This is a genomic window from Streptomyces panaciradicis, assembly GCF_023516615.1.
In the GTDB taxonomy this organism is placed as follows: Bacteria; Actinomycetota; Actinomycetes; order Streptomycetales; family Streptomycetaceae; genus Streptomyces; species Streptomyces panaciradicis.
Genome location: NZ_JAMGBF010000107.1, coordinates 1 through 57,671, shown reverse-complemented (window position 1 = coordinate 57,671; position 57,671 = coordinate 1). Strand labels below are relative to the sequence as shown.

Sequence of the window (57,671 nt, the reverse complement as noted above, 5' to 3'; positions counted from 1 at the left end):
TTCGATGGGCCGGTTCCTGGCCGCGCGAGGAAGCGGGCCAGACACGGAAGTGCCGTACATGAAGGTGTACGGCTCGCGGCTGCTGGGCGTTGCGGTGCCCGCGGCCGGCGTCCCCGCCGGGATCGCGGTGGACGTGGCCGGGCCGTGGCCCGGACTCCTGCCACCCGTGGCCGGGGTCGTACCGCCGGTGGCGGCGGTGGCGAGGTGAGCGACGGCTACCAGGTCGATCCGGACGCGCTGCAAACGGTTGCGAAGGGCATCAACGCGGCGATCGACGAACTGAAGTCCCTGGGAATCGACGAGAGCGGTGAAGTCGGCCGGGGCTTCTCGAACGTCGAGCTGACGGGCATGCAACTGGGCAACGCCGGACTCCGCGGCGCCTTCGACGGGTTCTGCGAGCGATGGTCGTGGGGGGTCCGCACGCTCGTCCACGACGGCAACGAGATCGCGTCGCGGCTGGGGCTGTCGGCCGGGCTTTACCACGACCAGGAGCAGTACGTAGAAAGCACGCTCAAGGACGTGGTCAACGCGTCCATGGGCAATCCGCACCTCACACAGGAGCAGGTGGAGGCCCAGTCCTGGAGCAAGACGCTGTCGGACAACTCGTTCAACGACTTCCGGCACGCGGACCTGTCGGGGAAGTCGTTGCAGGACGCGCTCCACCACTCGGCTCAGACGTGGAAGGCCGAGGGCCGGGACATGATGGACGGTCCGATGGGCCTGCGCAAGGACTTCGCGGACGCGGCAGGATACGGCGCCCAGTACGACCAGGCGCAGGACGAGATGTTCGGCCCTGAGCAGAAGAGCCGGTAGTCGGGGACTGGAATGGGTGTCGGAGACTGGCTGGACGGTGCCTGGGACACGGGCAAGAAGGTGGTCGGTGAGACGGTCGACGGCGCGGCCCATGTGACCGGAGCCGGGCTGGACTTCGTGGGGCTGCACGACGCGGCGAAGTCCGTCGACGACTGGGGTGACAGCGCGGCCGACAGCCTCGGCGTCGACATTCCGGAAAAGCAGCTGGGGGAAACCGACGATCCCAAGGAACTCGTCCATGGTGATCCGGCTGGAGTCCGCCGGTCCGCCGGTCATCTCCGGCATTTCTACGATGCGTTCGAATCCACCGGGTCGGGGCTGCTGCGGCTGGATCACGATCACTGGCAGGGCGACGCGGCGGACGCGTTCCGAGCGAAGTTCACCCCGCATGCCAAGCAGTGGTTGACGGCCGCCGACGCCTGCCAGAAGGCCGCCGACGCCTTGGAGGCGTACGCGCACTCGGTGGAGTGGGCGCAAGGCCAGGCCGAGCAGTGCCTCGACAAGTACACGAAGGCCCGGGAGGCCTACGAGCGCGCGGAGGCGGCGTACAACCAGCAGGTCGCCGCCTACAACGCACAGGCCGACTGGTACAACGTCGTGGTGGCAGCGGGGGGCGATCCGGGTGCCGTACCCACCAAGCCGGGGAGGTTCGACGGCGACCAGTTCGCGGCCGAGATGGACTTGGCGCGGATGGACCTGCGCCGGGCCCGCGAGCAGCGAGACTCCGCGGCACGGACAGCTGCCCAGGCGGTGGAAGCGGCCACGAACACCGCGCCGAAGGAGCCGAGTTTCGCCTCCCGCCTGCTCGCGGACGGCGAGGACGCGGCCGCCGGGTACGTCCTCGGCCTGACGCACGTCGCCTGCGGTCTCGTCAAAGGCGTCGCGGATCTGGGGAGGTTCGCCCGTGGCCTGAACCCCATGGATCCGTACAACATCACGCATCCGGCGATTTGGTTGGACCAAGTCAGCACCACGGCAGCCGGAATCCTGCACGCCTCCAACCATCCGACCGAGTTGGTGTCGGCGCTGGTCGGCTCTGGGTGGAGCTCTGACCCGGCCGAGGCCTTCGGCAAGTTCATCGCCAACGTCGGCGCCGGTGTGCTCACGGACGGGGCCGGCGCCGAAGCGTCAGTGGCCGAGCGTGAGGCCCTCGGGCTGGCCGAGAACGCGGCCAAGAGCGAAGCCGAGAACATGGCGGAACAGGGGGCGGCGAAGAGCGGCGGCGCGCTGCCCGACGGCTGGACCATCGAGCCCGAGGAGGCGGCTCACAACTGGGATCATCTGGCCCAGTCGACGGACCATGTCTCCGCGAAGGCCATCCATCACGACGTCACCGACCTGGAGACACAGCGCAAGTTCCTGGACGATCAGTACCCGTGGCTCAAGGATGTCAACGGCAATGGCTATTGGGACAACGTGCCCGGATACAACCAGAACTGCTCGAAGAACGTGGAGGCGATCGACGGGCGTCTGGACGGCCATGACTCCGTCGCGGAACCGCTGCACCAGCCGGCTTGGCCGAGCAAGGAGAAGCTCGGCAACCCGGACGCCGAATGGCAGAACGGCACCAGCTACGATTCCATCATCGAGGACATGGACAAACGGGGAGTCGGTTCCCGCGGTGTCGTCTACATATCCAGAGCGGACGGGACCGCGCACGTCTTCAATGTGATCCACGACGCCAATGGAGTCGTTTTCCTGGACGGACAGACCGGGATGCTCGGCAATCTGGAGAAGGACGTCACAGAAGTTCGTTATCTGCCCTACAAGTAGTTTCCTCGAAGCGTCGAGTCCTGGAAAAGAGGATCAGGTCCTTAGAATGACGAGAGACGAAGCCGTCGAGGCGGCCCGCGCCCATCTGCGGGAGGTCTACGGAGACGGTCCGCCGACCATTGTCATGCTGCCGGAACTCTCGGTGGAGCACGATGCGGCGTGGGCCGTGCGTTTCGACAGCCAGGAGCACATCGACACCGGGGACATCACCCAGGCGCCGATGGTGCGTGTCGTCGCCGTCTTCAAAGACGGGTCGTTCGTGGGCTTTCCGCCGTCCGCCTACACCACTGAGCAGTCGAAGACGTGGCTGGCGACTGGGCAGCGGCCCAGAAAGCCGTTCTGATCGCATGAGTGATCCGGTATCGCAGGCTCTGGAGTGGCTGCGGCTGACGTACCGCGGCATGGTGGAGCTGACCGGCCCCGGCCCGGTTGCCGAGAGATCTCAGGCATGGATCTTCGGTTGCCGCGCGCGGCCGGTCCCGGGCTACCCGACCACTCCCATGCTGACCTCGCTGCTAGCCGTCCCCAAGTCCGGAAGTCGTCCGTTCCACCCGGCCACCGACGACCCCTGGGCGGATCTGGAGGAATTCGACCGTTCCCCCGGGCCCCGCGACCCTGCCGAACAGGCTCTTCGCACCCATGCACGCGGCTGTCTCCTGGCCGCGAACGCGGCCTTGAACGGTGGCAAGGCGACACCGTTGCCGTGGCAGCCGTTCCATGAGGCGCCGGGCTGGTGGGATCGCATGATTCACTGGCACTTCCCCGACGCAGAGGTATCGGCGTGCGCGAGCTGGGACGACGTGATCGCCGCGGTGCGGGAGCCGGGCCCGGGGACCCGTGGCGCGATCTGGATCCGTCGTGAGGCCTACGGTGTCGAGGGGACAGGACACCTGGTCTACGCACACAACAACAACGGCCAGGTGGTACTTCTCGATCCGCAGGCGGGTCGGCTGGCACGTCTTGAGCCCACCGGGATCCGTGGCCTGACGCTCGCTCGTTTCGCGGGGGGCGGCGGCGACGAAGCCGGCCCGGTGGCTCCCGCCTGGCAGCGTCATGCCTCCGACCTCACGTCGGCGATCGGGAAGGCGGAGGACTGGCTGCTGGACACCTACAGGGGCGAAGTCGCGCTGGTCGAGCCCTCGCCCGCTGACGAACTCGCTCGTGGCTGGCTGTTCGCCTGCAACAGCAAGGCGTTCCTTGCCAACGGACGTCCGGCCGACGCCATGCTGGACGCCGCTCTGGTCGTGCCCAAGGACGAGCGTGAGCCGTTCGGGCTGCCCAACTCCGAGCCGTGGAAGTGGCTGGCACGCTGGGACGGCGGTACGGAACCGGGTACCGACGGCCTTGATCTGCCACCGAAGCCGGGGCCGGCCAAGTGGATGCCGCAGACGTTCGGCCGGCTGGGGGCCGTTGTCTCCGTCACGGATCACACGGAATGGGCAGCCGTCCTGGCCGAACTCGCCACCTCGCCCGAGGGAACGCGCGCAGTGATCTGGATCCGCCGCGAGGACCGCCGGGGCCGTGAGTCCGTCGGCTTGCTCGTCGTCGCCGCCCACACTCCCCAAGGCCTCGTCCTGATCGACGCCGCTCGTGACGCCCCTGCCCAGCCGGACAGCGCGGGAGTGCGCTCGCTTCACGTCCTTCGCTACCGCTGAAAGGCTCAGGCGAAATCGTCCTGGAGATCATCGCCGTACGCCTGGCCGTGTCGATGGCGGATACGGCACCGTTCCTCTAACCGAAGTCCGCTGCGACCTGGTCGGCGATCGTGTTCCCGCCTGCGGCGCCGTCGCCGGGACGCGGGTCGTCCTCCACACCGTCGGACACCGTGAGCTCATGCGCCGACTTCGACAACAGCGAGACATAGAAGGGGAGATCGGGCAAAGAAGGCGTGGTCAGGCTCAGGACCAGGAGTCGCCGGATACGGGGGAGGGGCAGGTAGACGTCGGCCCGGGCCAGTGGCAGCGAGGGGGCCGTGTCGTCCGCCGGGTCCGACTGCAACTGCAGTCCGCACAGCACGAGGACGCCCGGTCCTGCCGCGACCCGTATCTCCTCGACCGTGGTGTTGTCGTTGGCGGAGAGCGCCTCGAACAGAGCACGCGCCGAGAGCTCGGCGTCCCGTTCGTCCAGCGGGTCTAGGCGGGCGAGCAGTGAGGCGGTGGTCAGACGGCCGTCGGGGGCCTCGTCCAGGCAGAACCCCGCATAGAAGGAGTTCTCGGCGAGGGCATGGTCCGCCATCTCGCGGTAGGCGTGGAAGGCGACTTCGCGCTGGAAGTCGGTTCCGGTGGGCCAGATCTTCTCCGCGACGGCCCAGAGTTGGCGCAGGCGTTCCTCGCCGCTGAGATCGAGCCCCAGGGAGTGGAACCCTCCGGGGATGTCCAGGTGCAGCATCGCTTCGGCGGAAGGCGTCGCCGCCGTACTCGTTACGGGTTGCGTCACCACGAGTCCTTTGCGTGTACCGGGCGGAGAACTACACCGTCACGGAGGTCCGTTGAAGCCTCCACAGCGAGGGAGTGCGCCGATGCGAGGCGTCGCAGTCTGCTGAGCGGTACGCCCCGGTATTCGCGCGGATGCAGTTGTACGCCGAGGCGGTATCCGTCGGGATGGACCTCGTGCCCGACGCGGTGAGCGATCTTCGTGCGCGGGCTGAACCTGCCTCGATCGATCTCCAGGGCCAAGCGGGCGAACTCTCGGTCGAGGTATGCCTCGTGCCTGGCCGGATCGTGCGACATCCGCAGGAGCAGCCTCCCCGGCGACATATAACGAGCCAGAGGGGTGACTAGCCGCGCGAGCATGTCCTCGGTCCCGTCACCGAGGACGACCACGATCAGCCAGACGGTCCGGGCGACGAAGTCCACCGGAACAATGATCCATTGCACGGCGAACCAGGAGAGCAGCTGCACTCTCGACGTGTGAGGAAGGACGGGGTCGGGGGAAGGCCCGGTGTGCGGTGCGACAGCCATGCCTACTCCCCCCTGATGGTGTCGTAGATCCCGGTCACCGCGCCCGGAACGGACTGGGCCAGCAAAGGACCCTTCGACCACCAGGACGTGGGGTCGAGGCTGCCGTCGACACGGATGGCGGCTTTGAGGGAGTCGATGTCCCTGAGTACCGGAGTGTTGGAGATGATCTTGCTGAGGCCGGTTTCGCTGACCGAGGAACCCAGATTCTTGGCGACCGAGTTCTCCCAGGCCAGTTGCAGTCGGTTTCCGACGCCTCCCGTGGCCTCGAAGACTCGGCCTTCGGCTGCGCCGAGGATGCGGCCGCCTTCCCGTGCGAAGTTGCCGACTTCCGCGGCTCCCTCCCCGACGAGGCGGTTCAGCCGCAACACGCGCTGTACGTCGTCCACGTTCGCGACGACGGACTCCCCGACCTTCGCCGTACGCACGGCGACTTTCACGGACCCCGTGACGGCCGTCTTCGCGAATCCGGCCCCAGGAATGATGCCGATCGCGTCTCCGGCAAGGTCCATCAGGCCTACGTCGGCCCCGCCGATCTTGGCCGCGCCGTGCGCGAGGAGGGCCCCTGCCGAGAATCCGGCGCTCGCCAGGGCGAGTGCGCCTGACAGCGGCGGGCACCACAGGGTCAGCAGCGCCAGAATCCCGAGGACGGCGGAGATGTTGCTCAGCCAGTCGCCGATCGTCTTCAGCAGGTCCTTGTGCCGGGCACACCATTCCTGGACGGCGTGCCCGAGCTTCTGGAACTGGTCGCCCAAACTTTCCCAGAAGCCGGGGTCGGGCGCGCTCTCGGTCGCCCTGCGCAGGTGACGAGCGACCTCGCGCGCCTCTGTCTGATGGTTCTCGTACAGCCTCTCGGCGCGCTTGATGATCTCGTCGAGTTCGCGCTCGGCCCGGTCGAGTCGGGCAGCGGCAGCGGACAACTCGCCGTCGGCCACTTTGAGTCGAGCGTCGGCAGCGTCGATCCTGGCCTGCGCGTCCTGTAGCGCCGGTCCGGTGAAGTACTGGCCGCTGAGGCGGAACGCAGGGTCGGACGCGGCTTGGTTGTAGCGGTCCGTTGCGGTGTCCTTGGCCTTCTCCGCGGAACCGACCTGGCCCTTGGCCTGTTTCGCCTCCACCTCGAACGTACGGGCCGTGTGCTGGTAGTCGCTCAGCGCGGCGCGCCACTTCGACAGTTCCGACGACGCCGTGCGCATCGCTTCCTGGCTGTCCCTGAGATAGCGGGGGAGTTCCTCGACCTTCTTCGAGAACGCGGAGGCGGCGTCGCCGGCCCACGTGACGTTCCCTGTAAGGCGCTCGATGCTGTTGTGCGCGTGCTCCAGCGCGTCTGCCGCCTTCTTGGTCCGAGCGGCGAGGGAGTCCACGTTGCCGGGGTCGCCCGGCGCCGGGTCGAAACCGAGTGCGGGGTAGGAGTCGGTGCTCACTGCGCGCCGCCCTTCCCGGCGAAGCCGTCGCGCAGGGCCGACTCGACGTCCCGGTAGGTGTCGCGGGTCTTCTTCAGCCCGTCCTCGATGGACTGTGTGCCCTCGGCGATCTTCGTGATCGCGTCGTCCCAGCTGTCGTGGAACTCGTCGCAGGCGTTGTCGAGTTCCTTGCTGCCCGTCGTCTTCGGCCCCGTGTCGCGCAGGGCGCTCAGTGCCGAGCGCATCTCCTCCTGACTGCGGTGCAGCTCCCTGACGAGGCCGTCGAGCTCCGATATCTCGACCTTGAAGCCCGCTCCCATGGTGCCGGTGTCCCCCTGTCGTGCAAGCGGCAGTCAATGTTCGGTCAAGCTACAGTCAACACTGCTTGCCACACGTTATACGCATGGGTGAACTGCGATCGGTCAGGGGGCTTCCCTTGTGCAAAAGTCCTCCGGGGTTTCTGCCTGGCAGCGGACACGAAGTGTGCACCGAAGCCCCACAAGGAGTGTGCGAGGCCGCGTCGGTGAACCTCGTAAGGTGATCCGTTACTGACGGGGGACGATGTCACGTGATGCCGCTGCCGAGTCTTCGACGCACGGCTCCGAACGGCACATCATGCCCCTCACTTGCAGGAAACGTATGTGAGGAAACCGATGTCTTATCCGACGCCGCCTGGTGGCCCGGGCAGCGCCAACCCGTACGGGCAGCCGCCCCGGCAGGGCGACTGGCAGCAACCGCAGTGGCAGGGAACGTTCCAGGAGCCGCCCCCACCTCAGGCGATGCCGACAGTCGCGCCACCTGCACCTACCGGAACTCCAGGCGGCGGAGGGCGCACCGCTCGTACCGTGATCGGTTCCCTTCTCGGCCTCTTCGGTGTACTCGTCCTCGTCGGAGGGGGAGCCCTCGCTGCGCAGGCCTACAGCAACAGTCGGCAGACCATCGCCAATCCCGAGTACGGCGAGGCCGTTTGGAGCGACGAGCAGGTCGACAGCATCTTTCCCGACACCCTCGGTGGGCGTGACGGCCGTCTGGGAGGTCTCACCAACCCCAAGTTCTCGTACTGGCACCGACTCGGCATCTCCCCGGAGACCTCCTGCAGCGAGGGACTGACGGCGAGGACGCTCGCGAAGGCGAAGGAACTGGGCTGCAAAGCCGTGCTGCGTGCAACGTACGTCGATCCCACCGGGGACATGGTCGGAACGGTCGCCCTCATCGTGCTGCCCGGCGACACACCGAACAAGCAGGAACTGGCCGATGCCTTCGAGGCCATGGAGAACGAGGGGGCCGTTGCCCCCTTGTCCGTGCCGGGCACCCCGGCTTCAGGGTGGAAGAAGATCGGTCGCTGCGGGTCGGCGCTGACAGCGGCATACGACGAACACCTCCCGTACGCCGTGGCTGCCACCGTGGGCGCCGTCGACGGGCGGCTTGCGGGTCCTCTGCCGGGCGACTGGGGGAAGGACTACAGCGACATGATGGCCGACAAGGAGTCCTGGTACGCGGAAGCCAAGATCCTCGCCAGGATGCTTGAGCTGCACATCGAGGACCTTCAGCTCGGGGGTGCGAAGTGATGACCCGTCGACGCACGAGCACGTCCATCGTCGGCGCCGTGCTGACCGGCCTGGTCTGCACGCTGCCGGTGACTCCCGCGTACGCTGCCACCACGCCCGCGGGATGGGAGGCCGGCGCTCTCGGTCTCTCGTCGGCGCAACGCCTCAGCCAGGGCGAAGGTGTCACCGTGGCCGTCCTGGACACCGGAGCCGTGGCTGACCACCCCGCACTCAGGGGAAGAGTGACCACGGGCCCCGACTACCGCAAGGACGGTCTCGACCCGCAGAGCCCCAAGTGGGGCGTCCACGGCACCGCGATGGCGTCCGACGTTCTCAAGGTCGCGCCCAAGGCCAAGATCCTCTCCGTGCGGGTGCTCAACGACCAGGACAAGGAGAAGATCAACGAAGGACACCTCGTCCAGGGCGGGGCCGGTGCGATCGCCAACGGCATCTACTACGCCGTGGACCACGGCGCCGATGTGATCTCGATGTCTCTCGGCTCCGGTGCGGTCGGGAACTACGCCAACGAGGACGACCTGGCGGCCGTCGGTTATGCGCTGAGCCACGGGGTGCCGGTGCTCGCGAGTGCAGGCAACAGCGGCGACAAGCTGAACGAGACCTCGTTCCCGTCCGGTTACGCCGGCGTCATCGCGGTAGCCGCGACGGATCGGAGCGGGGCGCGCGCTGCATTCTCCACCGTGCACACCTACAACGAGGTGGCCGCTCCGGGCGTGGACATCCTCAGCGCGAAGAACACGGGTGGCTACAAAAAGGTCGACGGTACGTCTCCGGCGGCGGCCCTCGCGTCGGGTGTGGTGGCGTTGATGCTCTCCCGCAATCCCAACCTCACACCCGCCCAGACACGCGCGATCCTCACCGGAACGGCCGACCATCCGCAGGGAGGGTGGAACGCTCTCGTCGGGTACGGGCAGATCAATGCGACCGCCGCGGTGAAGGATGCCGCCTCGCCGCCCGCCGACAAGACCGCGCCTGTGAAGTACCAGGGCAAGGAGCATTTCGCGACTCCTGTGGGTACCTCGAAGACGACCCATCCCGATATGGAGCAGAGTCTGTGGCTCACTGGTCTGGGAGCGGCGGGCGTGGGGCTCCTGCTGGCGGTCGGCGGGCTGCTGCTGGTACTCGGCGGCCGTCGCAAGGGCAATAGCGGCATGGCGGCCATGGCGCCACCATCAGGGCCCTTCGGAGCCTGACGGAGGCGGTGTGCTGCCCACCGATGGGCAGTACACCGCTCAGGGCTCATGAGCTGACGACCGCTACACGGCAGGGTTGTCGTAGCTCCTTCCCGGTTCTGGAAAGTCCTTCAGCACGACGCCGAGCCCACCGACCGCCAGACCGCCGGCGACAGTCGCCTCGTCGATCGCATCCTGTACGGCGCTGTACGCCTCGGTCGCGCGCCCCCACGTCCTCACCATCTCGGCGATCTCGAGAACCGCGGCACCATAGCCGGCGACGAGCCCCACGCCCGTCTCCGCCAGCGCTGTGCCGGCCGTCAGCTCGATCTCCAGGATGAGCGCCTGATCCGCCAGTTGCTCCAGTACGCCCTTGATCAGTTCCGCACCTCTGGCGATCGCACGGCCGATATCCATGTACGAGGCTTGAAGATCCTGAAAGTGCCCATTCAAGGAGTCGATCTTCTTCGCCAACTCGTCGAAGTACACGTAGGCGGAGTCCGCCGCGTTGCCGTTCCAGCCGGCGTCCAGCTCTCTGTTGCCGGACCGCACGTTCGTCGCCAGATCCTGGGTGAAGCGGCCCGTGTTGCGCCACATCTCGGCGCATCTCACGTACGACTCCCACTCACCGGTGAACCAGGAGATCGCCTGCTCCAAGGGGTTCACCCCCAGGGCGAACTCGATGACGCCCAGCACCCATTCACTGGGACTGAGGAAGTCGCTCACCGTTTCGACGCTGTCACCGATGACCCCCTGGGAGAACTCCTCGGGACTGCTGGGTGCTTTGAGATGACCGACGGGTTCGACGGGGTCCGTGAAACTCATGGGGGTCTGTTTCTCCGTGCGGGCTAGCGCTTGCTCGGCGGGTAGGTGGCGTCCAGCCCGGACGCCTGGGCCCGGTCGGTCGTCCGGTAGTACGCCGCGGACTTCGCCAACTCCTCCGCACTGGCCGACAGAAGCGTGTGCAGGCGGGTGAGGACCTCCTTGGCCCCCTCCATCGCCTGAGCGTGCAATCCGATGGCGTACAGGAACAACCCCTGCCCATCGAGGGCACCCATGCCGCCGTGTCTCTTGAGGTACTCCTGCGCTTGATGCGCATCGTCGGCTGCGCGGCCCACCTGGCGGCTGTACCCGTCGAGGTCGTCGGGCCTGACCTGGAACGCCATGTCCCACCCCACGTCATGTCTACGGTCCGTAATCGGTCGGCTACTGTAGCGCGCCCCGAAACCCCGCGACGAGGAGCGATACGCATGGAACGGCCCGAGGTCGGAGACGAGGACTTCCTCGACATCGCCAAGGACCCCGCCCGGGCAAGGGCGTTGCGCAAGACGATGCAGCGGCTCGCCGAGAGCCGGGACGAAACTCTTCGGGAAATGGCCCGTGAAGTGCTCGCCGGGCGGATCGGGCTGCGCCAGGCGGCGCAGAACGGCGCGTACCGGGAAGCCCTGAGCGAAGGAGCCAGGGCGGGCATGCGCGGGTACGAGCAGATGAGCGCCGCGGAACGGAAGGCCGCCGAAGCCGAGGGGCGGCGCCAACTGAACGGGTATCAAGCGGAGATCGACCGAGAGCGGGCCGAGCGGCAGGGCGAGCGGGCTACAGGCCGTAGGGGCCGGACGTCACCCGACCGGTCGCGAGGCCGGTGACCGCAGGCGCAAGGACGTCGCCCATATGAGTGAGGCCCTGTGGGCCCCTGGTGATGAGCCCATGGCATCGTTTTGGCCAGAGACCCGCAAATTGTGAGTCATCGCCTGACTCCGAGTGATCAAAGACCCGCTCCTTCGAAATGCCCCCCGGACATGCTGGCGCCGTTCGGACGATCGATCGAGGAGCGGGATGAGCGGGCAGTTCGGGGTCGACCCCGCCACACTGAGGGAGCTGGCGGGCAAGTTCGACCGGGAGGCGACGGGACTCGCCGAGCCGATCGAGGGGTTCGCGGCGAGCGCGGCCGAGATCGGTGAGGCATTCGGCCTGCTCGGTGTCTGCGACGGCGCCGCGGAGAAGTACGGACAGCTGCTGAGTCACACGGTCAAGGCACTGGGCTGCCTGCCCCACGTACTCAACAGCGACGGAGACCGGCTCAGGCTCAACGCGGGCAACTACGCCGACTCCGACCAGACCGCGGTCGGCTATCTCAACGCCGCCGTGCGACGCCCCGGGGGCCCGGCGTGAGCGTCAACAGCTGGATCGACGGCAAGGTCCTGGAGATCCTGGAGGCGTTCGGTGTGGAACTGCCGGGCGGCGACGGCCCCACTCTGCGCTCCATCGCCCACCAGTGGGACACCATGGGCACCGAGCTGAGCGATCTCGTACGGGCCGTCGACGCGGCGATCGCCGGTGTCGACAGGCAGGGTTGGCACGGCGAGGCACGCGACGCCTTCGAGAAACACTGGCAGGAGCAGCGGCGGATCATTCTGCGGACCGCGGACGACTTCCATCACGTGGCCGACGGGCTGCGGGCGTACGCCACGGAGATCGACGGCATCAACGAGGAGATCATTGACATCTGCGTCGAGATCGCCGAGATGGAGATCGCCGGCGCCGCACTGTCTTTCTTCACCGGCTTCCTCTCCGACCTGGTCGCCAACACCGCCGTGGCCGAACGGGTGGCGAAGATCGTGGACCTGGTCAAAGTGTTCACCTCGGCTGCGGAGAAGGTCGCCGCCCTGCTGGAACGGTTCACCGGCCTGAGCGCGGAGACCGTCGCCACTCTGGAACGGGTCCTCACGACCGTCGCCCGGATCACCGCGGACTTCACCAAGACGGGTCTGGAAAGCTTCGCCACCAACTTCGCGGCAGATTCCGGCAGCCTCATGCTGAACCAGGCCGCCCACGGCCAGCCGGTGACCGTCGGCGACGACCTCACCGCCGGCAGCCGCGCCGCGGCCGGCACGGCGGCGTTCACCGCGGTCGCGGGAACCGCCGGGGCGCGCCTGACCGGCACGGCCGGTGACATCCTGCGGGGCGACGGCCTCCTCGGTACGACGGTCAACGGCGCCGCCGGCAATGTGGCGGGCGGTCTCAGCGCCGACGTCATCGCAGGACAGGACTCGGCGACGATCGGCGAGGACGCGCTCACCAACGCGGCCACGGGGGCCGTCGGCAACGCACAGAACCACGGCGTCAACCACGCCCTGGAGCAGCACGGCAGCCTGGGTGGAGAGAACCTGAGCAACCGCGGGAAACTTGCGGACGGTGCCTTCAAGAACACCGTGGGCACCGCCCTGAACACGGGTGTCTACGCGGCCGGTTCCGGTATCGAGGCCGATCTCCAGGACCTGATGAATGATGAGAAGGACGAGTGAGAGTGCCGAGTGTCGTCGACCTCGCCGCCGTGTGGACGCCGAACCCCGACCAGCCGTACACCTGGGCCAAGCTCTTCGGGCTGCTGGCCGTGGTGGTCGGCTGTGTGATGGCGGTCGTCGGGGTGTACGCGGTACGCAGCACCTGGCGGGGTCTCGATCCGGCGGGCCGGCGCAGGCAGTTGCGAGCGCTCGCCGTGACGGCCGGTGCCTTCGTCGCCGTCGGTGCGGCCTTGGTGGCCTTTGGGGTGTGGCTGTTCTAGGCCTCCGCGGACCCGCAGTTACGCGAAGAACGTCACCAGCAGGCTGACGGCAAGTCCGAACACGCCCACGCCGATCAGCACCATGCAGGCCCGGAACAGCCGCTGGCTCTCGCCCTCCCCGTAGGGGAAGCCCGTGACAGCGACGAAGACGCCGGTCGCGAGGGCGATCAGGGCGCCGAAGCCCCATGCGCATCCCAGTGCAATGGCGTAGACCCAGCCGCGGTCCAACTGGTAGGCGGTGTCGCTGCTGCGGCGGGCGTCGAGGACGTGGCCCTTCTGGTAGAGCGCGTCGCTCTTCAGCTCGGCGTTGAGGTCCCTCGTCGAGCCGTCGTCGGCCGTGAAGGTGCCGTAGCACCACCTGGTCTTCGTCTTCTTCCGTGAACTGCTCGATGCGCTGCGGTACTTGTAGTCCACCGTGCACGTCTCGACCGTGAGCTTGCCCGGCGTGGACGTCGCGTAGCGGACAGGGCCGAGGTAGGCGCCCAGGCCCAGGAGGACGACGCCCACGAGGATCAGGCCCGCGCCGATAAGGCGGGCGAGGCCGGTTCGGTCTCCCCGGGCAGCGGTGTCCGGCGCGGTGTTCCCTTGTACTTGGGTCATCGAGAGGTCCTCAGGACTCAGAAAACAGGGCTCAGAAAAGGATTTGGAGAACAGGACTGAGAAATCAGAACTCAGTAATTGGGTTCTTTTCAGGAATGAGAAGCGTCAGACTGTCAACGCGCACGCGAGTGCCGTCACTGCGCCGACGGCGAAGGCGCCACCCAGTGCGTAGCCCGTCGCATTGCCGCCCGGGAGTCGCTGCCAGGACGCCGCCAGGCCGGGGCCGTTGCGGGTGCCGAATCCGGTGAGGAGGCAGAAGGCGCCGAACGTCAGCAAGGAGAGGCAGAACGCGAGAATCGCGATGTCCTTGCCGGGGGCCCGGTCCTCGGGAAGTTCGAACGTGTCGTCCGCCTGTACGACGTCGATTTTCGCGCCGCTTTCCAGGCGGGACGAAGTCTCCACCGTCACGTCTTCGTACGCGGCGCCACCGCTGTTGGCCTTCCAGGTCCCCGTGCAACCGAACTTGAGTTCCGTCGTCCGTCGACGCGTACCGTAGTGGGGTTTCGTGTGCACTTCGCATGAAGAAACGGTGAGGGTTCCGTCCGTGCCCTCACCGGCGAGTTCGCCGCGCAGTTCCGGAACGGTCACCGCCGCGATGACCGCGGCCAGCAGGATCAGCCCCAGGCCGAGGAGTCTTCCCACCCACAGGGCGCCTGTACTGCCGTAACTCTGCTGTGTGGTCACCACTGTTGACGTCCCCCTGGGAAACTTGACGATCTCTTGACCGGCGGGCTCGCTGGGTCGTGCGCGAGGAGTCTAAGGTATCGGTCTGTCGTCCAATATGAACTGCAGCAAAGGGAGTCCAGGGGAGAGCGTGGGATTCGACACCTTTGACGTCGACACGACGGTGCTCAAGAAACAAGGGCACAATTTCGCAGAGCTCGGGAGTGATTTCTCCAAGGCTTCCAAGAAGCTTCAGGACGATCTCGACGGCCTGGGTGAGCCGTGGGACGACGCCGACTTCGGAGAGCTCTTCGGCCAGGTCTACACACCGATCCGCGACGGACTCTTCACGTCCATGAACTCCCTCGCGAAGCGGCTCGCACAGATCGGCCACAACCTGGAAGACATGGCCGTCAATTACGACGCCTCGGACGCGTCGAACAGTGGCCATCTGAACGGGATCATCGGCGAAGTCGGCAATCTTTAAGAATTCCAAGTAAATAACGGGGCTTTCGTATGGCGCTCACACTCCCCAGCGAGCTCGTCTGGGTGCTCGACCTCCTCGGCTACTCATGGCCCGAGGCCGACGAAGACGCACTGCACCAGGTCGCCGAGACCTGGCGGGATTTCGGCAAGACACTCGAGGAGATCCAGGCGGCCGGCGAGGGGTACGCCCGTACCGTCGTCGCCGGCAACTCCGGAACGGCCGTCGACGGCTTCAGCAAGGCCTGGGGCGCCTACACCGGATCCGGCGGCGACGACAGATACCTCCCCGACGCGCAGCTCGCGTGCGAAGTGATCGCCCTCGCCTTCGACGCGGCGGCGATCGCGGTACTCACCGCGAAACTCGCCGTGATCGCCCAACTCATCGCCCTGGCCGTGGAGATCATCGCTGCGCAGGCGTCCGCCCCCTTCACCTTCGGTCTCTCCGAGGTCGGCGCGCTCGGCGCCACCCAGGCCACCCGCGTGATCGTCCGCGAGCTGCTGAACAAGCTCAAACAGGAGGTCATGCAGGCGATCACGAAGGCCATGGAACACGCCACCATGGACGCCCTGAAGAAGATCGCCAAGGAGCAGCTGGAGAAGGTCACCAAGGAGAAGGTCAAGCAGTTCGCCAAGGACAAGATCAAGGAAGAGGCCAAGAAGTTCGTCCAGGAGAAGGTCGTCGACGCCGCCAAGGAGAAGGCCAAGGACGCCGCCATCGGCATGGCGCAGAACATCGGCCAGCAGAGCATCGAGACCTACTTCGACGAGCGTTCCGGCGTTGACTTCGGTGAGACGGCGGGCGTCGCCAAGGACGCCGCCGGTGAGTACGTCGACGGCCTCAAGAACGAGGTCAGGGGCGGTGAGGGCTCGACCCTCGCCGGCTACACGGACGTAAAGGGCCATGTGGACGGGGCCGTCGACGCCGCCACCGAGAAGGTCACCGGTGCGGTCGGCAACCGGGTGCAGCACGGCGTCGACGCGCTGAGCGGGCACGGCGGCCAGGGCGCGGAGACGTCCGACGGGGCCGAGTCGGCCGCCTCTTCCGCCGGCACCGCGGACAGGCAGCCGTCCGACACCGAACGGCCGGTGGCCGCGGCGTCCTCCGCCTCCTCGCACAGTGGCGGCGCCCAGGACTGGGCCCGCAACGAGTTCGGATGACCTCCCGCGCCGAGCGCCGCCCCCGATCGTCATCAACAACACGCAGCAGAGAGGACGTGGCCCGCTCATGACCGCGGACCAGGAGATCCAGGACGAGGAACTGAGGGGGGTCGCCCAGGACCCCGAACAGGCCCTGCGGCTGCGCCGGTCCCTGCGCACCATCGCCGGCGCGACCACGCTCGACCCGGCGCTGCGCGACATGGCGCAGTCGGCGCTGAGCGGGAACGTCGACGTCAAGGACGCCTTCCAGGACCCGCGTTACACCGAGGCCGTCTACCAGCGCCTGCACGAGATGCGTCGCGCGGCCGAGAACCAGACGTACGCCGAACAGCAGCAGTCCAAGGCGCAGTTCGGGGCGTGGGACGCGCGGCAGCAGGCCGAACTGGACCGCGAGCGCGCTGAGCGGGACGCGCCCGTGCACGGCTCGGGCGGTGGCCGCGGTGGACGGCCGACTCGGCACTTTCCCTGAACGGGCACTGCACTCCCTCTACATCGAGGTGCCGGCTCAGGGGTCACCGGTCCCGTCTGCACCGAGCCGGCGCGTGCGTGCGCCGCGGGGCTCGGCCGTTACGACGGCATCGCCGCCGACATTCCCGCGTCGGACTCGCATGAGTGGCTTGCGGAGGTGGCGCGTCGCCTTGAGCGGAGGCAGGGCGGTCTGCCGAAGGTGAACGGCCTTCAGCAGAAGGCTGTGAGCGACGCCCAGACGAGCGCGGCGGACACGGCAAAGGTCCTGGGGTGTGCCCGGAAGCCCAGCGAGCGCGCGTAGGTGTCGTTGTTCGTCACGCGGGCCGGCGCCTGCTCGCGACGAGGTGGGCCACGCCCCAGACGGCGACCGCGGCGACCACGAGTCCAAGGACCATGAGCCAGTCGACGCCACCGTGCGCCTCGTCGTTCCACCATGCCTTGGCCGGGAAGAAGGGCTGGGCCTCCAGCAGGCTCTTCAGCGCCATGAACGACTGTTCCTTGAGGACGATGACCGGGAGCGCGTCGGCGTAGCCGAAGAAGGTGCCGAGCGCGGCCACGATCGCTCCGCCGACGCGGGCACCGTTGCTGCGGTGCGCCATCTTGCCGACCAAGGCGCCGACGACCGCTCCGTTGAGGAGCGCGTGCGCGAAGTACAGGACGTTGGCCGTGGTCGTCGACTGGTCCCTGTACGTGGCCACGATGAGGCCGGTGTACAGCAGTGCCACGACGAAGGACACCAGGAACCCGAGCAGGACCGCACCGACCGGATTGCCGCCACCGGCATGCGGTTGCTGCGCGAAGGGCGCCGGCTGGTACGGCGGCGGGGGCTGCATCGGGTAGGCCGGCTGACCGGGGAAGGCCTGCTGTCCGCCGTACATCGCGGGCTGGCCGGGTACGGGCGGGGGCGCGGCCTGCATCGGCGGTTGCTGCGGGGCGGCCGGCGGCCCGAACCCCGGGGACTGCTGCTGGGCGGGCGGCGGGGATGGCTGGGCGTACGGGTTCGCGGGGTACTGCGGAGCCTGCGGCGGCTGCGGGGGTTGTTGCGGCGGCTGGAACGGCGGCTGGCTCATGATTCCCCGTGACGTCAGATCGAGTCGGCTGTTGACTTCAGCAAATTACCAGCGAGATCGGGAGGGGGCCGTCGGGGACGGAGCGGGGTGCGTGAAGGGTGAAGGACGCGTGGCCTTCAGAGGGAGAGGGCGCCTTTGCAGGCCCCGGGGCCACCGAAAGGCTGGCGGTGGCCGTCTCGGCATTGCGAACACCCTCGGCGTACATCTCGGTCGGCCTCGTCCTCCTCGCCGTTCTCCGGCTTCGGCGTGCTCGCTGGGCCGGTCGGCCGGTTCACGCCTCAGACGTAAGTGGCCTTGATGCCGCCGGTCTGCAGGAGGTGGATGTGGACGGGCTGCGGATCGTCCCGAGACATGGGGTACTTGGTCCTTGGCACTGATACGGGCCCGTAGGGCAACGCGACAGCGGCGCCTGGGCACTGCCTTCGGGCATCAGTGACGCCCTGGGCCGCCGTGGCCTCACCGCTACCGGCGTGAGCACCTCACAGAGCGGCAGAGATCCACGTGGTTCACGATTCGTTGTGCAGCGGGTAGGTCCAGGCTCCGGCCTGAGCTCCCTCGTGATCGATTTCCCAGACGGCGTCGTCGATGTGCTGTCGCAGCAGGTGCTTCTCGTCGCTGTTCTCAAGGCGTTCGAGGATACGGAGCCCGGTGACCCAGTGCGTCAGCATCGTCAGACACCGCTCGAGGTTCTGGGCGAGAAGGACGCCTTCGAGGCCGTCCTCGTCAGGATCACGGGGCATACGGAGTACGTGGCCGGATCCGCCGTCCACGACGATCGTGCCGCCCGTCCAGTCACCGAGACGAAAGAACGGACCGGCCTCCTCGGCCTGCTCCACTCCGGCAGGCCATGCCAGCTCTTCCAGGAAATCCGCTTCGCTCGGTCGGAAGGCGATTCCCGAACCGTCGGCCGCCGGCAGACCGACGTCCGTGAGGACACGGCGTGCAGTTGCGTCGGTCAGGCCGAGGGGGATGCGGTCCACGGGGATGCGCACGGAAGGGGCGTCCGGGAACAGCGCGGCGAGATCGGACGCGGTGGTCTGCGGAGCGTGCTTCGGCCTGGCGGGTCCGGCAGCGGTGCGGTTGCCGAGCAGCGGCCCGCCTGCCAACGTCGCCATCTGTGCCGGGGACTCAGGATCCGTGCTCCGCACCGCAAAGAGGCCGCCGACACCGCCGACCACGGTGACGGTGCCGAGTTCCAGGGCAACGGGGAGGAACTCGTAGTCCTCACCCGGACCTGGGACAGATCGGTCCTGCGTACGCAACTCCTCCAGGTTGGTCGGACCGGCGTCCGGGGACGAAGGCTGACCCTCCGCATACTCGGGGTCCCAGGTCAAAGGCGCCCGTTGCGCAAGGGGAAAGTCCTCGTCGGGCCATGGGCCCGCCAGAGGCTCCGAGGTTGCGAGGTCCCAGACACGGACGGCGTCGTCCACGTCCGTGCTCGCTACCACGGGCCGCCCGTTCCAGCGGACGGCGAACAGTTCGTAGACGGGGCCGGGGTGAAGGTAGCGGGGGTGGTATCCGCCGGGCGGGCACCAACGCGTCCACAAGGCTTTCCAGGGCATCCGCAGGCCGGAGTCCTCGATGCCCCGGCACAGTTCGGCATCACCTCTGGCTGTGGCCATCAGGTGCAGCCAACTTGCCCATTCCGCCTGGGAGGATGGCATGACGCCGTTCATCGTGAGGAAAACGGCGTCCGCGGCAGGGTTCGAGCCGAACAGCGACCCGTCGTAGGCGCAGTGCGCGGCATCGATCAGCGCGCTCTGCGGCAGAGCGGCCACTGCCTCACCCTCGCTCAGGAGCGCGTCGAATTCGTTTGCCTGCATCGCGTGCATGGCCAACCCGTGAGCCGCGTACCGGCCGACCGGGCCAAACCGTTCCCAGCCTTCTGGATGCCGTAGTTGCGGAGCGATCTCCCGCAGCCAACGGGTGATGTGCCGGTTGACGCTAATACGCTCCTCCTCCGGCGTACCGCGTCGCACTTCTTCAGGAATGCTTTCATCCACGAAAGACACACGGTCGTCCGTGAGGGTGAGCAGATCCGGAAGTTCTTCCACAAGGCCCAGGAGGGATTGCGTATCGAAATGGGGCACACCGAGGGCCTCGGCAAGCCGGCTCCATACGGGAACGGGCACCTGCCTGGGCTCGGAGAGTGCGAGCGCCCGGAGCGCGGGTGAATTCATCGCCGTGCTGATCAACTGGTCCACGCGTCCGTGTCCCTCGCTGGGCGGCGACTCGTCCAGCGTCAGCGTGACCACCCCCCGCGCAGGCCTTTCACCCTGCGGATCGTGCGGTCCTGCGTCGACGACCACGGCGGCGCCCCACAGGGCGAATCGCTCGGCTACATATCCCCGTACGAGGGAGGACTGCGAAGACCGCCTGGTTCCCCCTGCCCGCCAGGCATTGGAGATCAGGATGAGCTTGCCCTTGGCCAGCCGCTTGGCCGCACGACGGCAGCTGTGCGGTGTCAGATCGGCCTCCGCAACTCCCGTGAGGGCGAGCAGCCGGCGGAACACCTCTTCCGCGTCCGCGCCGGCCGCGTCCAGATGAATACTCTCGTCGATCTGAGCGTGCACCTGCTGGAGCGCGACGTGACTGCCGGCCCGGCTGACCACGTGGAGCCTGGACCCGCCGGGGCGCCCCGCACGGAACCAGTTCACCAGGTGCGTCGGCAGTTGCGTCGCGGAAAGAGACTCGAGGGAAGGGGCCGACTTGGGCATGGAACTCCTCTGTCCGCTGGTGTGGGCTTCACAAGGGCAGGGCGCCTTTGAAACGGGTGTTGGGTACGTCGGGGTGGGTGGTGGCGAGCCAGCCGTGGCCGTGGGTGTCTTCCGCCAGGTGGGGGCCGGGATGTACAGAGAGGTTGTCGGCTGCCGTGAACGCGTCGGGAACCCCTTCGGCATACGCCTCGGCCTCGTCTTCGTCGGCGATCTCCCTCTGAACGGCCTCGAAGGGCAGGGGCTCCCCTTCGAACTGAGGTTCCGTGTACGTGCCGTAGCTACGCACCATGTGACCGTCGCGGGCCACGTACCAGTTCTCGGAGGAGTTGTACGGGTCGAGGACGTAGAAGTGCGCTTCACCGCACCGTTCGCTGAGTTTCCTGGCCAGCAGGAAGCCGTCGAGTTCGTCGAGGAACGAATTGCCCCACAGCATGCGCCAGTTCTTGATCGGCCCTTCTGCGCGCCAGTTCTCGAATTCCGGGGTGATGAAGACGCGGTAGGCCCGGTGCTTCTCGCCGTCGGCGTGCCGGAACTCCAGCGAGTCGGCGGCCTGAGTGGCGGCGGCCACTCCCATGACGCTGGTGGCGGGCCGGACGTCGTGCAGGCCGAGCGCGGCTACGGCGTCGTCGAGCCGGTCGGCCGGGAAGGCCAGCCAACGGCCCCCTTCCGAGGGGGTCTCTACGGGGCGTTCGTCGAGGATCTTGATCCGCACGAGTCGATCCACGGCACGCCGGTCGCTCTCGTCGAGGGCGTCCGCGCCACCCAGTTCGACCAAAAGCTCAAGCGCGCTGCTGCGCAGCCGACCGGGCCCTTCACGGCGGATCTCGCGGAGACGCAGGAGCCCTTCGTCACCCAGAAGCTTGATGACATAGCGGACACTGGAGTTCGGAATTGTCGACCCCCGGTCCCTGGTGTACGGCAGGAGATGGTGCACGGCGGTGGGTCCGAGCGCGACCAGCCCGTCCAATGCGGCATCGCGAACCACGTGATCCCGGGACGAGAGGTCTCCGACGAGCGCTTCAACGGTGCTCTGCACGGGGCGTAATCCTCATTCTGTGTGTAGTCCGCCGGCATGCCGGGACAAGGCGTGGTGTTCCGCCGCGGATTGTTTGTACAGCCAAGCGGAGACGGCTACTCGGTGTCCCACGCGTCCAAGTCCCCGTCGAAACGTGCTCCCGGTGATCGGCGTCTTCGGTCACCGGATTGATCCGGGCCGCCCACTCGCGGAGGCTGCGGCGCGCGTTGGCCTGTTCTGTCGACACCGATCGTACGGACGAAGGGAAGGTGATCTGTCAGTTCAGGGAGGCCGACCGTGGTCAGGAAGTGACGGCTTCCCTCATGAACCAGATCGATCGGCAGGGCGCTTTCCGGCAGTCGTCGGCACGTACCCTGACCGAATGAGGCGTCGAGCCAGGAACGAGCTGGTGCGGTCCGTGCCGACGCGCCCAGAGCTGGATCTTGTTCGACCAGTCCCGCCAGTTCCGGAACTCGACCGTCGTCCCTGTCTTCACCCCCGGGTGCGGAGGTGAGCAACAGATCGTTTCTTGCCGGAGCCGGCACCCACGGTCTGTCTGCCGATCGTTCGACAACACATTTGAGAGTGGGGCGCGCAGCGCCTGAGGGTGCGGAGCACGTGGTGGGTGATCTCGTTCGCTTCGTCCGATGTGACGAACCTGTCCGCCCATTGGACGTTTCCGAGGAATGCGATCCCGTTCTGTCCGACGCGAAAGGCATCCGAGACGAGCGAGCCGGAGCTTTCGGTGACACCCCACGCCGCCAGCAGCCGGTGTGCGATTTCCTCCGCGGTCATGCCTTGGCAGTCCACGAAGACGGCCCGGGGGTTCCGAGCCGCCAGCACACGCAGGAGCTCTGCCTTACCGCTCCCGGGCAATCCCCGTATCGCCAGCGTCTCGTACGGGCCGCCCGGTGCGGCCAGCCAGGTTTCGATCTGCTCCGCAGCCTGCTCAGCCGCCAGTTCCACAGGGCTCCCACTCCGTGTCCGACCGCACCACCGGGAGGGGCTGGGGCGATCGGTTCATGCCTCAGACGTAGTCGTCACCATATGTCGCAAGGTCCCATGTGCTGTCCTCGAAGTCGTAGCCCTCAAGAATGTGCGTCCAGACCTCGCCCTGGGCCGCCTCGGGATCGATGTGCCGACACCATGTGGCAAGACCGTTCCGCGCATCCTTGTGGTCGGGAGCACCTGGACGGTGGGCCCTGCGGAACTCGTCGAAGAGCCTGACCATGGCGAAGAACTGAACGAGGCTGCTGCCGGCCAGCGGTTCCGGCAGGCCGCCGGTCGTGTCACGGAGTACTCGTCCGGTCGTGCCGTCCAGCAGGAGCTTCGAGTACATCCATGAACCGAGCTCGTAGAAAGGGCCGTTGCTGGGCGGCTCGCTCCGGGCCCGGAGATGACGAGGGACGTTCCTTCCGCGGCCGGGCCATGCAACTTCGTGCAGGGGACGGTCGCCCCGTGGAGTGATGGCAAGGTGCAGGAAGTCTCGGATCTCGGGCAGGCCGATGTCGGTAAGGAAACGGCGGGCCGCGTCGTCGATGCCTGCGGGCACCTGGTCAGGGCCGAGCTGGTGGCAGGCAGAGGCACCGAACGTCTCTTCCAGCCATTCCCGCAATGCGTCGCCGCGTAGGGCGGCTGCCGCACGGCCGGGCAGAGGCCAGGGGGAGGGTTGGCAGTGAGTCGCGACCAGAGGCTTGCCCGGATAGGGCGGTTGTACGTGATCGTCCACCGCCGACGTAGTCACGGCGAAGAGTCCCTCCGTACCCGCCACGCACCAGGTGTCGGCCATACGGACGGCCTGGGTGACGGACGCCGGACACCGAGGCGGCACAGGGGAACCCGCTGGTGGGTTGTGCTCCCAACCGCGTTCGCCGTGACGTGCGAAGACGATGGGGGAATCTTCCGCGCGACTGCGGGCATCGACCCAATCCCAGTCACCTTCGACGAGAGCACCGCGCACCGTGACTGGCGCAGAGGCACGGTCCCCGGTCGCGGGGTCCCACTCCTGCCGCACATAGGCATAGCGGGGAGACGCGTTCTTGCCCGTCGTTGTGTCTCGCGCGGTGACCAGCAGTGCATCGGGTTCGAGACTCGTGATCCCGAACTCGTCGACCCTTCCCGCGTCCTGTGGACGCAGTCCGAAGAGGCCCGGAGGCCGCCACCGGGTCCAGACTGTTCGCCAGGGGAGTTCCGCCGCCGCGCTCACGAGCTGATCGGCCAACTCCGTACGTCCGGCACACAGAGCCGCATGATGCAGCCAGGCGACCCATTCGCCCTGTCCCGAGGGGACGATGCCCTGGGCTTCCATGTAGTGCAGGAGCGCGGCGGTGCTCGCGTACGGAACACCATCCGGATAGGCGACGGTGAGCGCCTCATACACGCCTGTCGGCAGCAAGTGAGCGAGTAGACGCCCGTCGTCCAGCAGATCGGGCAAGGAGCCTGCCAGAGCGGCATGCATGGGCAACGCACGGCTGGCGTACCGAGCCGCCGGGTCTGGGGACGCCGGCCTGTTCCGGTGTGAGGCGCTGACGGCGGCGGACAAGGCCTCGACCACTCTTGCCTGAGTAGCTGCCGTGCTGGGCCACGCCCGACGCCAGGCATGCGCGAGTGCGTCTGAAACGAACTCCACCTCTTTGGCGCCGGAATCGTCTTCGGTCACCGAGAGAACGTCCGGCGTGCGGCGAGCAAGGGCGAGCAATTCCCCGGCGTCGGCCGGTGCGCCGGCGGAAGCGCAGAGCAACTGCCATACGGCAAGCGGGGTTCTGCGAAGTTCCGTGGCCGCAAGAGCTTTTATCCGGGCGTCGACCTGAGACCGGTCACCGTTTGGACGGATCGGCGACCGGTCGGACAGCGCGATGGCGTACTCGTGATTCACAGGCACCGGAATGAGCTCCGGGTCCCGCTCGGCCATCACCCACACGTCTCGGCCGCCGAACCGTCTGAAGCCTGCAGCGAGCACTCCGGCGATGCGTGCCGGTTGGGCGGAGGTCAACAGTTCCCCGGCGTACTGCACGTTGGCGAGGAGGATCACTACCTCGCCAGGCGTGGGGCGGGTCCCGCACGCCTCACGCATACGCAATGCGACGGCGTCCGCCGTCATTCCCCGACAGTCGATCCAGATGGATTCGGGGATCCGCTGTCGTACCTGGTCCAGGAAGTCCGTCTTGCCGGCCGCCGAAGGACCGGTGACGGAGAAGACCGGCCGTGTGCGAGCAGGAAGAGTTCGCCACGCCTCGATGCGCTCCCAATTCTGGTCGAGAGTCTCAGGCAAGAGAGGGTCCTTTGCTGCACGGGTCTGACCTGGGCAGCCTCACGGTAACCGTAGCTGTCGGCATCCAGGACGTGGCCCCTTCATGGGGGGTCGTCGGTAGGGGGCGCGAGCGGATCGGCTGTGCTCCGTAGCCCTGCAGATCGCCCTTCAACCATGGCGCGAGGCCACTTGGAAAGAGTTCGTCCCACTCAGATTTTGTCCAATTGTCCGGCGAGCGCCGCTTGCCAGTTGGACGAAGCAGCCGCTTCAGGGTCGATCTCTCTTGCCCAGGACTTCATACTCCGGCGGGCGTCCCGTTCTTCGGCGCTTCGGACGGGGAATTCGCTCAGGCGGAACTGGCGATAGAGACCGACCAGCGTCAGGAACGAGAGCAGGCTGCTGCCCAGGAGTTCGTTACCGGCGGCGGACATCAGGACGACTCGGCCGCTGCGAGTGTCCAGGACGACAGGCTGCGCGAGCCAGTGGCCCAGGAGGGAGAAGCCTACGGGCGAGCCTGGATCCACGAAGGGTTCGAGACCGGACCGATCGATGGGCACGGTGGTCAGAAACGTCGGCGCTGTCCCGTCGAGGGCGGGGAAGCCGGTTTCACACAGGACCATCCGGGCTTGCGATTCACTGAGTTCGGCGGGAACCTCGCTCGCTGGAATACGGCCCAGAGCGTGCTCGCCGAACGTCCTCGCGAGCCAGGACGTGAGGGCCTCTCCCCCTTCGGCGACGGGGGAGGGCAGGGGCCACAGGGCAGTCGCGGAATTCAACGACAGGAAGGGCTGCTGCCACACGCGCGGGCGGCCTGGCCCAGACGTCAGCTCTCCGGCGTTCAGCACGTCGAAGACGTACAGGCCCCTTGGGCCGTAGCCCACCCAGCGTCCGTCTCCGGCGGCTTCCACCGCGGTGCGTGCGATCAAAGGGCCCGGCCAGTCAGGGTGCTCTGCCGAGGGGCGACTGTCGGGCCGACTGGTGTCGAGAGCGCTTCCGACGGTCCGTGTCACACGTCCCTCGTCATCGACGAACCGGTGGACGACTCTGGGTTCCAGCAACTCCTCGCCGTCGGACAGCCGCCAGACACGCTCCCGCCTGTGATCGTCCCCCCATTCATCGGCAGCGTCGCCCAGGGCTTCTTCGAGTTCGTCCTGGCTGAAGACACCGCCGTGTTCACTGGCGACGACGGTGGCATCGGAATACCTGCCGACGCTGACGTCCTCGACCGCTCCCGGCAGATCCGGTCTGGCACCCAGTACTCCGTAGGGGCGCCACTTCGACCATACGGTGCGCCAGGCGAGGGGAACGTGGCAGGCGTCTTCGAGCCTGTCGGCCCAATCCCGGCGATCACGGTTGACGGCAGCCCAGTGCAACCACGCCAGCCATTCACCTTGCGCATCGGGAGCGACACCGTCGCAGTGCAGATAGTGAGCGTCAGCAGCGACGCCCGGGACCGGAGGACCTCCAGGCCAGGCGAGTTTGATCGCTTGCTGCAGCGAAACACGGTCGGCGATCGCCGCAAGTGCCGGCTGTTCCTCGATGAGGCGCGGCAACTCTCCGGAGAGCGCCGCATGGACGGCGAGCGCGCGGCCGGCGTACGCGGCGATCCGCGGTTCGGCCGTACCGGCCCGCACCTTGACGGCCTCGGCGAGAAGCACCTCGGTGACGGCCAGTTGTTCCGCCGGGGTGATCGGCTCCACCTGACGGAGCAGACGCGCCAGGCCGTCCGACGCCAGCCGCACCGTCGGGGTGCCGTCTTGGTCCGCCCGCAGAAGGAGTACGTCGCCGAGCTGCTCCGCAATACGGCCGAGGGCGAACCCGGTGTGTCTATCGCCCAGCACCCCGTCCATGAACTCCCACACGTGCAGGGGCACTTCAGGCAGCTCGGCCGTGGCCAAGGAGCGCAGCGCTGGGTGGGCTGCCAGAAGATCCGCCGGGTCGACTTCGTAGGGCCGGCCGTCCAGCAGTATCTCGTCGGGGGTCTCGCCCTCGGCACGGGCCCTTGGCTCAAGCCCCTCCAGCACCGGGAGTACGTGACCGCCCCCCTGGCTGGTGAACCTGCCGATCAGGCGATCGATGAGCTCCGAGTCGGTCGACGAGTGGAAAGGGCCCGCCCATTGCACGTTGGCGAGAAGCACGATTCCACCCGTGCGCAGACCCGACAGGGTGTCCGTCAACGGGTCGCTCAGCGGGCGACGCCGGACTTGGAGGCCGAAATGCCTGAGCAGCCGACTGAGTACCTGCTCCGCGGTCAAGTGACGGCAGTCCAGGAACAGCGAGCCCGGCAACTCCTCGTGGAGGCTGCTCAGAAGAGCCGTCTTGCCCGCTCCCGGCGAGCCGTACAACAACAGCTTCGGTGCGTGGTGAGGCGGGTCGGCCAACCAGCTCACAAGCTCCTGATCTGCGTCTTCGGCCAACACTGTGCATCACTCCGATCAGACCGGGCCGATGAGCGTCAGGGTACGTCAACGCCGGCCGCGAGCTTCATCCACACTCTCGCCAGCTCACCGCGGAAACGGTGCATGTCCGCGTTGCGGGCATCGACGGCCTCCTGCCGCACCCTCTCTGTCTCGGCCTGCCGCTCGTCAGGCGGCAGACTCTCGATCCGGGCCACCTCATCGGGGGAAAGATCCCCCAGGCGGTAACCGGCGCCGTAGACAACCTTGGTTCGGTTTGCTGCCTCAGGAATCGCCGCGCGTTCTTCCTCGGTCTTCTCGTGATATTTCTTCAGCTCTTGGTCGGCCGGACGTTCGAGTTCGTGGGCGATGTAGTCGGCACAGTTGGCGTTGGCCGGATAGGTCCGATTGCCGCAGGGCTCGAATTCCGTGTACATGATGGGTGCTTCGTAGCGGCCAGGGTCTTCCTGGTCCAGTCGGCGATAAGCCTCACCGAGTACGGGCTCGGAGTGATCCAGCGGTGGGTTGGAGGAGTCGATGATGTAATGGATCTCCGTGGTCCCGTCGGGCCTGTGATCGATGATCTCCAGCGCTGCGAAGTTCTTGCCCGAGAAGTCGGGCCGCATCATACGTCGATGCTCGCGCATGGCGTCGATCTCTTCCTGCGGCCGTCCTTCGCTCTCGGCCTGCGCGATGGCTCTGTTCAGTTGTGCGTCACCGACGTGCTGGTTCCACAGCTTGTTGAACTTGAGCCGTTCACGCGAGATTTCCTTCTCGGTCTTCTGCGGGCTGTCGCCCTCACTGAGAGCCTCACCGCTTTCGGCGAGCGCCTGAGCATCGTGGTCCGCGAGATTCCGAGTCGCGGCATAACGTCGAGCGAGGGGCGCGGGGTCCAGGTGGTCGCCACGCGTCGGCTTGTGTCGTGAATGGAGATCGGCGCCACCGGAGTCGTCGACGGCGTGAGCGTCGTGGAATGCGCTGCTGAGGCGTGCGATCGCGGCAACTGTCGCGGCCTTGTTCTCTCGCGACATCTCCTCGAAGCCGGGACGAAGCAACGCGTTGAGTCGATCCTGGGTCAGTCTGCCGCTCTCGGATGCTTCCCGGATGGTCTGCAGAAGCGGTGACGGATTTCCCTCCGCCCAGCGATGGAGATGCTGGGCGATGCCATGCAAGTCGGTCTGCACCACTTGGTTGGTGACACGCAGCAGATCCTGCGATTCGTCGCCGAGCATGTTGTGGTGGACCGATGACTGATCGCCGTCCTGAACAACTCCGTAGCCGGGGTGACCTTCGGGGCCGGAACTGTCCAGTGGCGTGTTGGCGATTCGCCGCGCTCTGGCCAACTCTGCCGCACGCTCGGCCGGCGTCTTCTTCGGCTTCTTCGGCTGGTTGTCGTTCTCCTGACTGTCCTTCTTGTCGCCTTCCCCCTTGTTCTTCTCATTTCCTGCTGCGGGGGCCTCAGGACCGTGTCGATGGTCCGTCGAAGTTGCCTGGTCGGTCGTCGATCGTTGCGCGTGTTCGGCGGCCCTGTGGTCGCCCGGCGAGTCGTTGGGCGCGGTGTGCGACGTGGAGGGAGCCGTGTCATGCCCAGGGGGTGTGGCAGCCGAGTCCTCGGACAGGTGGGTGGGTGACGATTCGCCGTCTCTGGAGGAGCCCGCATCACCCGTATCGGAAGTGACCGGGGCGCTGCCTTCGGTACGAGTGTCGTTGTCCGGCGGTGACACCTTGTCCTGCGCGGGCAGCGAGTCCTGGTCGTCGCCGCGCTTGGTTTCGGGCCCGCTGTCGACAGGGGAATCCGCCCCGCTCGTATCGGGTTGTGTCGGATCCGCATGCGAGACGCCGCTCGAGGAGTCCTGAGCGGGAGAAGCGTCAGGCGTCTCACCCGGTGCGTTCGACTTCCCCTGGCTCGTGTCGGTCACGTCGGTCGTGGACTGCGGGGATACCTCGGTCCCATCTTGCGACTCGTTCGTCGTTTGGGAAGGGCTCGCCGTTTGGGACGTATCAGCACTCTGTTGTGAGCCGTCGGTGCCCTGCCCGGACTGGTCCGTCCCCTGACCATGTGGCTGGCTGGTGTCGATCGGGTTGCGGTTGGCGTCCAGGGGGATGTGCCAGACGTGGGTGGCCTGGTCGATGTGGAGGGGCTGGGTGCTGACCTGGCCGCTCTGGGTGTCGATCCACACGATCTTGCCGTTGTGGTTGACGACGTTGAAGGCGTGGCCGCCGCCGCCCGGCCAGTCGACCTGGACGATGGCCGCCGAGCCGGGGCCCGCCTGCTGCAGCGTGTTGGCGATGTTGTTCGCCGTGTTGGGGTCGCCGCCGGGGCCCGCGTAGGTGTGCGCCGCGCCGGTCCAGCGGATCTGGTTGTCGTTGGCGTTGTCCTCGGGGGACCAGAGGTCCGGCTTGCCGTTCGCGTCGGTGTCGAGCGTGCGCGGCGCCGAGACCTGGGGATTGCCGTACCAGGTCTCCAGGAACGAACGGGAGCAGTCGGCACAGTTGTTGCTTCGACCCGGGACGTTGACGCCGCCGTCGTTCTGGAGCTGCGACCAGTTGCCGTCGAAGGGGTCCGGGTAGCGCTGCGGGGTGCCGTCCTCGTTGCGCGGTACGGCGTCCGCCAGGGCCTGCTGGTCGGACGGGTCGGGGTCGGTCAGGCCGCCCGGGTAGTGGTCCAGGTCGCTGCGGATGTCCTGCAGGCTGTCCTGGTTGGGGTGGTTCGGTGACGTGGTGTCGCCCGGCGTGGCTTGCGGCGAGCCCGGCGCGTGCGGGGTGGCGGGGCCGGCCGCGTGGTGCGGCGCCGCCGCGGCCGCTGGCGTGCGGATCGGCGTGTGCACCGGGACCGGCGTCACCTGGTTCTGGTGCTGTTGCTGCTGCGGGTTGTTCGACTGTGCCGCCGGCTGCTGCGGGGAGGCGGGGGTACTGGGGGTGTTGCCCGCGGGCTGCTGGGGGCGGTTGGGGGTGGTGCCGGTACCGGTGTCGGGACCCGGTTGGTTCTGACGGCCCGGCGTGCCGGTCGTGCCGCCCTGCGCCGTGGGGCCGTCGGTACGGCCACCCGGGGGCGAGGAGTTCGGCGAACTCTGGGACGCCGAGGAGTTCGGAGTGCCGTTGCTCGACGGTGACGTCCGGTCCGATCCGGATCCGGTCGAGGAGGACGGCGTCGACGTGGAGTTGCCGGTGGACGGCGATGTGGTCCGCGGAGAAGAGGACGGTCCCGGGTTCGACGTGTTCGGGTTGGTGTTCGTGGAGTTGGAGCTCGGCGTGGTGGTACGCGTGCTGCCCGTCGGGTCCGTGCCGGTGCGCGGGGTGGTGCGGTCACCCGGCGTCGAGTTCGCCGGGTTGTTACGAGAAGTCGTCCCGTCGCCGGGGGTGTTACGGGACGTCGTCCCATCGCCCGGCGTCGACGTACGCGGCGTCGTCCCGTCGCCCGGCCTGGTCCCCGGCGTGGTGCTCCGCGGTGCCGTGCCGTCGCCCGGCGTCGTGCTCCCCGGCGTGCGCTGGCTCGGTATTCGCCCGTCCGGCGTGCTGCCCGGCGTACGTCCGTCCCCCGCACCGGACACCCGGAGTCCGGCCCCTCCGCCGGAAGCCCGCCCGTCAGCCGTCGCGGATGCGGACGCGGATGCGGACGCCGTCGGCGTCGGAGTGCTCCGCGGTGCCGTCGACGACGTAGGACTCGGTGTGGAAGCCGGCCCCGACCCGGTCGCGGTGGCCGTACCCGACGCGCTCGCCGAAGCAGTCCTCGCCGCACCCGAGTTGGGCGTCGGGCTGCTCGGGCTCGAACCCGACGACGTCGTGCCGCCGGACGAACTGCCGACGTGCGGCGAGCCGCCGCCACTCACGCTGCCGCCCGTCGACGGCGCCACGGGAGACGTGGGCATCGACGAGCCGCCGTCGGGCCGCCCGCCGCCGGCGGACGGGTCGCTCGACGTCGGAGTGGACGTGGGTGCCGCGTTGGTGTGCGTGGGGGCGCTGGCGGCCAGGCTGTCGACGTTCGTGCTGATGCCGCCGCCGTGTCCACCGGTCGACGGCGTCGCGGACGTACCCCCGGACGACGCGGAGGCGGCCACGGTGTGCGGCGTCGGCGACGACAGACCCGAGACCGACGAGCCGCCGCCGGAGTGGGAAGGGCCGGAGACGTTCGGGCCGTCGGACGAGCCTCCGGAGTCCGCACCACCGGAGGACGAACTGCTCGGCGAGGGGTCGTCGAAGTCGGACAGCGTCGGTCCCGCGTGGGACACCGTCGGCCGCGCGGCCCCGGAGTCCGCCCCGGACCCCGCGTCCGCACCTGACCCGGAGTCCGACCCCGAGTCGGAGCCCGGACCCGAACCGACGTCCGGCGCGCCTATGGTGTTGCCGCCGGTGTCGGCGGATATCCCGCCGCCGATGTTCGCACCGGAGTCGTGGCCCCCACGCGTCGACGCCGAGGAATCCGAGCCGTCCGAATGCGACCCGGAACCGGACGAGGAGTCCGAGCCGCCGTCGCTCCCCGAACCCTCGGAACCGCCAGAGCCGTTGGACCCTTCAGAACTGGTGGACCCCTCAGACCCGCTGGACCCCTCGGAACCCTCGGAGCCCTCGGAACCCTCGGACGAGTGCGAACCCCCCTCCCCGTCCCCGGAACTCCCATGCCCGTCGATACGGCTGTCGATCGCGTGGTGTGCCCGGTGCCCGGCCTTCTCGCCGAGGCTGTCGCGGACGCCCTCGGCGAGGGTCTGCGGGGTCTGCTTGATGGCGTCCCAGCCGGCGTTCGCGCCCTGCTTGGCGGTCGTGGCGAGGTCGTAGCCCTCCTGGGCGCCGAAGCCGACGTTCACCGTCTGGCGGATCAGGTCGGTGATGATCGCCTCGATCGCCGAGATCGCGGGCTCCTTCATCGCCTCGACGATCGCCTCGATCAATGCCTCCTTCAGCTCCTTGAGGAGCCGGCGCACGATCAGCCGCGCGGCCTGGGTCGCACCCAGCGCGCCGACCTCGGACAGGCCGAAGGTGAACGGCGCGGCGGCCTGCGCCGCGGCGATCTCGATGGCGAGCGCGATGAGTTGGGCGATGACCGCCCACTTCGCGAACTCGACGATGTAGGCGCAGGCCTCCAGCACGGTCGCGATGGTGTACGCGGCCTGCGCGGCGTTCGCGAGGTAGCCGTCGCCGCCGCTGTCGAACTTCGCGTACGTCTTGGTGAACGCGTCGATCGACTCACCGGCGTTGTGCGCCACCACCTGGCGGGCGCTGGTGTTCGCCGCGGTGTGCAGTTCGGTGACGTCGTCACCGAACTTCCGCCAGATGTTGGCGCACTCCTTGAGCTTGTCTTCGTTCGCCGTCGGCCAGTCGTAGCCGAGCATCTCGAGAACCCACTCGAGCTCGCTCGGCAGCATCATCGCCACAGCAGAAAGCACCCCCGTCAGCCGATACGGCCGTACAACTCCCTCATCGGTCAAGGGGAATCACACAGAAGTACAGCCGTTCGCAAAGCTTACGGAATCACCCGCGAGCAACTTCAGAGGGTTGCCGTCACAAATCCGTTGCAGGTCCTGTGCAGGTCTGGTGCAGACAGCGCCCACGGTGCCCGGACGGTGGACAGGTCAGACCTTCGTGAAGCACAGGGTGTAGTCCAGCTGGTGACTCTGGTGGACCTGGATGCCGTAGGCGTACTTCGAGCCGCACTTCTGGTCGGGGCCGAGCAGCTTGTCGGCCGTCCTGTACTCGGCCTCGGGGGAGCCGCAGTCGACGATCGTCGGCAGCGGTTCGCCCTGCGGGTCCTTGACCTTGACGCAGTCGCCGATGTTCGGGTCGTGCGTCGCGTCCTCGGAGGCCTGCGCGGACGCCGCGGCCTCGGCCTTCGCCTTTCCGCCGTCGGGGTCGGTGTTGTAGTCGTAGACGTACCAGGCCAGTGCGCCGAAGACCGCGATCACGATGGCCGCCGACTTCACGACCCGCAACGGCCCGCCCGGGCGCGGACGCTGAGGCCCCTGCGGCATCTGCGGCTGCTGCGGGTACCCGTACGGCGCCTGCGGTTGCTGCGGGTACCCGTAAGGCTGTTGCGGCTGCGCATAGGGCTGCTGCGGTTGCCCGTACGGCGGTTGGTTCTGGTACTGCGGCGGAGGCGTCGACATGCCTGAAAAACCCCGTGGTTGACATCAGTGGTGGAGAAGGAAGTGGACCTGCGCAGGCTATACGCCCAGGTCAGGCGGGTCCCAATCGAACCCGCTCACACCAGGTAACTGATCAGGAAGGACAGGATGCCGCCCACCGAACCCACCCCGGTCATCCCCAGAACAACCACACGCGTCCGGCCCCGCCCCGCCGCCTCCCAGGCACCGTCGTACGACACCCGGCTCCGCCCGAACGGCGCGTACCCGGTCGCGAGGCAGAACAGCCCGAGCCCCGTCAGCACCCAACCCCCGAAGAACGCGGCGAAGTAGCGCCAGGCCCGGTCGAGGCCGCTCTGCAGATACTCACCACCCGCCCGCTGCACCGACAACTCGGTGCCCGCCGCGTACCGCTGCCTGACCCGCACCGACGCACCCGCCTCCCGGTCGGCTCCGCCGTCGGCCACGAAGACGCCCTCGCACCGCACCGGCCGACGGTTCTTACGGCTGCTGCGGGACGCGTTGTTCGGGTAACTCACCTCGCACCGCTGCACGGTCAGCGTGCCGTGGGTGCCTGCCCAGCCCGCCAGGTACGACCCCTGGTACGCGCCCCACCCGCTCAGCGCCAGCCCGGCGAGCAGGAACACCAGCCCGCCCCACCGCCCGAGACGGCCCAGCGCACCACTCACCAGACCGTTGAGGCCGGTCGCGGAACCGTCTCCCGCGTCGCCCTTCCCCGTACCCTGCGCCTGAGCCATGACGACGAGGTCCTTCCCTGACGAGGTCCTTCCCTTCGGAACAAGGGCCCAGCATGACACCCGGCCGTGACGGGAGATACTGCTGGAGTCCGAGAGACGAGGGCCAGCGAGGAGAAGCGGCATGACCAGGCGACCCGAGAACTCACCCACCCCGGAGGGCACTTCGCCGGAGCGGGGTGTGCTGGACGAGGCGCTCGAACCGGAGCAGATCCGTTCGCTGAACTCCGCCCTGCGTCAACTGTCCAAGAACGACGGCGTCGACAAGGACCTGCAGGAAGCGGCGAAGAAGCTGCTCTCCGGTCGTCTCGCGCTGCGCGACGCGATGGACGACCCTGGCATCGCTCGCGCCCTGGGTAGCGGCATGGCGTCCCTGCGCGGGCAGTGGGAGTCGCTGTCGGAGGAGGAGCGCGACCAGGTCAGGCACGGCGAGCCGCTGGACGGTGCGCACCCGTCCGGCGATCCGTCCGAGCCCGGGAAGCCGGAGACCGAGGGTCGTCCCTCACGCTTCGCAAAGAAGAACCAGGGCCGGCACAGCGGCGGATTCTCGCTGTACTGAGCACCCGCCGCACGAACCGGAGCAGATCAGCCGTGCTGCCTGCGGTACAGATCGATGGCCGCCTGCGTCGGGTAGTTGGGCACGGTGACCGTCTCGCCGGTCTCCTTGGAGACCACGATCTTGCTGCCGCCGGGCGGAGTCGGCTGAGGCCGCCCGGCGGCGTCCGTGACCGGCGGGAACACCGCGTAGACCAGGTAGCCGATGTCGAACTCCTCGACGCGCAGCTCGGCGCGGGAGCCGTCGGGCATCCTGGGCTCGGCGAAGCGGCTGCGGACGATGTCGAGGGCCTGTTCGGGGGTGGTCGGCGGTGCCGGGTGGTCCGAGGTCACAGAAGGTCTCCCTGAGTCTGACTCGTTGGGTGCGGATTTCGCGGCCGGTCAGAACAGCCCGTGCCACATCTGCTCGACGATCAGCGACCACCAGGTCTCGGCGTTCGCCAGCGCGGACGCGTCCAGGGCCACCAACTGCTCCTGCAGCGCGGCCACTTCCGCGCCCGCCGCGACCGGGTCCAGGCCCCGCATCCGCTGCCGTACCGTCGCGAGCAGCGCGAGGGAGCGGGCGAAGGCGGCGGCGGAGACGTTGACGTAGCGGCACTCCGCGGTGACCGGGTCCACGGCCCACAGCGCGCCGAGGCCGTCCGGCTCCGTCGTACCGGGCAGGCACTGTACGGCGATGACCGCGACCCCGTCGAAGCCGATCCGGGACAGGTGCGCCAGGGCGCCGATCTTCTCCTCACCGGCCGGGCTCTGCCGCTCCCGCAGGTTGGTGGCGACATCGGTGAACAGGCCGCCGGGCGGCGGGTTGTCGGCCCGGTCCGCGGTGAAGAACAGCGGGACGTCCGCCGGGAGCCCGGCCCAGGTGAGGGTGGACTTGGTGGTCTCCGGCAGCGGGCTGTCGGCGATGTCGTCGGCGGCGTAGCGCCGTACGCCGGTCTCGCCGAAGACCTCGACGAGGTGCCGGCCGAGAGCCACGTCGCGCATCGGCTCCGCGGGCGTCACCCGGGTGGGGACGGGGAGGCGGTGCGGGCGGGGCGGCGGCGTCCGGCCCGCCACCTGGTGCAGCATCTCGACCTGCTGGATCAGCGCCTGGACCCCTTCGGCGCGCTCCTCGGTGCGGGACCCGTAGGTCTGCGAGCAGGAGAGCTCGGCGTTCGGGAAGGAGTTCAGCAGCTCGGACGTGTAGCCGCCGGGGAGCAGGCTGGGACGCAGATCCGTATGCACGGCAAGGACGCTGTCCGCGGGCACGTTCATCCGGCGCAGCTCCGCGTACGCCTGGTACTCGGCCGGGGGCAGGCCGGGGCCGGAGTTGCGGAAGAGGGTGGTCTCCTCGCCGTTCGCCGGGTCGACGTAGGTGAAGACGGCGGTGTTGCCGGGGCCGGTGACCGGACGGGCTCCCTGGGCCGCGGCCGTGCCCTGTGCCGTCGCCTGCTCCTGGCTGTTCACGGGGAGGCTCCTTCGGGTGACTGGTCGGATGTCGGGAACGGTGTGCCGTTACGAGGCTATCGCCGGGTCGGCCGAGCGAATCCGCAGGGCCTTCGCCCCGCGCCCGGTCGCGACGAGCAGGATGCCGTCGGGGGAGAGGTCGGCGGCGGTGAAGGGAGTGTCCGAGATGAGCGCGGCCACCACCTCCTCGCTCGCCCGGTCCCAGACGCGCAGGTAGTCGGCGCCGCGGCTCAGGCCCAGCGGTGCGGCGGCCCGCTCCTCCTCGGAGGGACGCAGGATGTGCGCGGGATCGACGTCACCGAGATCCTCCCCGCTCACGAGATCCCGCACCAGTACCGCCGAACCGGCGCCGCCCGCGTCCTCGCCGACCGGCCGCGCTCCAGCCGTCCCCGCGGGCACGACCAGGACGGCCACCGGGACGGGCGGTCCCTCGGGCCGGGGCGCGCTGCCGACCGTGACGGCGTCGACGTCGCCGACCGGCAGGCTCCACAGCGTCCGCCAGGGCAGGTCGAGGCCGAGTCGGCCGTGGACGGCGTCGGCGTACTCGGGCAGGCCGTCCTCCACGAACGCCGTCTCCAGCAGGCCGGCGCGCAGCACGACCTCCGCCTGCGTACGGGTGAGCAGAGGCGCCGTGCGCAGGTAGGTGCGCGCCGGCGGGCCGAGTTCCTCGGTCGGGACCGCCTCGACGGCGGCGCGCAGCGACACCGGGTCGGCATGGACGAACAGCCCCGGATCGGTGAGGAGTTGGGGCAGCAGGCCCGCCTCGAGGGTGTGCCCCGCGATGTGGTCGCGGACGTACGGGTCGGCCTTGCTCCAGTCCTGTTCCGGCACGGCCTCCAGCAGCGCCATGGCGACCTGGGTCTGGGCGGCTCGGACGTTGGGCAGACCGGCGCGGATCTCGTCGCCGACGGCGGGGTGGAACAGCCGCAGCAGCGTGCGCCCGCCGTCCTCCGCCGCTTCCTCCGGCTGCACGAACGGCCCGACGAGCAGCATCCCGTCGGCGAAGGCCTGGCTCATGTCCTGCCCGGCGATCGCGCTCGCCAGCCGCGGCCACAGCTGGACCGGGATGCCGTCGGCCTCGGCCAGCGCGAGCGGCGCCAGCAGCAGCCGCAGGGTCTGCGGGTCGGCGCCGAGCCGGCGGGCGTGGAGGTCGAGGGCCTCGCCGACGGAGGTCGGCAGGTGACGCTCGTCGGCCGGGTCGTAACCCTCGGGTGCCATCAGGGCGCAGTTGACGGCGAGTTGGGCGACCAGGTGGCTGGTTCCGGCCCGACTGCCGATGGCCGCTCCGAGGGCGAGCCGGACGGCGGGATCGACGGTGAAGGGCAGCTCGGGCGCCCCGAACTCCGGGTCGAGCGCGGCCTGGGCGTGCAGCACGAGACCTTCGGGGTCGGCCCACTCCGGCTCGTCGAGATCGATGACCTGCACTTCACCGGACGGCAGGCTCCCGGCCAGTTCGGCGGCCAGCGGCCTGGGCACCTCGGCCAGCAGACGGACCGTCCCGGTGGCGGCCAGGGGTGCGAGCACCTCCCGGACGAGCCGCGCGGGCTCGTCCGCGGCCCGCACCGGGCCCGCCCGGTCGACGTCCGGGACGACGACGGTCACCGGCTCGGCGCGCGCGTCCAGCTCGGCGTAGACGCCCTCGGTGCTGGTGGCGGTGAGTTCGTAGTGCTCGGCGAGCAGCCAGAGGACCTGGGCCGCGGTGAGCCCGTCGGGGGCCGGTACCGCGGGGGCCGGCAGCTCCGGCGGCACCGTCGACGGGTCCATCTCCTCCAGCGGCAGCCGCTTGCGGTAGTCCGGGTCGCACAGCATCAGGAACCCGGTGATCAGCCGGGAACGCCCGCTGCCTGAGTGGCCGGTCAGCACGACGACCCGGGGAGCGCCGGGCGCCGCCGCACGCCACGCGGCGAGCGCACGCAGCGCGGCGACCCGACCGCCTATGTGAGGGTGCGGTGCGTAGTCCTCGGTCACGCCGGTCATGCTTCCCCGTCCTCCGCCATCACGGATGCCTCTTCACCAGACATGCCGTGTCCGTACGGCATGCGAGTCGATCTTAGGCACCGAGTGTGAGGACGGTCGCGGCCTACTCGGCCGCCGCGCCCCCGCCACCCGGCGTCGACTCCAGGTCGAACTCCCCGTCCCGCGCGCCCAGCACGAACGCGCGCCACTCCGCCTCGGTGTAGCGCAGGACCGTGCCGTGGTCGAGGGACGACCGCATCGCCACCGCGCCCCCGGGGAGGTAGGCGATCTCGACCCGCTCCTCGTGCTCCTCGGTGCCCGGCGCGCTGTGCCACTCGGCGTCCGAGATGTCGAGTGCGTACAGCTCGTCCCGCTCCCGCTCCTTGCGCGCCTTGATCTGCTCTTCCGTCTCGGCCATGCTGCGGGGCCCTCTTCCTCACGCGCGAACGACGTACGCGGTTCACCCTAGTGGCGGGCGCCGCGCATCCGCCTGCGGATCAGGCGTTTTCCACCTTCGTGAACGTGCCCTGCGCGGCTCCGGGCGGAAGCTTGACCTGGCCGTCGTACTCGGATGTCGTCTTCTGCCAGATGTCGACCTGGTCGGCCTCGTTCTGTTCGTGGGCGACGCCCATCTTCGTGAAGGCGAGGCCCATGCCCGCGAGACGCTCGGCGAGGCTGCCCATCGACTGGTACATGCCGTCGCGCAGGCCCTCGTAGACGACGCCGAACTTCTCGCCGATGTCGTCGTCGCCCCACGGCGGGGTCTGGCCCTGCTCCTGCGCGCTGAGCCCGTTCTGCAGGGCGGTGACGGCCTTCGAGAAGTTCTGGCCGACCGTGAACATGTTGAAGCCCTCGGTCTTGAGGACCTGGGGATCGGAATCCATGTAGTCCGACGACACAACTGCCCCCCGTGGCTCGTCCGGCTCGTCTTTCGGCTCGTCTTTCCTCGTGCAACGTCACCATAGCGGCCCCCACCGACACAAGGGGGGCGGCACCCGTGCGGGCGCCGCCCCCCCCGATACCCGGTCCGGGGCTCAGAAGCGGGCCGGCAGCCAGCCCGTCTGGATGAGCTGCCCGCCGCGCCGGCGGGTGTGGAAGTACCCACGGCCGGGCGGCAGTTGCGAGGCCGTGATGCTGCCGAGCAGCTGGCCCTCCGAGCGGTCGCCGGAGAGCACCACGCCCTGGGCGCCGAGCTCGCGCATCCGCTGCATGACCGGCTCGTACAGCGACCGGCTCGCACCGCCCGAGGACCGCGCGATGATGATGCGCAGACCGATGTCACGGGCGAACGGCAGGTACTCCAGCAGCGGCGCCAGCGGGTTCACGCCGGTCGCGACCAGGTCGTAGTCGTCGACGATGACGAACGCGTCCGGGCTGCTGTACCAGCTGCGGTTGCGCAGCTGCTCGGGCGTGACGTCCGGGCCCGGCATACGGCGGTGCATCGAGCCGGCGAGACCCTCCAGCGTCTCCGTCAGCGCGGGCGCCGAGGCGCAGTACCGCGACAGGTGCGAGTCGGGCACGCCCTCCAGGTGGGCGCGCCGGTAGTCACCCATGACGATCTTCGCCCGGTCCGGCGTGTAGCGCTCGGTGATCTGCTTGACCAGCATCCGCAGCAGCGCCGACTTACCGGACTCGCTCTCACCGAAGACGATGAACAGCGGGTCGGTCTCGAAGTCCACGAACACCGGCGACAGCGAGGACTCGTCGATGCCGATGGCGACACCGCGGTCCGGGTGCTCGAAGCCCTTGGGCAGCCGGTCCGCCGCCAGCATGGTCGGCAGCAGCCGGACGGCCGGGGCGTGGTTGCCCTGCCAGTTGTCGTTGACGCCGCGGATGAGGATCTGCGTCGCCTCGGACAGGTCCTCCGTCGAGGAGGAGCCGTCGACGCGGGGGAGCGCCGTCATGAAGTGCAGCTTGTCCTGGGTCAGACCGCGGCCCGGGATGCCGGCGGGCACGTTCTGCGCGACCTTGCGGTCGATCTCCGACTCGGTCGGGTCGCCGAGCCGCAGCTCGATGCGGTTCTGCAGCATGTCCTTGAGCGCGGGCCGCACCTCGGTGTAGCGGGACGCGGTCAGGACGACGTGCACACCGAAGCCGAGGCCGCGCGTGGCGATCTCGGTGACCGTGGACTCCAGCAGCTCGTAGTCCGTCTTGAAGGTCGCCCAGCCGTCGATGACGAGGAAGACGTCCCCCCAGGGCTGGTCCGGCAGATGCCCGGCGGCCCGCCGCTGACGGTAGGTCTGCACCGAGTCGATGTTGTTGGTGCGGAAGTACTCCTCGCGGGCGTTGAGGATGCCCTCGACCTCGCTGACCGTACGGCGCACCTTCTCGGCGTCCAGCCGGTTCGCGACGCCGCCGACGTGCGCCAGCTCCTCCATCGCGATCAGACCGCCGCCGCCGAAGTCCAGGCAGTAGAACTGCACTTCGGCCGGCGTGTGGGTGAGGGAGAACGACGCGATGAGCGAGCGCAGCAGCGTCGACTTGCCGGACTGCGGGCCACCGACGAACAGACCGTGACCGGCGCCGCCGGAGAAGTCCCGGTACAGCACGTCGCGCCGCTGCTCGAACGGCTTGTCCACCAGGCCGACCGGCACGTTGAGCCGGCCGAGCGCGGTGTAGTCGGGCGCGGTCAGGCCGCGGTCCTGGGTGACGGCGAGCTGCGGCAGCAGCTGCTCCAGCGAGGGCGCCTCGTCCAGCGGGGGCAGCCACACCTGGTGGGCGGGCGGACCCTGGTTGACCATCTTGCCGACGATGACGTCCAGGACGGTGTCGGCGAGCGCGTCGTCGACGCGGTTGTCGGCCTCCGGCTCCTCGACCACCGGCTGCGGCGGCAGCGCCACGTGCTCCGCCGTGAACAGCGCGGGCCGCAGCTGCGTCGAGCGGTGCACCCGGGAGGGGCCCTCGCCGTGGTACGCGCCCGACACGTACGCCGCCTTGAAGCGGACCATGGTGTCGGTGTCGTAGCGCAGGTAGCCGGAACCGGGGATCGACGGCAGGTGGTAGGCGTCCGGGACGCCGATCGCCGTGCGGGACTCGGCGGCGGAGAAGGTGCGCAGACCGATCCGGTACGACAGATAGGTGTCCAGGCCGCGCAGCTTGCCCTCCTCCAGGCGCTGCGAGGCCAGCAGCAGGTGCACGCCCAGCGAACGGCCGATCCGGCCGATCTGGATGAACATGTCGATGAAGTCGGGCTTGGCGGTGAGGAGTTCGGAGAACTCGTCGAGCACGATCACCAACGACGCCATCGGTTCGAGGGCGGCGCCGGCGGCCCGGGCCTTCTCGTAGTCGTGCAGGTTGGCGTAGTTGCCCGCGGTGCGCAGCAGTTCCTGGCGGCGCTGCATCTCACCGGTGATCGCGTCCCGCATACGGTCGACGAGGGTGAGGTCGTCGGCGAGGTTGGTGATGACGGCCGCGGTGTGCGGCATGTCCGCCATACCGGCGAACGTGGCACCGCCCTTGAAGTCCGCGAGGATGAAGTTCAGCGTCTCCGAGGAGTGCGTCACGGCGAGGCCGAGGACCAGCGTGCGCAGCAGCTCCGACTTGCCGGAACCGGTGGCGCCGACGCACAGGCCGTGCGGGCCCATGCCCTCCTGGGACGCCTCCTTCAGGTCCAGCATGACCGGCTCGCCGTTCTCGCCGACGCCGATCGGCACCCGCAGCCGCTCGTGCAGCGTGCGCGGCCGCCAGGTGCGCGAGACGTCGACGGCACCGGCGTCGCCGATGCCCATCAGGTCGGTGAAGTCCAGGTTGGACAGCAGCGGTTCGCCCTCCTCGGCCGAACCGACCCGGTAGGGCGCGAGCTGGCGGGCCAGGGACTCGGCCTGCTCGGGGCTGAGCACGTCCGGCCTGCCCGTGTACGCCGACTCGTGGCCGACGAACAGGCGCATCCGCTCCGGCTTCACGAAGATGGTGAGGCCGGCCCGCAGCTCCTCCTCCAGCTCGCCCGGGGCGATCTCCAGGAAGGTGACGCCCTGCAGCCCCTCGACGCTGGCGAGTTCGGAGTCCGGGGGCACGGTGCCGCCGTCGAGGATCACGATCAGGTGCGGCTGGTCGTAGACCGGGTTGGCGTCCCGGTTCCAGCGCGGACGGTCGTCGAGCTGGTCGGCCAGCGCCTCCTCCAGCTCACCGAGGTCGTCGAAGAGCAGCCGGGCCGAGCCCGCGCCGTCCTTGGCCTTCGGGTGCTGGCTGTGCGGCAGCCACTTGATCCAGTCCCAGTCGGCCGCCGAGGAGGGGTGCGCCACGACCGCGACCATCAGGTCCTCGGGGGAGTGCAGCGTCGTCAACTGGGCAACCGTGGCACGGGCGTTGGCGTACACCGTGTCCGTCTCGCCGCAGACCGTCACGTGGTAGAAGGCGCGCAGCGACACGGAGACGGGCAGGTCGTTGAGCGAGCCGTGCGCGTCGAGGAACGCCTTCATGGCGGCCGCCGTGAGCGGCTCCAGCTCCTCCTTGGGGGCCGTGTCCGGCGCGACGAGCGGGGTGTTGAGCTGCTGCACGCCGCGGCCGATCCGCACGGAGGCGAAGTCCGCGTCCGTCGGCCGCCGTTCCCACAGCCGCTTGCCGTCGGCGGCCACCGCCCACAGCTGGTCCGGCTCGGGGTGCTGGAACAGCTGGCTGCGCCGCTGGAGTTCGGCGGTCTTGTGCACGTCCTTGCGGACCTGCTCCAGATAGCGGAAGTAGTCACGCCGGTCCTGCGCCATCCCCGCGCCGCCGCCCTGGCGGGACTTGGCGTACTGGGCGATGGCCATGGCCAGTGTGGAGGCCAGCATCAGGCCGCCGACCACCCTCATGTACGAGGGCAGGTTGGGCATGAAGAAGAAGCCGACGGAACCCAGCATGCCCATCATGGGCAGCAGGTTCATCAGCATGCTCTCGTCGCCCTCGCGGGGCAGCTCGGGCGGCGTCTCGAGCCGCACCTCGCCCTCGGGTACGGCCGGGGGCACTGTCCGCGGTGGTCGTTTGATGATGACGACGCTCACCGATGCACTCATCCTTCGCGATTGATACGTCCTGGCACCGACGCCCCCGTGTACCGCGACGTTCTTGTTCGCGTAGGCGTCGTTCGCGTAGGCGACGATCCTACTGATGGCCGAGGTGGGCGAGGGAGCCAGGCGGATGGAGATGCGGCGCAGGTCCTGGGAGGAATGGGGGAGGCCGGCCTGTCGTGGGTGCGACAACGGATAGGGTGGCGCTCCGCGTCGTACGAGCGACGCGAGGACGCGACCTCGGCAGTCGTCCAGCCGTCGCGTCTGGCAGTCGTCGAGAAGTTGTCTAGCAGGGGGATCACCAGGTGAGCACGGGGACTTCGACAGGTTTCTGCCGAATCACCATCGCAGCGCCGGACAGTCGGGTCGATGTGGCGCTGCCCGAGGACCTTCCGATCCAGGACCTCTTCCCTGAGATCATCCGGCTCGCCGGTCTGGTCCAGTCGGACACGAGTCTCGCCGGCTACCACCTGGTGACGCGCGAGGGCCAGGTGCTCGACGCGAGCCGTTCGTTGCTGGAGCACCGCGTCCGCGACGGCGAGGTGCTGCTGCTGCGCACGTTCGCCGACTCGCTGCCGCCGGCCGTGCATGACGACGTGGTCGACGCCATCGCCGCCGCGGTCAAGCAGGACACCCGCAGCTGGAACGACAACCTGATGCGGATCGCCGGCCTGGTCGCCGGATCGCTGCTGCTCGTCATGCTCGGCTTCGTCTTCTGGTTCGCCGACCCGGTCCGGCACGACATGCACGGCCTGCAGGGCATCCTCGCCGGCGTCACCGCGCTCGCCCTGACCGCCATGGCCGGTGTACGCGCGCGGGTGTACGACGACCGGGGCTCGGCCGTCGCGCTCGGCATCTCGGCGCTGCCGCACGCGCTCATCGCGGGCTCCGGTGTCATCGCGCAGGACGCGCACGAGGGGCCGGGCCGGATCCAGTTCCTCGTCGGCTGCGTCGCCGTCCTGCTGTTCTCCGTCGTGCTGATCATGCTGCTGCCGCAGGGCGACGCCCCGTTCGTGGCCGCCGCGCTGGCCTCCGCGATCGGCACGCTCGCCGTGTTCGCCGGGGTGCTCACCGACGCCGCGCCGCGCGAGATCGCCGCCGGCACCGCCGTCGTCGCCCTGGCCGTCGTCGGCTTCCTGCCCGGCTGGTCGGCCCGGTTCGCCAAACTGCCGATCGGCTTCCGCAACCCCGAGGACCTGGCCCGCGCGCGCCGCGAGGGCCGCGAGGGCGACCTGGAGGCCGTCGACGTCCAGCGCATCGTCGCCCAGACCAGCCGCGGCCACGAGCTGCTGCTCGGCCTGGTGGGCGGCTGCGCCGCGGTCGTCGTCGGCGCGGGCGGCGCGGTGCTCGGCTTCAGCGACAGCGGCTGGGCCCAGCTGCTCGCCCTGTGCACCGGCCTCGCCGCGATGCTGCGGGCCCGTCTGTTCCGCTACACCGCCCAGGTCACCTGCCTCTTCGTGGCCGGCGTCGTCACGCTCGCCCTGCTGGTCCTCGGCCTAGCCATCTCGCCGCCGGCCGGCGTCATCATGGACCTGCTCCAGGGCAACTCGGGCCCGGTCAACGTACGGACCCTGTGGCTCGGCGCCTCGGTCGCGGTCGGTGTGCTGCTGCTCATCGCGATCGCCCTGATCGTCCCGCAGAAGGGCCTGTCCCCCTTCTGGGGCCGCATGCTCGACCTCGCGGACTCGCTGGTCCTGCTGTCGCTGGTGCCGGTCTGCCTGGCCGTCCTCGACGTCTACGGCAAGGTCCGCGGCGGCGTCTAGCCGACGGCCGTACCGCCCCACACTCCGCACCCGGAGCGTGGGGCGTTGCCATGCCCACCGGACCGGAATCCGCACCTCCGCCGAAATGCGCGCCGCCACCGGAGCCCGCACCGCGTCGAAAGCCGCGCCTCTCCTGGAGCCCGCGCGCGCCTCTCCTTTGGAGCCCGCGCCCCCTTCGGAAGCGCGTCTCCACTCGAGTCCGTGCCCCGGTGGAGCCGCGGCGCCACCGCAATCCGCATCCCCGTCGGAAGCCGCGCTCCCGCCAGAGTCCGTGCCCCGTCGAAATCCGCACCCTGCCCGAGCCCGCGCCTCCTTCGGAAGCTGCGGCGCCACCGCAATCCGCATCCCCGTCGGAAGCCGCGCTCCCGCCAGAGTCCGTGCCCCGTCGAACTCCGCACCCTGCCCGAGCCCGCGCCTCCTTCGGAAGCTGCGGCTCCACCGCAATCCGCACCCCCGTCGGCAGCCGCGCCCCCGCCAGAGTCCGTGCCCCGTTGAAATCCGCACCCTGCCCCAGCCCGCGCCTCCACCGGAGTCCGCGCCTCCACCAGAGTCCGTACCCCCCGGAGGCCGCACCCCCGTCGGAGGCCGCACCCCGGTCGGAGCCCCGCCTCCACCGGCATCCGCCCCCTCCTCGGAACCGCACCTCCACCCAAGCCCGCCCCCGTCGCAGAAACGCTCCGCCACCACAAGGCCGCCGTACGAAAGGGACCCCCCGCGTGAGCTTCGGCCCGCCGCCATCGATGTACACGCCCCCCGCGCCCCCCGCGCAGCCCCCCGCTCCCGAGCGCCGCCCCAGGTGGCCCCTGGCCCTGCTCGCGCTTGTCCTGGTCGCTGCCCTCGGCACGGGCGGCTGGTTCCTGTGGGGCTCCGGCAGGGGCGGTACGAAGGCCTCGGGCACCCCGGCCACCGCGCAGGGCTCCCTCGACGTCCGGGAGACCGTCGAGAAGAAGCCCGCGAACCCCACCGGAAAGATGGCCTTCCGCTTCTCCGTGGACGACATGAGCCCCGGTGAGCACTACGAGCTGCCCGGCATGTGGGCCACCGACAAGATCCTCGCCAAGGGCATCAACAAGACCGTCCTCGGCCTGCGCATCGGCGACGACGCCTCTCCCGGCGACGAGAAGTGGAAGCTGCCCCTCGACGGCCCGATCTGCGGCTACACCCGCCGCGTCACCGGCGACAACCGCACGGCCGTCCTCTTCCGGGCCAACGACCGCGGCAACGCCTACTGCAACCACGTGGCCTTCTTCGACCTCGACGACGGCCGGGAGATCTGGGACGCCGACTTCCCCGTCTCCCAGCTCGGGGACGGCCACGGCATCGCGACCGGAGGCGACGAGCAGGACACCCCGAGCGTGACCCTCGTGCACGGCACGGTCGTCGTGACGTGGGGCGGCGGCACGGACGCGTACCGCATGAAGGACGGCACGCGCGCGTGGGGGACGACCGCGAACGGCGCCTGCCAGGACATGGGCGCCGCCGGCGGAGGCGCGCTGCTGGTGCGCGAGCAGTGCTGGAACGACAAGGCGCCCGCCGACTCCACGGACGCCACCACCTACAAGGCGCGCAAGGTCGACCCGAAGACCGGCGCGACCCTGTGGACGTACTCCGCCGCCAAGGGCGTCCGCGACCTGAACATCCCCTCCGCCGAACCGCCCGTCCTCGCCGTCCAGGCCGGCGAGATCGGCATCTCCGAGATGCTCTCCCTCGACGGCCACGGCAGCACGCGGGCGGTGATCCGCCTGCAGAACGGCACCTACGTGGGCGAGTGCTCGTACGACGACTACCTGTCGACCGAGGACTGCCCGACCATTGCCGTCGGCGCCGGCCAAGTCTTCCTGCGCAGCAAGGACTCGGGTGAGCTGATCAACTCCAACTGGATCATCGGCTTCGACCTGGCGACCGGGAAGACCACCAGGAAGTTCGACTCCGGCCCCGGCTCGCTGCTGTACCCCGTACGGATGAGCGGCGACCGGCTCCTCGCCGTGCGCGTGACCGACCAGCACGTCATGCCCACGGGACTGGTCGCCCTGAACCCGAAGACCGGTGCGGAGACCCCGTACCTCTACTTCGACCTCCCCCAGGAGGCCGACTTCATGACGACCACGGAGTACAACGACATCGTCGTCCAGGACGGCCGTATCTTCTTCGGTGTCAAGAAGGTCGACGGACCCGCCAAGGGGCAGCCACGATGGGTCTACCTCGTCCTCGGCGTCGAGAGCCTGGCGGTGCGCTAGGACCCCGGCGGGAACGGCCCCGGCCGCCTGGTACGCTGTGTGACGGCCGTTTGTGTACGCGTCCCCGGTTCGTCCGGAGACTGCGCTCAGCGGATCCCGCCTCCCGAGTCACGGAAGCTCCCCTGAGAAGCAGACCAGGGGCACTCGGCGGCAACCACAGATCACGAGGAGTACGAGTGTCGCTCGACGCCGCTACGAAGAAGCAGATCATCAGCGAGTTCGGCCAGAAGGAGGGCGACACCGGCTCCCCCGAGGTCCAGGTCGCCATGCTCTCGCGCCGCATCTCGGACCTGACCGAGCACCTCAAGACCCACAAGCACGACCACCACTCCCGTCGTGGTCTGCTCATCCTGGTCGGTCAGCGCCGTCGCCTGCTGCAGTACCTGGCCAAGAAGGACATCCAGCGTTTCCGTACGCTGGTCGACCGCCTCGGCATCCGTCGCGGTGCGGCGGGCGCCAAGTAGTACGCCATGAGGGGAGCGGTTCCCGAAACGATCGGGGATCGCTCCCTTTGCCGTACGTACGGAAACCTTTGCCGTGCGTACGGAAACGTGCGCAGTGTCACACCCGCTTTGTAGTGTGGTAGCACAGCGCAATGCCGCACACGCGGTATGCACGAGGAGAAGTGCACCTCGCCGCCGCCGGTCCTCGGTAGTGGCCCCCGGGCGATGCGAACCCCGGGTGCTTCGATCGAAGACCGGCCCGCACCAGAAGGAGCGCTTCTCCGCTCACGTCCCCCCGCCACACGGGCGGACGGGACAAAAGACGAAAAGTAACGGAGAAAACGCTAGTGGAGAACGAGACCCACTACGCCGAAGCCGTCATCGACAACGGTTCCTTCGGCACCCGCACCATCCGCTTCGAGACGGGCCGCCTGGCCAAGCAGGCCGCCGGCTCCGCCGTGGCCTACCTGGACGACGACACCATGGTGCTGTCGGCCACCACCGCCTCCAAGAATCCCAAGGACCAGCTCGACTTCTTCCCCCTCACGGTGGACGTCGAGGAGCGGATGTACGCCGCCGGCAAGATCCCCGGCAGCTTCTTCCGCCGTGAGGGCCGTCCCTCCGAGGACGCCATCCTCACCTGCCGTCTGATCGACCGCCCGCTGCGCCCGTCCTTCAAGAAGGGCCTGCGCAACGAGATCCAGGTCGTCTGCACGATCATGGCCCTCAACCCCGACCACCTGTACGACGTCGTGGCGATCAACGCCGCCTCCGCGTCCACGCAGCTGGCCGGTCTGCCCTTCTCCGGCCCGATCGGCGGCGTCCGCGTCGCGCTGATCAACGGCCAGTGGGTGGCCTTCCCGACGCACACCGAGCTCGAGGACGCCGTCTTCGACATGGTCGTCGCGGGCCGCACCCTGGAGGACGGCGACGTCGCGATCATGATGGTCGAGGCCGAGGCCACCGAGAAGACCATCCAGCTGGTCAAGGGCGGTGCCGAGGCCCCCACCGAGGAGGTCGTCGCCGCCGGTCTCGAGGCCGCGAAGCCCTTCATCAAGGTGCTCTGCAAGGCCCAGGCCGACCTCGCCGCCAAGGCCGCCAAGCCGACCGGCGAGTTCCCGGTCTTCCTGGACTACCAGGACGACGTCCTCGAGGCCCTCACCGCCGCCGTCAAGCCGGAGCTCGCCTCCGCGCTGACCATCGCCGGCAAGCAGGAGCGCGAGGCCGAGCTGGACCGCGTCAAGGCGCTCGCCGCCGAGAAGCTCCTGCCGGAGTTCGAGGGCCGCGAGAAGGAGATCTCCGCCGCGTACCGCTCGCTGACCAAGACCCTGGTCCGTGAGCGCGTCATCAAGGAGAAGAAGCGCATCGACGGCCGCGGTGTCACCGACATCCGCACCCTGGCCGCCGAGGTCGAGGCCATCCCGCGCGTGCACGGCTCCGCGGTGTTCGAGCGTGGTGAGACCCAGATCCTGGGCGTCACCACCCTGAACATGCTCCGCATGGAGCAGCAGCTGGACACCCTCTCCCCGGTGACCCGCAAGCGCTACATGCACAACTACAACTTCCCGCCGTACTCCACCGGCGAGACCGGCCGCGTCGGCTCCCCGAAGCGCCGCGAGATCGGCCACGGCGCCCTCGCCGAGCGCGCCCTCGTCCCGGTCCTGCCGACGCGCGAGGAGTTCCCCTACGCGATCCGCCAGGTCTCCGAGGCGCTGAGCTCCAACGGCTCGACGTCCATGGGCTCGGTCTGCGCCTCCACCATGTCGCTGCTGAACGCCGGTGTGCCGCTGAAGGCCCCCGTCGCCGGTATCGCCATGGGCCTGATCTCCCAGGAGATCGAGGGCGAGACGCACTACGTCACCCTCACCGACATCCTCGGTGCGGAGGACGCCTTCGGCGACATGGACTTCAAGGTCGCCGGCACCAAGGAGTTCGTGACCGCCCTCCAGCTCGACACCAAGCTGGACGGCATCCCGGCCTCCGTCCTGGCCGCGGCCCTGAAGCAGGCCCGTGACGCCCGCCTCCACATCCTCGACGTGATGATGGAAGCGATCGACACGCCGGACGAGATGTCCCCCAACGCCCCGCGGATCATCACCGTGAAGATCCCCGTGGACAAGATTGGTGAGGTCATCGGCCCCAAGGGCAAGATGATCAACCAGATCCAGGAGGACACCGGCGCCGAGATCACGATCGAGGACGACGGCACGATCTACATCGGTGCCCAGGTCGGCTCGCAGGCCGAGGCGGCCCGCGCGACGATCAACTCGATCGCCAACCCGACCATGCCGGAGGTCGGCGAGCGCTACCTGGGCACGGTCGTGAAGACGACGACGTTCGGCGCGTTCGTCTCGCTGCTGCCCGGCAAGGACGGTCTGCTGCACATCTCGCAGATCCGCAAGCTGGCCGGCGGCAAGCGCGTCGAGAACGTCGAGGACGTGCTCGGCGTGGGCGCCAAGGTCCAGGTCGAGATCGCCGAGATCGACTCCCGCGGCAAGCTCTCGCTCGTCCCCGTGATCGAGGGCGAAGAGGACGCAGAGACGAAGGACGACACCGACAAGTGACGTCGAGCAGCGCCACGGCGACGGCCCGCACCTCTTCGGAGGCGCGGGCCGTCGCCCGTACCCAAACCCTGATCAAGGGCGAGAACGGCATCGGCACGGTCCGCAAGACCACCCTCCCGGGCGGCCTGCGCATCGTCACCGAGACCCTGCCCTCGGTCCGTTCCGCGACCTTCGGCATCTGGGCGCACGTGGGCTCCCGCGACGAGACGCCGTCCCTGAACGGCGCCACCCACTACCTGGAGCACCTCCTCTTCAAGGGGACGCAGCGCCGGTCGGCCCTGGACATCTCCGCCGCCCTCGACGCGGTCGGCGGCGAGATGAACGCGTTCACGGCGAAGGAGTACACGTGCTACTACGCGCGTGTGCTCGACGCCGACCTGCCGCTCGCCATAGACGTCGTCTGCGACATGCTGACCGGCTCCCTGATCCGCGAGGAGGACGTCAACGTCGAGCGCGGCGCGATCCTCGAAGAGATCGCCATGACCGAGGACGACCCGGGCGACTGCGTGCACGACCTGTTCGCGCACACGATGTTCGGCGACAACCCCCTCGGCCGCCCGGTCCTCGGCACGGTCGACACCGTCAACGCCCTCACCGCCGACCGCATCCGCCGCTTCTACAAGAAGCACTACGACCCGACCCACCTCGTGGTCGCGGCCGCCGGCAACATCGACCACAACAAGGTCGTACGACAGGTCCGGGCCGCCTTCGAGAAGGCAGGCGCCTTCAAGAACGCGGAGGCCGCGCCCATCGCCCCGCGCGACGGGCGGCGTGCCCTGCGCACCGCGGGCCGCGTCGAACTGCTCGGCCGCAAGACCGAGCAGGCGCACGTGGTCCTGGGCATGCCGGGCCTGGCCCGCACCGACGACCGCCGCTGGGCGCTCGGCGTGCTGAACACGGCGCTGGGCGGCGGCATGTCCTCCCGCCTGTTCCAGGAGGTCCGCGAGAAGCGCGGCCTGGCCTACAGCGTGTACTCGTACACCTCGGGCTTCGCCGACTGCGGCCTGTTCGGCGTCTACGCCGGCTGCCGCCCCTCGCAGGTCCACGACGTGCTGAAGATCTGCCGCGACGAGCTCGACCAGGTCGCCGAGCACGGTCTGTCCGACGACGAGATCGGCCGGGCCATCGGCCAGCTGCGCGGCTCGACCGTCCTGGGCCTGGAGGACACGGGCGCGCTGATGAACCGCATCGGCAAGAGCGAGCTGTGCTGGGGGGAGCAGATGTCGGTCGACGAGATGCTCGCCCGGATAGCGTCGGTGACCCCGGACGACGTCCGCTCGGTCGCCCGCGACATCCTGGGACAGCGGCCGTCCCTGTCGGTCATCGGCCCGCTCAAGGACAAGCAGGCGTCCCGGCTGCACGAAGCCGTGGCCTGACATCCGTCTTCGGTAACTGCGTGAGGAAGCGAAAGAGATGAGCAAGCTGCGCGTGGCGGTCCTCGGTGCCAAGGGCCGCATCGGCTCGGAGGCGGTTCGGGCCGTCGAGGCCGCCGAGGACCTGGAGCTGGTCGCCGCCCTCGGCCGGGGCGACAAGCTGGAGACCCTCGCCGAGACCGGCGCCCAGGTCGCCGTCGAACTGACCACCCCGGACTCGGTGATGGCTAACCTCGAGTACTGCCTGGGCCACGGCATCCACGCGGTGGTCGGTACGACGGGCTGGACCGACGAGCGCCTCGCGCAGCTGAAGACCTGGCTGGCCGCCTCTCCGGAGACGGGCGTCCTCATCGCGCCCAACTTCTCCATCGGGGCCGTGCTCAACATGAAGTTCGCGCAGATCGCCGCGCCGTACTTCGAGTCCGTCGAGGTCGTCGAGCTGCACCACCCGAAGAAGGTCGACGCTCCCTCGGGCACCGCCACCCGCACCGCCCAGCTCATCGCCGAGGCCCGCGCGCAGGCCGGCACGGCCCCGGCGCCGGACGCCACGCAGACCGCCCTGGAGGGCGCGCGCGGCGCCGACGTCGACGGCATCCCCGTCCACTCGATCCGCCTGCGCGGACTGCTCGCCCACCAGGAGGTCCTGCTCGGCGGCGAGGGCGAGACGCTGACGATCCGTCACGACTCCCTGCACCACAGCAGCTTCATGCCCGGCATCCTGCTCGGCGTGCGCCGCGTGGTGACCACTCCCGGCCTGACCTTCGGCCTGGAACACTTCCTCGATCTGAACTGAGCCCCGACGTCATGCGCGCGAAGATCTCCTACGTCATAACGGCCGCCGTCCTGGTCTTCTACTTCGTCCTGGTCGGCAGCCGCGGCGTCATGCTCATCCAGGCCGGCACGGCCGTGACCGTCACCTTCGGCGTCGCGGTGCTGATCCTGCCGGTGATCGGCCTGTGGTTCCTGTGGAAGAACACCCGGTTCGTCCGCAGGGCCAACGCCCTCGCCGCCGAACTCGACGCCGAAGGCGGCCTGCCCGTCGACGAGTTGAGGCGGACGCCCGGCGGGCGGATCGACCGTGACTCGGCGGACGAGGTCTTCGCCAAGCGCAAGGCCGAGACGGAGGCGGCCCCCGACGACTGGCGCAGCTGGTTCCGCCTCGCCGTCGCCTACCACGACGCCCGCGACACCCCACGGGCACGCAAGGCGATGCAACGCGCGATCGCGCTGCACGACGGCAGAACCATCGAGCCCTAGCTCCGCCCATGCCGAAGGGGCCGGTCCGCAGCGTGCGGACCGGCCCCTTCGGCGTACGTCTGCCGGGGTTCAGCCCCGCCGGTTCTCCGCCGCCCAGGCCTCGATGGTGTCCGCCGCCCGGTCGAACGACCCCGGCCGCGCCAGGAAGTCGGCGTTGTGGGTGGTCAGCAGCAGCGGAAGGTCCTGAGCCTGCCGGTCCGTGCGGACGAGGATGAGCGCCTGCCCCTGCACCGTGCGCGGCAGCCCCAGCCAGCGCACCGGCTGCTGCACCGTCCGCACGGCGGCGATCTGCGCCCAGGGCGTCGTCCGCGTGCCGAAGTAGCGGACGTGGCGCAGACCGCGCGGGCTCACCCACACGCCCACGCGCAGCAGCCGCAGCGCGCCGAGGATGACGACCAGCGCGACGCCGAGGATCACCGCGGCCTCGGACACCGACCCCGTGAGGGCGATGAGGACCGCCGCGAACAGCACGAACGAGGCGAGCAGCAGCCACAGGGCCGCCGCGCCGACGCGCCACGGCCCGGGGCGGTACGGGCGCCGCCAGCGGTCGCGGTCCTCGTAGGGCAGTGCGACGTCCTCGGCGGTCTCGAAAGCACGGTCGGCCGTCAGGAAGGGCAGGGGCACGGCTGGTCCTCACTCGCTCCATGCGTGGGCTGTGCCCGGTGAGGCTATCCGCCTGTGTCCCCGCTCACCACCTTCGGGGGTCCGGATGGAGTCAGTGCCCCTGGGACGCCTGTGACTGCTGAGCCGGCGTGGAGGCGGGCGTGGACAGGGCCGGCATCCCGAGGACCAGCGAGCCCACCAGCCCGGCGACGATGGTCAGCCCCAGCAGCCAGCGCCCGGCCATCTGACCGGCGGACGCCCGTTGACGGGGCGGGGGAGTGACGTTGCTGCGGAACCTGTCGGCCTCGGCGACGAAGGCGAACGGGACGGGTTCGCGCCGACTGAACATGGGGTGCGCCTCCTTCTGGACACGGCCGCGGGTGTCGAACGGGTGACTGTCGTCTACACAGACGGCCGAGCGCCCCAAAAGGTGCCCGCTTTCCCCGAATTCACAGAAATTCGCCGACGATGTCGTGAAAAAGGTGGCCGGGTCGCTCCCACGACCGCGCGGGGAGCGACCCGGCCACCTCGGGTCCGCTCAAGGAGGAGGGCGGAAAGGGTCAGACCTTCCGCCAGCCCGGGACCCAGGCCCCGTCCTCGACGGTGTAGTCGCCGAAGAGCGCCGGAGCCTCCTTCATCATCAGCTCACCCACCTTGCCGAAGATGAGGCGGATCTCCTCCTCCGCGCCGGCCGCCGTACGGTTCTCGATCACATGGCGCAGGGTGCGCACGTTGGCGCTCCAGACCAGCCCGGTGCCCAGCCCCTCGGGCGCGAACCGTCGCATGAAGGAGGTCTTCGCCTTCTTCTCGGAGAAGGGCACCCCCTCCTCGTCCAGCCCGAAGTGGTCGGCCATCCAGCGCTGGAAGGCCTCCATCTCCTTCAGCAGCCCGTTGGCGCGGGACATCAGCTCGGCGTCCTGCTGCGCCCACTCGGGGAACCAGAACGGCAGGTCGTCCAGTCGCACGAAGCGCAGGGACTCCTGGGAGACGGCCACGCCCGCTCGGTGGCGCACCAGTTCATGGGTGGCCACGCGGCTGACGTTGTGCAGGATGAAGTTGAAGGTGACGTGCTCCAGGACCGACCCGTGGGCGCTGGCCAGGATGTTCTGCAGGTACTTCTCCTGGTCCGCGCGGATGCGCGTCACGTTGGGGTTGAGTCCGGGCTCCCAGGAGCGGTAGCAGATGCGGCCGGCGAACTCCGCGAGGTTCTGTGCGTCGTCCAGCTCACCGCGGTCGATGCGCTCCAGCCACTTCTCCCCACCGACATCCTTGAGGTACGCCGCGATCTCGTCGTAGTCGAGGGCGGGGCGACCAATGAGATGCACCTGTGGTTCGACCGCGTGCATGTGATCACTCCAGTTCACAACGGGGCAGAGGGGGGGTAATCCTCCCATGCTGGCGCCCCCGCTTCTGGCGGCGGGCCGGGCAGCGGCCGGGCCGCTCAGGGATGGGGTCTCATCGTAGGCACACAGGCGGGCCGCCCCTCCGAGCGGGACATCCGGCTGGGACATCTGTACGGATCACGCTCAGAGGTGTCCGTATTGCGGCTTTTGGAGAAGTTCATCTAGCCTGATCAAACGGACCCGGTACTGCTTGAACCCCCGAGCAGGCAGTACCGGGCTCCGCATTTGTCCTGACTTATCCCGCACCCCAAGGGCAGACCTCGCATTGAGCACCGAGTAGCGTGTTCCCCATGGCTCCGACCTCGACTCCGCAGACCCCCTTCGGGCGGGTCCTCACCGCCATGGTCACGCCCTTCACGGCGGACGGCGCACTCGACCTCGACGGCGCGCAGCGGCTCGCCGCTCATCTGGTGGACGCAGGCAACGACGGCCTGATCATCAACGGCACCACGGGCGAGTCCCCCACCACCAGCGACGCGGAGAAATCGGACCTCGTACGGGCGGTCCTCGAAGCCGTCGGCGACCGGGCCCACGTGGTCGCCGGCGTCGGCACGAACGACACGCACCACAGCATCGAACTCGCCCGCGAGGCCCAGCGCGTCGGAGCCCACGGCCTCCTGGTCGTCACCCCGTACTACAACAAGCCCCCGCAGGAGGGCCTGTACCGGCACTTCACGGCCGTCGCCGACGCCGCCGAGCTGCCGGTCATGCTCTACGACATCCCGGGCCGCAGCGGGGTCCCGATCAACACCGAGACCCTCGTCCGGCTCGCCGAGCACCCGCGCATCGTCGCCAACAAGGACGCCAAGGGCGACCTGGGCCGCGCCAGCTGGGCCATCGCGCGCTCCGGTCTCGCCTGGTACTCCGGCGACGACATGCTGAACCTCCCGCTGCTGTCCGTCGGCGCGGTCGGCTTCGTCTCGGTCGTCGGCCACGTCGTCACCCCCGACCTGCGCGCCCTCGTGGACGCCTTCGTCTCGGGCGACGTACAGAAGGCCACCGAGATCCACCAGAAGCTGCTCCCGGTCTACACGGGCATGTTCCGCACCCAGGGCGTCATGACGACGAAGGCCGCCCTCGCCCTCCAGGGCCTCCCGGCCGGCCCCCTGCGCGCCCCCATGGTGGAGTGCACGCCGGAAGAGATCGAGCAGCTCAAGATCGATCTTGCCGCGGGCGGGGTACAGCTCTAACACCAGACTTGGCACCACCGGGCTTCACAACTGAACAGGCAGGGCCGTCGCGCGCCTGCACCCCACAACGACAACTGCTACACGCACGAACGTCATGCGCGCCACGTGCCTATCGGTACGTGGCGCGCGTGGTGAGGAGAGTCTTTTGAGTCATCCGCATCCTGAACTCGGCCGGCCCCCGGCGCTTCCCGAGGGCGGCCTACGGGTCACCCCGCTCGGCGGTCTCGGCGAGATCGGCCGAAACATGACGGTCTTCGAGTACGGCGGCCGCCTGCTGATCGTCGACTGCGGAGTGCTCTTCCCCGAGGAGGAGCAGCCCGGAATCGACCTGATCCTGCCGGACTTCTCGTCCATCAGGGACCGCCTCGACGACATCGAGGGCATCGTCCTCACGCACGGCCACGAGGACCACATCGGCGGCGTCCCCTTCCTCCTGCGGGAGAAGCCGGACATCCCGCTGATCGGCTCCAAGCTGACCCTCGCCCTGATCGAGGCCAAGCTCCAGGAGCACCGCATCCGCCCGTACACCCTGGAGGTGGCGGAGGGGAACCGCGAACGCGTCGGCCCCTTCGACTGCGAGTTCATCGCGGTCAACCACTCCATCCCGGACGCGCTCGCGGTCGCCATCCGCACCCCGGCCGGCATGGTCGTCCACACCGGCGACTTCAAGATGGACCAGCTCCCGCTGGACAACCGCCTCACGGACCTGCACGCGTTCGCCCGCCTGAGCGAGGAGGGCATCGACCTCCTCCTGTCGGACTCCACGAACGCCGAGGTCCCGGGCTTCACCCCGCACGAGCGGGACATCTCCAACGTCCTGCGCCAGGTCTTCGCGAGTGCCCGCAAGCGGATCATCGTGGCGAGCTTCGCCAGCCATGTCCACCGCATCCAGCAGATTCTGGACGCGGCCCACGAGTACGGCCGCCGGGTCGCCTTCGTCGGCCGCTCGATGGTCCGCAACATGGGCATCGCCCGCGACCTCGGTTACCTGAAGGTCCCGCCGGGCCTGGTGGTCGACGTCAAGACGCTCGACGACCTCCCGGACCACGAGGTGGTCCTGGTCTGCACGGGCTCGCAGGGCGAACCGATGGCGGCGCTGTCCAGGATGGCCAACCGCGACCACCAGATCCGGATCGTCGACGGGGACACGGTGATCCTCGCCTCCTCGCTGATCCCGGGCAACGAGAACGCGGTCTACCGCGTGATCAACGGCCTGACCCGCTGGGGCGCCAACGTCATCCACAAGGGCAACGCCAAGGTGCACGTCTCGGGCCACGCGTCCGCCGGCGAGCTCCTGTACTTCTACAACATCTGCCGCCCGAAGAACCTGATGCCGGTGCACGGCGAATGGCGCCACCTGCGGGCCAACGCCGAGCTGGGCGCTCTCACCGGCGTCCCGCACGACCGCATCGTCATCGCCGAGGACGGCGTCGTCGTCGACCTCGTCGAGGGCAAGGCCAAGATCTCGGGCAAGGTCCAGGCGGGGTACGTCTACGTCGACGGCCTGTCGGTCGGCGACGTGGGCGAGCCGGCCCTGAAGGACCGGAAGATCCTGGGCGACGAGGGCATCATCTCGGTCTTCGTCGTCGTGGACTCCTCCACCGGCAAGATCACGGGCGGTCCGCACATCCAGGCCCGGGGCTCGGGCATCGAGGACTCCGCGTTCAGCGACGTGATCCCGAAGATCGCCGAGGTCCTCGAACGCTCGGCCCAGGACGGCGTCGTGGAGCCGCACCAACTGCAGCAACTCATCCGCCGGACCCTCGGCAAGTGGGTCTCCGACACGTATCGCCGCAGGCCGATGATCCTGCCGGTCGTGGTGGAGGTCTGACACCTCGTCGGGTCCGAACTGGGAGCGGGGCGCCTCGATTTGCATCCGGGCGCCCCGCTCCAGTACGTTTACGGCTCCGCCAGCAAGGGAAGGCCCTGACGCTTCACGCGTCGGGAGCAGACCCGGAGGGGCGGGGAAACCGACTCGGAACTTCTGATAAAGTCGGATCCG

52 protein-coding genes and 2 pseudogenes (1 of these 54 running past the window's edge) are annotated in these 57,671 nt (G+C 68.9%); 26 read left to right on the top strand and 28 right to left on the bottom strand.

Annotated elements, in window-relative coordinates:
- The 5 genes in view from M8J74_RS30525 to M8J74_RS30505 are tightly spaced (at most 46 nt apart) and all read left to right on the top strand, a layout consistent with a single transcriptional unit that may run on beyond the window.
- Positions 1-208: the 3' portion of an SseB family protein gene (locus M8J74_RS30525; RefSeq protein WP_249839538.1), read on the top strand. Its footprint begins 182 nt before the window's first position; 208 of the gene's 390 nt are visible here — the last part of the coding sequence; its start codon lies beyond the left edge, outside the window; it ends in the stop codon at positions 206-208.
- Positions 205-813 carry a hypothetical protein gene (locus M8J74_RS30520; RefSeq protein ID WP_249839537.1) on the top strand — a complete coding sequence of 203 codons (609 nt, stop codon included), beginning with the start codon at positions 205-207 and terminating at the stop codon, positions 811-813. The genes M8J74_RS30525 and M8J74_RS30520 overlap by 4 nt, the downstream gene beginning before the upstream one ends.
- Before the next feature lie 12 nt (positions 814-825).
- Positions 826-2,586 (top strand): putative T7SS-secreted protein, encoded by a 1,761-nt coding sequence (locus tag M8J74_RS30515; RefSeq protein ID WP_249839536.1) that lies wholly within the window; start codon positions 826-828, stop codon positions 2,584-2,586.
- A gap of 46 nt (positions 2,587-2,632) precedes the next feature.
- Positions 2,633-2,929 carry a YrhB domain-containing protein gene (locus M8J74_RS30510; RefSeq protein ID WP_058922640.1) on the top strand — a complete coding sequence of 99 codons (297 nt, stop codon included), beginning with the start codon at positions 2,633-2,635 and terminating at the stop codon, positions 2,927-2,929.
- A 4-nt stretch (positions 2,930-2,933) separates the two neighbouring features.
- Positions 2,934-4,241, top strand: coding sequence for a YrhB domain-containing protein (locus M8J74_RS30505; RefSeq protein WP_249839535.1), 1,308 nt, complete (start codon positions 2,934-2,936; stop codon positions 4,239-4,241).
- 76 nt (positions 4,242-4,317) lie between these two features.
- Here the strand turns inward: M8J74_RS30505 and M8J74_RS30500 are convergent, their stop codons facing one another.
- The 4 genes from M8J74_RS30500 to M8J74_RS30485 form a co-directional block, all read right to left on the bottom strand.
- The gene (locus M8J74_RS30500) at positions 4,318-5,022 is read right to left on the bottom strand and encodes a hypothetical protein (RefSeq protein ID WP_249839534.1); all 705 of its coding nucleotides are present in this window, start codon (positions 5,020-5,022) and stop codon (positions 4,318-4,320) included.
- Positions 5,019-5,486: a hypothetical protein gene (locus tag M8J74_RS30495; protein WP_249839533.1), complete on the bottom strand. Its 468-nt coding sequence runs from the start codon at positions 5,484-5,486 to the stop codon at positions 5,019-5,021. Before M8J74_RS30495 ends, M8J74_RS30500 begins: the two co-directional genes overlap by 4 nt.
- A gap of 62 nt (positions 5,487-5,548) precedes the next feature.
- The gene (locus tag M8J74_RS30490) at positions 5,549-6,904 is read right to left on the bottom strand and encodes a WXG100 family type VII secretion target (RefSeq protein ID WP_249839532.1); all 1,356 of its coding nucleotides are present in this window, start codon (positions 6,902-6,904) and stop codon (positions 5,549-5,551) included.
- 56 nt (positions 6,905-6,960) lie between these two features.
- Positions 6,961-7,263 (bottom strand): WXG100 family type VII secretion target, encoded by a 303-nt coding sequence (locus M8J74_RS30485; protein ID WP_249839531.1) that lies wholly within the window; start codon positions 7,261-7,263, stop codon positions 6,961-6,963.
- Between the two features lie 525 nt (positions 7,264-7,788).
- On the opposite strand from M8J74_RS30485, the gene M8J74_RS30480 reads away from it, so the two are divergent.
- Both M8J74_RS30480 and M8J74_RS30475 read left to right on the top strand, forming a co-directional pair.
- Positions 7,789-8,511, top strand: coding sequence for a hypothetical protein (locus M8J74_RS30480; RefSeq protein ID WP_249839530.1), 723 nt, complete (start codon positions 7,789-7,791; stop codon positions 8,509-8,511).
- 38 nt (positions 8,512-8,549) lie between these two features.
- On the top strand, positions 8,550-9,701 hold the full coding sequence (locus M8J74_RS30475) for a S8 family peptidase (protein ID WP_249839529.1): 1,152 nt from the start codon (positions 8,550-8,552) through the stop codon (positions 9,699-9,701).
- Between the two features lie 63 nt (positions 9,702-9,764).
- On the opposite strand, the gene M8J74_RS30470 is transcribed toward M8J74_RS30475, so the two are convergent.
- Both M8J74_RS30470 and M8J74_RS30465 read right to left on the bottom strand, forming a co-directional pair.
- Positions 9,765-10,505, bottom strand: coding sequence for a hypothetical protein (locus tag M8J74_RS30470; RefSeq protein ID WP_249839528.1), 741 nt, complete (start codon positions 10,503-10,505; stop codon positions 9,765-9,767).
- Between the two features lie 23 nt (positions 10,506-10,528).
- Positions 10,529-10,846, bottom strand: coding sequence for a hypothetical protein (locus M8J74_RS30465; protein WP_249839527.1), 318 nt, complete (start codon positions 10,844-10,846; stop codon positions 10,529-10,531).
- Between the two features lie 84 nt (positions 10,847-10,930).
- Here M8J74_RS30465 and M8J74_RS30460 point away from each other — a divergent pair, with 84 nt between their 5' ends.
- The 4 genes from M8J74_RS30460 (at position 10,931) to M8J74_RS30445 (ending at position 13,242) form a co-directional block, all read left to right on the top strand.
- Positions 10,931-11,323 carry a hypothetical protein gene (locus tag M8J74_RS30460; protein ID WP_249839526.1) on the top strand — a complete coding sequence of 131 codons (393 nt, stop codon included), beginning with the start codon at positions 10,931-10,933 and terminating at the stop codon, positions 11,321-11,323.
- Positions 11,324-11,513: 190 nt separating this feature from the next.
- The gene (locus tag M8J74_RS30455) at positions 11,514-11,849 is read left to right on the top strand and encodes a WXG100 family type VII secretion target (protein ID WP_249839525.1); all 336 of its coding nucleotides are present in this window, start codon (positions 11,514-11,516) and stop codon (positions 11,847-11,849) included.
- Entirely contained in the window at positions 11,846-12,982 is a 1,137-nt protein-coding gene (locus tag M8J74_RS30450; RefSeq protein WP_249839524.1) for a WXG100-like domain-containing protein, read from the top strand. Before M8J74_RS30455 ends, M8J74_RS30450 begins: the two co-directional genes overlap by 4 nt.
- A 2-nt stretch (positions 12,983-12,984) precedes the next feature.
- Entirely contained in the window at positions 12,985-13,242 is a 258-nt protein-coding gene (locus M8J74_RS30445) for a hypothetical protein (protein WP_249839523.1), read from the top strand.
- An 18-nt stretch (positions 13,243-13,260) separates the two neighbouring features.
- Here M8J74_RS30445 and M8J74_RS30440 read toward each other — a convergent pair whose 3' ends face one another.
- Both M8J74_RS30440 and M8J74_RS30435 read right to left on the bottom strand, forming a co-directional pair.
- Positions 13,261-13,842, bottom strand: a complete 582-nt coding sequence (locus tag M8J74_RS30440; RefSeq protein WP_249839522.1) for a hypothetical protein — start codon at positions 13,840-13,842, stop codon at positions 13,261-13,263.
- A 105-nt stretch (positions 13,843-13,947) separates the two neighbouring features.
- Positions 13,948-14,430 (bottom strand): hypothetical protein, encoded by a 483-nt coding sequence (locus M8J74_RS30435; RefSeq protein WP_249839521.1) that lies wholly within the window; start codon positions 14,428-14,430, stop codon positions 13,948-13,950.
- 226 nt (positions 14,431-14,656) lie between these two features.
- Between M8J74_RS30435 and M8J74_RS30430 the strand changes: the two genes are divergently transcribed.
- The 3 genes from M8J74_RS30430 to M8J74_RS30420 all read left to right on the top strand — a co-directional run bounded on the left by M8J74_RS30430 (position 14,657) and on the right by M8J74_RS30420 (position 16,618).
- On the top strand, positions 14,657-14,992 hold the full coding sequence (locus M8J74_RS30430; protein ID WP_249839520.1) for a hypothetical protein: 336 nt from the start codon (positions 14,657-14,659) through the stop codon (positions 14,990-14,992).
- Positions 14,993-15,021: 29 nt separating this feature from the next.
- Complete coding sequence (locus tag M8J74_RS30425) at positions 15,022-16,149, top strand: WXG100-like domain-containing protein (RefSeq protein ID WP_249839519.1); 1,128 nt, start codon at positions 15,022-15,024, stop codon at positions 16,147-16,149.
- Positions 16,150-16,216: 67 nt separating this feature from the next.
- Positions 16,217-16,618, top strand: a complete 402-nt coding sequence (locus M8J74_RS30420; protein ID WP_249839518.1) for a hypothetical protein — start codon at positions 16,217-16,219, stop codon at positions 16,616-16,618.
- A gap of 313 nt (positions 16,619-16,931) precedes the next feature.
- On the opposite strand, the gene M8J74_RS30415 is transcribed toward M8J74_RS30420, so the two are convergent.
- From M8J74_RS30415 to M8J74_RS30385, 8 genes and pseudogenes are all read right to left on the bottom strand, one after another.
- A complete protein-coding gene (locus M8J74_RS30415) occupies positions 16,932-17,687 on the bottom strand; it encodes a hypothetical protein (protein ID WP_249839517.1) in 756 nt (251 codons plus the stop codon).
- Between the two features lie 506 nt (positions 17,688-18,193).
- Positions 18,194-20,404: an SUKH-4 family immunity protein gene (locus M8J74_RS30410; protein ID WP_249839516.1), complete on the bottom strand. Its 2,211-nt coding sequence runs from the start codon at positions 20,402-20,404 to the stop codon at positions 18,194-18,196.
- A 28-nt stretch (positions 20,405-20,432) separates the two neighbouring features.
- Positions 20,433-21,440 carry a hypothetical protein gene (locus tag M8J74_RS30405; protein ID WP_249839515.1) on the bottom strand — a complete coding sequence of 336 codons (1,008 nt, stop codon included), beginning with the start codon at positions 21,438-21,440 and terminating at the stop codon, positions 20,433-20,435.
- A 95-nt stretch (positions 21,441-21,535) separates the two neighbouring features.
- Positions 21,536-21,964, bottom strand: coding sequence for an SUKH-4 family immunity protein (locus M8J74_RS45065; RefSeq protein ID WP_372500319.1), 429 nt, complete (start codon positions 21,962-21,964; stop codon positions 21,536-21,538).
- Entirely contained in the window at positions 21,912-22,385 is a 474-nt protein-coding gene (locus tag M8J74_RS30400) for a hypothetical protein (RefSeq protein ID WP_249839514.1), read from the bottom strand. The genes M8J74_RS45065 and M8J74_RS30400 overlap by 53 nt, the downstream gene beginning before the upstream one ends.
- A gap of 61 nt (positions 22,386-22,446) precedes the next feature.
- The gene (locus M8J74_RS30395; RefSeq protein WP_249839513.1) at positions 22,447-24,690 is read right to left on the bottom strand and encodes an SUKH-4 family immunity protein; all 2,244 of its coding nucleotides are present in this window, start codon (positions 24,688-24,690) and stop codon (positions 22,447-22,449) included.
- A gap of 188 nt (positions 24,691-24,878) precedes the next feature.
- Positions 24,879-27,089: an SUKH-4 family immunity protein gene (locus M8J74_RS30390; RefSeq protein WP_249839512.1), complete on the bottom strand. Its 2,211-nt coding sequence runs from the start codon at positions 27,087-27,089 to the stop codon at positions 24,879-24,881.
- A gap of 35 nt (positions 27,090-27,124) precedes the next feature.
- A pseudogene (locus tag M8J74_RS30385) lies at positions 27,125-29,551 on the bottom strand (toxin glutamine deamidase domain-containing protein); the annotation flags it as partial.
- Between the two features lie 607 nt (positions 29,552-30,158).
- On the opposite strand from M8J74_RS30385, the gene M8J74_RS30380 reads away from it, so the two are divergent.
- Positions 30,159-31,838, top strand: coding sequence for a hypothetical protein (locus M8J74_RS30380; protein WP_249839510.1), 1,680 nt, complete (start codon positions 30,159-30,161; stop codon positions 31,836-31,838).
- Between the two features lie 51 nt (positions 31,839-31,889).
- A complete protein-coding gene (locus M8J74_RS30375; protein WP_249839509.1) occupies positions 31,890-32,132 on the top strand; it encodes a hypothetical protein in 243 nt (80 codons plus the stop codon).
- Here M8J74_RS30375 and M8J74_RS45170 read toward each other — a convergent pair.
- From M8J74_RS45170 to M8J74_RS30365, 3 genes and pseudogenes are all read right to left on the bottom strand, one after another.
- A pseudogene (locus M8J74_RS45170) lies at positions 32,045-32,392 on the bottom strand (WXG100-like domain-containing protein); the annotation flags it as partial. The gene M8J74_RS30375 and the pseudogene M8J74_RS45170 sit on opposite strands and share 88 nt — an antisense overlap.
- Before the next feature lie 240 nt (positions 32,393-32,632).
- Complete coding sequence (locus M8J74_RS30370; protein WP_249839508.1) at positions 32,633-33,163, bottom strand: LppU/SCO3897 family protein; 531 nt, start codon at positions 33,161-33,163, stop codon at positions 32,633-32,635.
- A 95-nt stretch (positions 33,164-33,258) separates the two neighbouring features.
- Complete coding sequence (locus M8J74_RS30365; protein ID WP_249839507.1) at positions 33,259-33,897, bottom strand: hypothetical protein; 639 nt, start codon at positions 33,895-33,897, stop codon at positions 33,259-33,261.
- A 121-nt stretch (positions 33,898-34,018) separates the two neighbouring features.
- On the opposite strand from M8J74_RS30365, the gene M8J74_RS30360 reads away from it, so the two are divergent.
- Positions 34,019-34,453, top strand: a complete 435-nt coding sequence (locus tag M8J74_RS30360) for a hypothetical protein (protein WP_249839506.1) — start codon at positions 34,019-34,021, stop codon at positions 34,451-34,453.
- A gap of 26 nt (positions 34,454-34,479) precedes the next feature.
- On the opposite strand, the gene M8J74_RS30355 is transcribed toward M8J74_RS30360, so the two are convergent.
- From M8J74_RS30355 to eccCa, 6 genes are all read right to left on the bottom strand, one after another.
- Complete coding sequence (locus M8J74_RS30355) at positions 34,480-34,782, bottom strand: SUKH-4 family immunity protein (protein ID WP_308406126.1); 303 nt, start codon at positions 34,780-34,782, stop codon at positions 34,480-34,482.
- A gap of 48 nt (positions 34,783-34,830) precedes the next feature.
- Positions 34,831-35,895: an SUKH-4 family immunity protein gene (locus M8J74_RS44865; protein WP_249839505.1), complete on the bottom strand. Its 1,065-nt coding sequence runs from the start codon at positions 35,893-35,895 to the stop codon at positions 34,831-34,833.
- A gap of 48 nt (positions 35,896-35,943) precedes the next feature.
- Positions 35,944-37,872, bottom strand: coding sequence for an ATP-binding protein (locus tag M8J74_RS30345; RefSeq protein ID WP_249839504.1), 1,929 nt, complete (start codon positions 37,870-37,872; stop codon positions 35,944-35,946).
- Between the two features lie 103 nt (positions 37,873-37,975).
- Positions 37,976-38,269: a DUF397 domain-containing protein gene (locus M8J74_RS30340; protein ID WP_249839503.1), complete on the bottom strand. Its 294-nt coding sequence runs from the start codon at positions 38,267-38,269 to the stop codon at positions 37,976-37,978.
- A 79-nt stretch (positions 38,270-38,348) separates the two neighbouring features.
- Positions 38,349-38,735 carry a hypothetical protein gene (locus M8J74_RS30335; protein WP_159104135.1) on the bottom strand — a complete coding sequence of 129 codons (387 nt, stop codon included), beginning with the start codon at positions 38,733-38,735 and terminating at the stop codon, positions 38,349-38,351.
- A gap of 150 nt (positions 38,736-38,885) precedes the next feature.
- Positions 38,886-42,830 (bottom strand): type VII secretion protein EccCa, encoded by a 3,945-nt coding sequence (gene eccCa, locus M8J74_RS30330; protein ID WP_249839502.1) that lies wholly within the window; start codon positions 42,828-42,830, stop codon positions 38,886-38,888.
- Positions 42,831-43,141: 311 nt separating this feature from the next.
- On the opposite strand from eccCa, the gene eccD reads away from it, so the two are divergent.
- The 7 genes from eccD (at position 43,142) to M8J74_RS30295 (ending at position 52,473) form a co-directional block, all read left to right on the top strand.
- Complete coding sequence (gene eccD, locus M8J74_RS30325) at positions 43,142-44,599, top strand: type VII secretion integral membrane protein EccD (protein ID WP_249839501.1); 1,458 nt, start codon at positions 43,142-43,144, stop codon at positions 44,597-44,599.
- Positions 44,600-45,315: 716 nt separating this feature from the next.
- On the top strand, positions 45,316-46,836 hold the full coding sequence (locus tag M8J74_RS30320; protein WP_249839500.1) for a PQQ-binding-like beta-propeller repeat protein: 1,521 nt from the start codon (positions 45,316-45,318) through the stop codon (positions 46,834-46,836).
- Between the two features lie 176 nt (positions 46,837-47,012).
- A complete protein-coding gene (gene rpsO, locus M8J74_RS30315) occupies positions 47,013-47,300 on the top strand; it encodes a 30S ribosomal protein S15 (protein ID WP_028802543.1) in 288 nt (95 codons plus the stop codon).
- A 326-nt stretch (positions 47,301-47,626) separates the two neighbouring features.
- The gene (locus tag M8J74_RS30310; RefSeq protein ID WP_249839499.1) at positions 47,627-49,843 is read left to right on the top strand and encodes a polyribonucleotide nucleotidyltransferase; all 2,217 of its coding nucleotides are present in this window, start codon (positions 47,627-47,629) and stop codon (positions 49,841-49,843) included.
- Complete coding sequence (locus tag M8J74_RS30305) at positions 49,840-51,219, top strand: M16 family metallopeptidase (protein ID WP_249839498.1); 1,380 nt, start codon at positions 49,840-49,842, stop codon at positions 51,217-51,219. The genes M8J74_RS30310 and M8J74_RS30305 overlap by 4 nt, the downstream gene beginning before the upstream one ends.
- Before the next feature lie 37 nt (positions 51,220-51,256).
- Entirely contained in the window at positions 51,257-52,009 is a 753-nt protein-coding gene (dapB, locus tag M8J74_RS30300) for a 4-hydroxy-tetrahydrodipicolinate reductase (protein WP_249839497.1), read from the top strand.
- A gap of 11 nt (positions 52,010-52,020) precedes the next feature.
- Positions 52,021-52,473 carry a tetratricopeptide repeat protein gene (locus M8J74_RS30295; protein ID WP_249839496.1) on the top strand — a complete coding sequence of 151 codons (453 nt, stop codon included), beginning with the start codon at positions 52,021-52,023 and terminating at the stop codon, positions 52,471-52,473.
- 69 nt (positions 52,474-52,542) lie between these two features.
- Here the strand turns inward: M8J74_RS30295 and M8J74_RS30290 are convergent, their stop codons facing one another.
- From M8J74_RS30290 to thyX, 3 genes are all read right to left on the bottom strand, one after another.
- Entirely contained in the window at positions 52,543-53,097 is a 555-nt protein-coding gene (locus M8J74_RS30290; protein WP_249839495.1) for an SCO5741 family PH domain-containing membrane protein, read from the bottom strand.
- A gap of 91 nt (positions 53,098-53,188) precedes the next feature.
- A complete protein-coding gene (locus tag M8J74_RS30285) occupies positions 53,189-53,425 on the bottom strand; it encodes a hypothetical protein (RefSeq protein WP_249839494.1) in 237 nt (78 codons plus the stop codon).
- A 211-nt stretch (positions 53,426-53,636) separates the two neighbouring features.
- Complete coding sequence (thyX, locus tag M8J74_RS30280; protein WP_200705311.1) at positions 53,637-54,422, bottom strand: FAD-dependent thymidylate synthase; 786 nt, start codon at positions 54,420-54,422, stop codon at positions 53,637-53,639.
- Positions 54,423-54,769: 347 nt separating this feature from the next.
- On the opposite strand from thyX, the gene dapA reads away from it, so the two are divergent.
- Both dapA and M8J74_RS30270 read left to right on the top strand, forming a co-directional pair.
- Entirely contained in the window at positions 54,770-55,669 is a 900-nt protein-coding gene (gene dapA / locus M8J74_RS30275) for a 4-hydroxy-tetrahydrodipicolinate synthase (RefSeq protein WP_249839493.1), read from the top strand.
- 145 nt (positions 55,670-55,814) lie between these two features.
- A complete protein-coding gene (locus M8J74_RS30270) occupies positions 55,815-57,500 on the top strand; it encodes a ribonuclease J (RefSeq protein ID WP_058922598.1) in 1,686 nt (561 codons plus the stop codon).
- Positions 57,501-57,671: the final 171 nt, after the last annotated feature.

Coding starts and splice junctions, on each gene's coding strand:
- M8J74_RS30370 (WP_249839508.1), bottom strand. CDS start 33,163: ATGTCGACGCCTCCGCCGCAGTACCAGAACCAACCGCCGTACGGGCAA.
- M8J74_RS30285 (WP_249839494.1), bottom strand. CDS start 53,425: ATGTTCAGTCGGCGCGAACCCGTCCCGTTCGCCTTCGTCGCCGAGGCC.
- M8J74_RS30515 (WP_249839536.1), top strand. CDS start 826: ATGGGTGTCGGAGACTGGCTGGACGGTGCCTGGGACACGGGCAAGAAG.
- M8J74_RS30505 (WP_249839535.1), top strand. CDS start 2,934: ATGAGTGATCCGGTATCGCAGGCTCTGGAGTGGCTGCGGCTGACGTAC.
- M8J74_RS30455 (WP_249839525.1), top strand. CDS start 11,514: ATGAGCGGGCAGTTCGGGGTCGACCCCGCCACACTGAGGGAGCTGGCG.
- M8J74_RS30360 (WP_249839506.1), top strand. CDS start 34,019: ATGACCAGGCGACCCGAGAACTCACCCACCCCGGAGGGCACTTCGCCG.
- M8J74_RS30410 (WP_249839516.1), bottom strand. CDS start 20,404: ATGCCCAAGTCGGCCCCTTCCCTCGAGTCTCTTTCCGCGACGCAACTG.
- M8J74_RS30335 (WP_159104135.1), bottom strand. CDS start 38,735: ATGGATTCCGATCCCCAGGTCCTCAAGACCGAGGGCTTCAACATGTTC.
- M8J74_RS30460 (WP_249839526.1), top strand. CDS start 10,931: ATGGAACGGCCCGAGGTCGGAGACGAGGACTTCCTCGACATCGCCAAG.
- thyX (WP_200705311.1), bottom strand. CDS start 54,422: ATGCACGCGGTCGAACCACAGGTGCATCTCATTGGTCGCCCCGCCCTC.
- M8J74_RS30415 (WP_249839517.1), bottom strand. CDS start 17,687: ATGAGCCAGCCGCCGTTCCAGCCGCCGCAACAACCCCCGCAGCCGCCG.
- M8J74_RS30340 (WP_249839503.1), bottom strand. CDS start 38,269: ATGGCCGAGACGGAAGAGCAGATCAAGGCGCGCAAGGAGCGGGAGCGG.
- M8J74_RS30365 (WP_249839507.1), bottom strand. CDS start 33,897: ATGGCTCAGGCGCAGGGTACGGGGAAGGGCGACGCGGGAGACGGTTCC.
- dapB (WP_249839497.1), top strand. CDS start 51,257: ATGAGCAAGCTGCGCGTGGCGGTCCTCGGTGCCAAGGGCCGCATCGGC.
- M8J74_RS30470 (WP_249839528.1), bottom strand. CDS start 10,505: ATGAGTTTCACGGACCCCGTCGAACCCGTCGGTCATCTCAAAGCACCC.
- M8J74_RS30440 (WP_249839522.1), bottom strand. CDS start 13,842: ATGACCCAAGTACAAGGGAACACCGCGCCGGACACCGCTGCCCGGGGA.
- M8J74_RS30295 (WP_249839496.1), top strand. CDS start 52,021: ATGCGCGCGAAGATCTCCTACGTCATAACGGCCGCCGTCCTGGTCTTC.
- M8J74_RS30420 (WP_249839518.1), top strand. CDS start 16,217: ATGACCGCGGACCAGGAGATCCAGGACGAGGAACTGAGGGGGGTCGCC.
- M8J74_RS30425 (WP_249839519.1), top strand. CDS start 15,022: ATGGCGCTCACACTCCCCAGCGAGCTCGTCTGGGTGCTCGACCTCCTC.
- M8J74_RS30345 (WP_249839504.1), bottom strand. CDS start 37,872: ATGACCGGCGTGACCGAGGACTACGCACCGCACCCTCACATAGGCGGT.
- dapA (WP_249839493.1), top strand. CDS start 54,770: ATGGCTCCGACCTCGACTCCGCAGACCCCCTTCGGGCGGGTCCTCACC.
- M8J74_RS30465 (WP_249839527.1), bottom strand. CDS start 10,846: ATGGCGTTCCAGGTCAGGCCCGACGACCTCGACGGGTACAGCCGCCAG.
- M8J74_RS30510 (WP_058922640.1), top strand. CDS start 2,633: ATGACGAGAGACGAAGCCGTCGAGGCGGCCCGCGCCCATCTGCGGGAG.
- M8J74_RS30375 (WP_249839509.1), top strand. CDS start 31,890: ATGATCGCCTCGATCGCCGAGATCGCGGGCTCCTTCATCGCCTCGACG.
- M8J74_RS30485 (WP_249839531.1), bottom strand. CDS start 7,263: ATGGGAGCGGGCTTCAAGGTCGAGATATCGGAGCTCGACGGCCTCGTC.